The organism is Paenibacillus sedimenti (assembly GCF_014534655.1).
GTDB classification, from domain to species: Bacteria; Bacillota; Bacilli; order Paenibacillales; family NBRC-103111; genus Paenibacillus_E; species Paenibacillus_E sedimenti.
The window spans coordinates 282824-339420 of record NZ_JACVVD010000004.1 but is presented as its reverse complement, the minus strand read 5'-3'; the positions used below and the strand labels follow the sequence as shown (position 1 = coordinate 339420).

Below are 56597 nucleotides of genomic sequence, written 5' to 3'. Positions count from 1 at the left end.
CATGCCTGCTAAGAATGTATTTAAAATCCCCGACACTATGTCCTTTGCCGAAGCGGCTTTTATTGAGCCTATTGCCTGCGTTGTACATGCGATGAATCGTTTGCAGCTTCAGGTTGGCAATCGTGTTCTGTTATTTGGGGCTGGAGCCATGGGGCAGCAGCTTGTTCAAGCGATTGAAAAGGTGGGCGCCTCTGAACTTGTCGTCGTGGACAAAGATCAAGATAAACTCAATGCGGCTATTCAATTCGGGGCTACAAAAGGGATTTTAGTTGAGAACGTAGAAAAAGAATTAAGTCAAGCGCATTATCCCTATGGCTTCGACATCGTAGTAGATGCTACAGGTATCCCAGCCGTTATCGAAAAGGCCTTAGATTATATGGGACCATGCGCAAAATATTTACAATTCGGCGTTACACCCGAACATTCTAAAATTTCAATAAATCCGTTTAAACTTTATAATAAAGATTGGACACTCATCGGATCTATGGCGATCAATCATACATTCCTGCCAGCTTTGCATTGGATCAAGGAAGGACGCATTGTTACTGAACCGTTAATTTCCAAAGTGATTTCCTTGGAAGAGACCGTTGAATTCCTGGCACACCCGAAAGATCCGTCCATTCTAAAGGTACAAATTTCATTCTAATCCCGGAGGCTGGCATGAAGCGACAAGGTATGACCTTCAATTCACGACAACATCAAATCCTTTCGCTCTTGTTGCATGCCTCGGCACCGGTAACATTGAAAGAAATTTCGGACAACCTGAAGATTAGCATCCGGACGATTCAACGCGAAATCGACGGACTCGATGTTCGATTGAACCAACAAGGATTAACATTGTCTAAGAAATCGGGCGTCGGATTAAGCATCGAGGGCACGGATATCGCCAGAAGGGATTTTCTCAATCAATTGTCCGTCAATCTAAGCACGAAGATTTTTTCGCCTGAAGAACGCCAATATTTGTTGATGCAGATGATGCTTAGCCTAAAGGAACCAACAAAGTTGTTTTATTTCAGCAGTAAGCTTGAAGTGACCGAAGCGACAATCAGCAATGATCTGGACAAAATCGAACCCTGGTTTGACAAGCATCAAATCAAGCTCGTGCGAAAGCCGGGCTTGGGTGTTTTTATCGAGGGAAATGAGACAAGCATACGCGCCGCTATAGTCGATCTGCTGTATAAGCACTTTTCCCAAGAGCAATTGATGGAAATATTAAATTCGTATACGTTTGCATTCTCCGATAAATTTAAGCTGGAGCTGTCGATACACAATCATTTGCTTCATTTTGTGGAACCGACGACGATCTCTCACATCGAGAATGTGATCAAGCAAACGGAGAAACTTCATGGTTACGAGATGACCGACAGTGCTTATGTCGGTTTTGTTGTCCATATTGCACTGGCCATCCAGCGTTTGAAGAGCGGCGAGAACATCTCCATCAATCCGGACGCGCTGCAAAAGTTAAAAGAAACCGATGAGTTCATCTGGGCGCTTCAAATAGCCGAAGAATTAAGTGCTGCTGTTGAGGTGGGTATCCCCGAAAGCGAAGTCGGTTATATTACGATGCATCTTCTTGGCGCGCAGGGCAAGCGAAATATAACGTTATCCGATAAGAAAGCCTATCCCGATATCGACTACTACGTTTACCCGATGATCCGGATTGTAGAGAAAGAGCTGAAGCTTGAACTTGAGCAAGATCAGTCGCTCATTGAATCGTTGAGTACTCATTTGGAGTCAGCCATCCAACGGCTTTTATTCAATATGGATATTCGGAATCCGCTGCTGAACCGCATTCGTCAAGAATATCCCGACGTATATAACGCTACTGTGAAGGCAGCCCGTTATCTGGAAGATCAGTTAAATTGTAAAGTGCCGGAAGAAGAAATCGGCTACCTGGCTATGCACTTTGGCGCAGCGCTGGTTAGAAAAAGAATCAGGCCTTCCGCTTCTTACCGCGTTTTGCTTGCATGCGCCAGCGGCATGGGAACGTCCAGGCTGCTGGGCGCGCAAATCGAAAAAAACTTCCCGCATATCAAAATTGTCGATACTGTTTCCATCCTGAAATTGGAAGAATGGACGCAAAAAAAACGGCCTATCGACCTCATCATATCTACGGTTCCTTTTCAACATGATGATTATAAGGTTATTGTCGTGAATTCTTTTTTATACGAGGCAGATATAGAGTTGATAGAGGGTTATTTACAAACGATGCCGATGTCATCCGGCGCAGCACCTATTGAGACTGTGGAAATTGAGGAAACGGTAATGGCAGTAAATCGATATGGCGAAGCGATCATGATCATTATGGAGCATATATATCTGGCTGAGCATGTTCAAGTAACGACTAAAGAAGATATGATACGCAAGGCCTCTGTTTTTGTCGGCTCCCATCTATCAAATAGCGATACAATTCGCTTGCAAGAAGAGTTGACGAAGAGAGAGCAACTGGGTGGACTTGTTCTTGAAGAGGATCGGCTTGCCATGCTTCATTGCAGAAGCGAAGCTATTGATTCGCTGTGCGTATGCCTGTTTCTACTCGAACAAGATATAGATTGGTGGGTAACGGATCACGCTGCCCAAGTCAAAGCGGTTCTATTGCTGCTTGCTCCCCGCACCTCGCCTAAGGAGCACATCGAAATGGTGAGTGAAATCAGCGCTGAGCTAATCGAAGATGAGTTTGTGCAAACATTGTTGAGCGGCGAATCGGGAGAAGTTAGAAAACGTATAAAAGCTCTCCTGAGCAGAAGCTATATGCAAAAAGTGAGTGCGGAATTCAGAGGGAGATTATGAAGTTACTCGATCGTATTGGACGATTCTTCAGTACAATGGTTTTTCAGAATGTCGCTTGTCTTGTCGCCCTTGGGATGTTGAGGGTTTTATTCGGTCCTTTAGGTTGGTGGCCTCAGCAGGGGATTCATCAATTAATCGATCCTCTCACTATTTATTTCATTCCTCTTCTATTCGCTTATACAGGGGGGAGAATGATGGGTGGCCATCGGGGCGGAGTCGTCTCCGCCTTTGTTGTGCTTGGCATGATTGCGGGAAATACTTCTTCTTATTCCATGATTTTGCCTGCCATGCTCGTTAGTCCGGTCATGGGGTACATCATCAAAAAAGTGGACAAATGGCTCGAGGCATGGATTCCATTGGGCTTGGAGCTCTTGTGTTATACCGTGGCTGCCGGAGCCATTTCGATTGCATTCGCGCTGGTTGCTTTTTACGAAATTACACCGCTTTTTGTTCATATGATGAGTTTCATTGCTGCGGGTGCGGAACAGTTGGTCGCTTCGGGATATTTGTGGCCGCTCGCGATCATCATCGAGCCTGCCAAAGTGCTTTTTTTTAATAACGTAATCAATCACGGCATTCTGGAGCCTTTAGGAATCAACCAGGCGAGGGAGCTTGGAAAGTCCATCTTCTTCTTGCTTGAAACGAATCCAGGACCGGGCCTAGGATTACTATTAGCTTATTATTTGCATGCAAAAGGTATGGAAAAGGGAAATGTAAGGTCTTCCCTGATCATTCATGTCCTAGGCGGGATTCACGAGGTTTATTTTCCTTATGCCATATTGAAGCCGGTCACAATTATTCCTTTGATTATCGGCGGAGTTGCCGGAGATTTCGTATTTGCTTACCTGAATGCCGGGCTCGTTGCAACACCTTCTCCCGGAAGTATTATGGTTCTGATGTTTATGGCTCCAAAAGGTATGCATATGGCCGTATTAGCAGGTTTTCTCGTATCGGCATTCATTAGTTTTCTTGGTTGTTACTTGGTGATATCCAAAAGTTCTTCAAAAATATCCAACCATACCCAGAGCGTTAGAGAGGTTGTTGAACTACAGATGGCCGCAGATGGCAATACGATGATGAATAAGCGAATCAATAAGATTGTATTTGCCTGCGATGCCGGAATGGGGTCGAGTGCTATGGGGGCGGCCTTATTGCGCAAAAAATTGAAGGAATCAGGCTTATTTATTGAGGTAACAAACTGTTCGGTCGATGAACTTTCATCAGACGCAGACATTGTTATTTCTCACACCCATTTAACTGAACGGGCCAAATTATCAGCGCCGTCTGCGCGGCATTTTTCCATCACCTCATTCCTAGATAAACAATTCTATGAAGACTTCATTTCAAAAATAGGTTCAGGCTTTGAAAGAAATTCAGAGGATACCTCGAGAATAACCGAGTCGACCGTGTTCACTATGGATCATATATTGCTCCAAATGTCAGCCAAGCATAAGGAGGAGGCCATTGAGCAAATCGGAGAGGCATTAATTCGGCTTTCCCATACGGAACCCATGTTCATCCAAGAACTGCATCAAAGAGAGAAGATGCTTTCCACCTATATCGGCAATGGCGTGGCAATCCCGCACGGGGTGAATGTAGACAGCAAGTATATACGCAAGCCAGGAATCGTTATTACCCAATACCCGAACGGTATCGATTACGGGAACGGGAAAACCGCTTATCTGTTAATAGCTGTAGTCGGCCATCATCAGGAAAAACCGGAACTGATCTCGCGAATCGCTTATATGATCGAAAGCAAGCAAACTGTAGATCAGATGATAAAGGCTACGAGCAAGAAAGAAGTGTATGAATTGGTTTGCAAAAGCTTTAAAGCAATGGATGGGAAAAGATAGAGATTTCATCATCCGATCAAAAAAGCCAGCAGGCGCACGCTGCTTCCTCATTGAAAGCATGCGTGACTGCTGGCTTCTTCTTTTGCAGATGAACAGCTAGCGGACGTACCACTCGCCGGACATCCACTCGCTGGCTTTCCAGCGCAGCACATCAGGACTTGCTAGATGGACGATCTCTTTGAAGAACTCAAGCTGCTCCATATCCGTCATAGGCTTGAAGCTTCTCGCGATGTCGAGATTTTGTTCCAGCTGCTGCATGGACTCCATGCCGACAATCGCTGTGGAAATCGGCAGTGAGAACGTATATTGCAGCGCTTTTTCGTACCAAGGGACTAGCTTACCCAGCGCCATGACTTTCATGCCGATAATGGCGACGCCTTTCTCATTCGCTTTTGGCAGAAATTCATGTGCGAAACTGTAGATGAAATGATCCGCTGCGGACAAAGCGACCAGTGCGCTGTCGAACGGGAATCGCTCAATCGCTTCCAGCTGAACGCGCGGATTCGTATGCCCGCTTATACTGATCCGCTTGATCACCCCTTGTTCTTTAGCTTCAAGGAGCGCTTCCAGCGCTCCGCCTTTGGCGAAGCAGCGATCAAGCTCGTCCATCGTCATGATGTTGTGCAGTCGCCATTCCTCTACATGATCCGTCTGCAGCCGTTTTAGGCTGGCTTCCAGCAGCTTCAAGGAGCCGTCTCTGGTCCGGTCATGCGTCTTGGTGGCGATCCATACATCTTTTCTGCGGCCTTGCAGTGCTTTGCCGAGCCTTTCTTCAGATTGGCCATCCGAATAGCTGGGGGCTGTATCAAAATACGTAATGCCTTCGTCTATCGCCCGGTTCACAATCAGAATCGCTTGCTCTTCCGAGCAATGATGCTCGTCGACGATCCGCTGAGCGCCGAAGCTCAAAATCGGGAACTTACGCCCTATCAGGCCGAAGTCTCGTTTTTCCAACTGAATCACTCCTTTAGTTTAGTGTTGCCATTTTTACGATTCATATTGAAGATATCGATTTAAGAAGGGATTCTGATGATTCACGTATAAAAGATATATGACAAGGATTCCATATTCCTGTCTATATAAGTCTATGGAACTATATTATCGACAAAATAGTATTGTCATTTATGGTAAGTAAATTTATTATAGATGTACACATACATTGATTTTGTCGAAAATTCGGGGATTGCGTGAAATCTATTAGATTATTTAGAGGAGAGTAGGAAGATGGAGAAGTCATCACTCATTGGTATCGTCCTAGCGGTTATTTCAATCGGTGTAGGTATGGTTTTGAAAGGAGCAAGCTTAGTTGCACTCCTGAATCCTGCGGCAATGTTAATTATTTTCGGAGGAACGGCAGCGGCCTTATTTATAGCATTTTCACTCGAAGAAATGAAGAAGTTTCCTAAACTTGTTAAAATCATTTTCACCGAACAAAAGCTGATGCCCAAAAAAGAGCTCATCGAAACATTCATCAACTGGGTATCGATTACACGCCGTGAAGGTTTGCTTTCTTTGGAAACCCAAGCGGAAGAACTTTCGGATCCTTTTATGAAGAGCGGTATGAGACTTATTATTGACGGAAACGATCCTGATTTCGTTCGGGACGTCTTGCTTGAAGATATTGCCGAGATGGAAGCCAGACATAAGAAATATGCAAGCATTTTCACCCAAGCAGGTACATATGCTCCGACTCTGGGGGTACTCGGTGCTGTAGTAGGATTGATTGCGGCGCTGGGAAATTTGAGCGAAGTTGAAAAACTGGGACACTTGATTTCGGCGGCTTTCGTTGCTACGTTGTTCGGTATTTTTCTCGGTTATGTCATTTGTCACCCAATGGCCAATAAATTAAAGCAAAAATCAAAGAAAGAAGTAGAAATCAAACTGATGATCGTTGAAGGTTTGCTTTCCATTCAATCCGGTGTCTCGGCTAACTCCGTGAAGCAAAAAATGATGATCTTCGTCGCCAACTCTGATCGTGCAGCCTTTGATGAAGAATCGAAGGAGGCCACTCCACAGTGAGCAAAAAGAAGAAGCATGAGGAACATGAAGAACATATTGATGAAACCTGGCTCATTCCCTATGCCGACTTGCTTACTCTACTTCTAGCGCTTTTTATCATTCTGTTTGCTTCCAGTCAGATGGATTCCAAGAAGTATGACTCGATCATGCGGTCGCTGAACAGTGCTTTTACAGGGGGAGAGGCGCCCTTCGCCATGTCCAATCTGATTCCGATCAATCAAGAGGCGAATGCAACGAAAAGCACGGGTCAAGAGCAAAACTCTCCGAATTCGGAAGCCAAACAAGATAGCCAACTTGCTGCAAAGCTGCAGAAGGAAGAAAAGGATCTCGAGGAATTAAAGAAAAGCATGGACGCTTTCATCAAAGAAAATAATTTGAATGAGCAGCTGACGACGAAGTTGGATAATGAGAAACTAACGATTACGATCAGCGACAGAGCGCTCTTCGATTCGGGATCGGCAACCGTGAAGCAAGATGCCCAGAAGCTGGCCATATCTATGGCTGATCTGCTTAGCCGTTACCCTGGGTATCAGGTCGAGGTTGCGGGACATACCGATAATATACCCATCCACAGGCAGGACTTTGAAACGAACTGGGATTTGAGTGCGAAGCGGGCTGTGAATTATATGAAAATATTGCTGAATAACAGTAAAATTGATCCGGCTTCTTACCATTCGGTCGGCTTTGGCGAATATCGCCCTATCGTGAGCAACGATACGACAGAGGGCAGGGCCAAAAACCGCCGGGTCGAAGTCAGCATTTTACGCAACATTAAAGCTACGGATGAAATTGCAAAATAATGCAATACTACTTTATAAAGGTCAAGAGCCTATGGCTCTTGGCTTTTTTGTACAAGAAACTATGCAAAGCACATTTCTGTGGATAAACGGGGGCTCCCCCAAAAGTAATCGGAATATGCTTCGAAGTTTAAGGGTCACTTTTGGGGGACTTTGTGCGCAAAATCAGGCTTGGAGGGGAACGATAAATGGAATTGGATTCTACTTACAAACATACATTTATCCCGTTGACCACCCTATCGAGTGGGGAGGGGCATGAGGTTACGGTAGACATCTTCTATTATTGCGATCAGATCGTTAATCTTTGTTTCGTTGGCGAAATCCTCAAGGAAGTGAAAGAATGGGTATTAGTTGATACGGGCATGCCCGGCACCGCTGAGCGCATTATACGTGTGGCTGAAGAACGCTTTGGCCCGAATAGTAAACCGCAATCCATCATCTTGACGCATGGTCATTTTGATCATGTTGGGTCTATCGAAGTTTTGCTGGAGCAATGGGACGTTCCCGTGTATGCACATGAGCTCGAAATCCCCTATTTGACAGGGAAAGCGGATTATCCCAAAGGGGACTCTACCGTAAATGGCGGACTCGTGAGCGAGCTTTCTCCGCTGTTTCCCAATCATAGCATCGATCTAGGGGACCAAATTAAACCGCTGCCGGCAGATGGGAAAGTTCCCGGTCTGCCGGAATGGCAATGGCTTCATACGCCAGGGCATACACCGGGACATATTTCTCTGTTTCGAGAAAAGGATCGGGCGCTCCTGGCCGGAGATGCCTTTGTAACCGTGAAACAGGAGTCTCTCTATAAGGTGCTTATTCAAAAACAGGAAATAAGCGGGCCGCCCAAATATTTTACGACGGATTGGCGGGCAGCCAAGGAATCGGTTCGCAAGCTGCAAGCTTTACGCCCTTTAATCGCTGTGACCGGGCATGGAACACCCATGAGCGGAGAAGAATTGTCTCTTAGTTTAAGCGATTTGGCTGAAAATTTTGAGGAGATTGCCGTACCGGAGGAAGGTCGATTCGTGCATTGAGAAACGGAACCGCCCCTCTTTATTTCCCGGCGGGAAGGAGAGGGGCGGTACTGATTTGCTGTGAAATCTACTATGGCTTGCTAATGAGTACGGGCTCTTTATTTTCCGAGAGCTGTTCTTGTTCGTCGTCTGGCTCCGAAGCATCCTGGCTAAGAACTGGTTCATTTGCTGAGATAGTATCTACGCTAGTCTCTGCTTCCAAAGTATCCGGTTTCTCGTTATCAGAAGAGATCTTAAATTTGTTGATTTCTTCGGACAATTGTAATGCAAGACCTAAGATATCGTCTGACTGAGTTGCGATATGCTGAATGGCGAAATCTTGCTGGGTTGACGATGAATTGACTTCCTCAACACCTGCGGCAGTTTCCTGAGCAATCGAAGCTACATGCTGTACCGACTCAACTAATACAGAATTCTTCACCTCTGCTTGCTCGATTAACACGTGTGCCTGACCGATCTGATTGGTCAGTTCGTCCATGGATTCGCGGATTTCGTTGAACGCTCCTAAGCTATCGTTCATCTTCTGGTTTTGCTCTCCAAAGGACTGCTTTGCCGTGCCTAAGGAGGTTTCAAGCTCTGACATTTGCGCAAGTAGTGATTGGACAATTTGATCAATGCCTTTAGAAGAATTACTTGTTTGCAATGATAAAACGCGTACCTCTTCCGCGATGACGGAAAAGCCTCGCCCATGCTCCCCGGCTCTTGCGGCTTCTATCGCAGCATTCAGCGCCAATACGTTGGTTTGCGCGGAAATCTCGGTGATGGTTCCGACGATTTTGCGGATTTGCGCAGAGCTTTTTGTTAGAGTTTCCATCGCCATGTAAACCTGATGAAGCACATCCTCGGAATGGTTCACTGCAGACTTTAATGCTTCCATTGACTTGGAGCCAAGATGGGTATTAAAAGCTGCTTCCCGGCTTGTGTGGAGCATCTTGTTTGTGGAATCGGAAATTTGACGAATCTCTGTCGATAATTGGGATAGAATAGCGCTGCTCTTGTCCGAATGATTAGCCTGCTCCTCCGCTCCGGCAGAGATCTCTTGAATGGAACGGATGATTTCTTGATTGGCTGTAGCGGTTGCTCCAGAAAATTCGCGAAACCTTTGCGAATGATCCGACAGAGAGTAGGCGATCGTTTGGGTGTGCTCAAGCATGCTGCGGACCCCATCGACCATAAGGTCGAAGTTTTGGCTTAGCATACCGAGTTCATCTTTGGCCGTACTATTGATCTTATTTCGTAAGTCCCCGCCGGCAATCTGTTGTACGGCCTTCTGCAGAAGCTGAATTGGTTTCATAAACGAACGAACAAGTACAAATGATATGAAAAGTGTAAAGATTAAAACAATAAATAAGGTCATAATCGCCACATTAACAGTATTATCGAGAAGCTTGTCAGTGCTGATCACTGCATTAGCCGCATCTTCTTTATAAGCTTGACTAAACTGGTCGACCAGTTCAAATATATATTCCTTATGTACTTGTGAAGAGGTATGTATCGTTTCTAACTGCTTAGTTACGTCCTGCATGGATAGACTTTTATTTTCAACGACGGAAACTGCGGTATCAAATGCAGAGGTAAATTCCTTTGCAGTATTGGTTAGACGTGCTCCCCATTTTCTTTCATCCGAATTAGAGGCTGTTTCTGATATCTGTGCTACCAATTTATAAAACTCTTCTGATTTTTCCTTGAATGGACTAACCAGCTCTGTGTTTTTCGAAATCATCATCGCTGACTTCAAAGCATCCAGCTCATTCGCCATAAGTTTAAGATGTAAAGAAAGCAATTGTTTATCTGCCTGTTGATTTTGAAAAGAAAACTGACTCTTAATCTGATTCACTTGCATTAGATTGAAAACAGATACAGCGGTAAAAATAATAAATAATAAAGAAAAGCTTACAATTAATTTGGTTCTCATCGTAAATGTTACTCTTCTTCTCCGTAAATGCATTAGCAGCTTCATATGGTTCCTCCTAATGTATGTATATCCTTCTCTATTTTTTTGGATTAGTCCAATTCTACTATTGTAGAATTAATTTAATGACGTAAGTTTGTAAATTTAATGTAAATATTGGTCGAATAAAGTCGTAATCTGAAATTCTATGAAAACAACCTCGAATTTCAGATATTTTACACTGCGTTTACAAATGCATGAAATAGAGAAAACAAATGCTGGGTATGATGTAGAAGTAGAGTTGATAAAACGAAAATTATTAAGGAGTGGTCAAGTTGTTTAAAGTTTTGACGCGTAAGAGCACAATCGTATTATCCTCCGTTGTTTTAGCATTGTCTTTAACTGCGTGTGGTAAAGCTCCTGAAAAAAATCAAGGTGCAACACCTGCTGCAGGTACTGCGACACCTGCTGCAACTGCTGCTCCGGCACCTGCTGGATTGAAAGGTGATATCAAAATCGATGGTTCTTCCACAGTATTCCCGATCTCTCAGGCGGTTGCAGAAGAATTTATGAAAAAGAATAAGGATGTTAAAATCACTGTTGGAGAATCTGGTTCCGGTAACGGCGCAAAGAAACTAATCGCTGGTGAGATTGACATTGCCGATATGTCCCGTAAGTTCAAGAAAGAAGAATTAGAAGAACTGAAAACTAAACAAAGTACTGATGCAGTCGAAATGCCGGTAGCGCTTGACGGTATCACTGTAGTTGTTAATAAAAAGAACACTTTTGCTAAAGAATTGACTGTTGAAGAACTTAAAAAAGTATGGTCCAAAGATAGCAAAATCAAAAAATGGAATGAAATTCGTCCGGAATTCCCTGATAAAGAAATTAAGCTGTACGGTCCTGGAACTGCATCCGGAACATTCGAATTCTTTACAGAAGCAATCAACGGTAAAGCGAAAGAATCCCGCAACGATTATACTCCTTCCGAGGACGATAACGTTCTTGTAAAAGGTGTAGCTGGTGACGAGTTTGCAATGGGTTACTTCGGTTACTCCTACTACAAAGAAAATGAAGCAAAGCTGAACGCAGTTGCCATCAAAAAAGATGCAAATTCTCCAGCTGTCTTGCCTTCACATGAATCAATCGAAAAAATGACATACGTTCCGCTTGCACGTTACATCTATGTATATCCAACAAAGAAATCCATTGAACAGCCGCACATTAAAGAATTCTTGAAATTCTACAACAGTGCTGATGGAGCAAAATTGGTGGAAGCTGTTAAATATATTAAACTTCCGCAAGATGTCATGAATAAAAACTTGGATCAGCTGAAATAATTTAATCATCCGCCCAATACAAGTAAGGAAGCCGTGGCATCCATAGTGCAAGTCCTATGGTATGTCACGGTTTTCATGATATCAAATGCTAAATGTGGGGGAAATGCTAATGGAAATGGAACAAGTGATGAAAACGAATATAAAAGAGATCTCAAATGCAGGTCAGGATCAAAATAATATAACAAGTTTTAAGAAGAAAAAAAGCATCCTTTCGTCCGACGTGCTGATACCTAAAATATTGGCATTTTTTGCTGTGATTTCAGTCTTAACTACTGTAGGAATTGTGTTTGTCCTGGTTTTTGAATCCATAGGCTTTTTTAGAGAAATTCCGATTTGGGAGTTTATAACCGGAATTGAATGGACACCGTTATTTAGTGACCCCAAATTCGGCGTTCTGCCGCTAATTTCGGGAACTTTGCTTGTAACTCTAATTGCGAGTATTGTGGCAATCCCAATCGGATTGGGAAGTGCCATTTATTTAAGTGAATATGCTCAACCCAAAGTTAGGAATGTGCTGAAGCCTATCCTTGAGATTCTTGCAGGGATTCCTACGATCGTTTATGGTTTCTTTGCTTTAACATTTGTAACGCCTATTCTTAAGTTCGTCATCCCACAAACAGAAATTTTTAACGCACTGAGTGCAGGTATTGTTGTAGGGATAATGATCATACCCATCATCTCTTCTATGAGTGAAGATGCCATGGTAGCCGTTCCAAACGCATTGCGCAATGGCGCTTACGCTCTTGGTTCGACCAAACTAGAGGTGGCTATTAAAATAGTTGTACCTGCTGCATTGTCTGGGATCGTAGCTTCCTTCGTTCTCGGATTGTCAAGAGCCATTGGCGAGACCATGATTGTGACATTAGCAGCCGGTAACATGGCTCACTTGTCTTTTAATCCATTGGAAAGCATACAAACGTTAACGGCATATATCGTATCGGTTAGTTCAGGGGATACGCGGTACGGTTCTATTGAATATTTGACGATTTATGCGGTAGGTATAACGCTTTTCATCATGACCCTCGTTATGAATATATTGGCTGGTTACATCTCCAGAAAGTTCAGGGAGGAATACTGATGGCAACAACGACAGAACTGCAGCATGTCAATAAACGGAAAAGAAAAAATAAATTTTACCACTCGTTGTTTTACACTTCGACCTGCTTTGGCGTAGTTGCACTTGCCTTATTGTTAATCCAAGTGATCGTTCAGGGCGGCAGTTGGCTAAGCTGGGATTTCCTTACAAACTTCTCTTCACGAATCCCGGAAAATTCTGGCATAAAAGCAGCCTTAGTAGGAACCTTATGGTTGATGTTGATTACGGCTCCACTGACTTTTATCATCGGTGTATCTACAGCCATTTATTTGGAAGAATATGCTAAAGACACAAGATTAAGCAGAATTATTCAAACAAATATTGCGAATCTCGCCGGTGTTCCATCAATTGTATACGGCCTGCTTGGTTTAACTGTATTTGTACGGCTACTCGCATTGGAACGGAGTATATTGTCAGGTGCACTTACGATGACATTGCTTGTTCTTCCAATTATTATCGTGTCATCCCAAGAAGCGATTAAAACCGTTCCGCAGTCGCTAAGAAATGCTTCATACGCACTTGGCTCTAACCGGTGGCAAACTATTGTTCGCGTTGTACTGCCGTCCGCACTTCCAGGAATTATGACCGGATCTATTTTATCCTTATCCAGAGCAATTGGTGAAACAGCCCCTCTTATTGTTATTGGTGCAGTTTCCTACGTAGCATTTTTGCCTAAATCACCTATGGATACTTTCACTGTTATGCCAATTCAAATTTATAACTGGGCGAGCCAACCGCAAGCTGAATTTTCTTATGTTGCCGCTGCAGGTATAATTGTTTTGCTTGTCATGCTGCTAAGTATGAATGCTTTCGCCATTTATTTACGGAACAAGTACCAACGGAAGTTTTAGAATAGGACCAGGGGGATTACTTTATGTCTATAGTTAGCATCAATAATCTAAATTTATATTATTCAGAATTTCATGCTTTAAAAAATGTCGGTATGCAAATAAAAAAGAATTCTGTTACAGCTTTTATTGGTCCCTCGGGCTGCGGAAAGTCCACTTTGTTGCGTACCTTAAACCGGATGAATGATATGATCAAAGGAATCAGGATTGAAGGGGAAGTTAAAATTGACGGCCAGCATATCTATCATCCCGATGTTAACGTAGAGCTTCTTCGCAAAAATATCGGAATGGTATTCCAACAACCAAATCCTTTTCCGAAGTCCATCTATGATAACATTGCTTACGGTCCCCGTATTCACGGAATTACGGACAAAGCTCAATTAGATCATATCGTGGAAAGCAGCTTAAAAGCTTCTGCCCTTTGGTCGGAAGTAAGTGATAACCTGAAAAAGTCAGCATACGGTTTGTCGGGCGGTCAACAACAGCGTCTGTGTATTGCCCGAGCATTAGCGGTTAATCCTCAAATTTTGTTAATGGATGAACCGACTTCAGCTTTGGACCCAATCTCAACATTAAAGATCGAAGAGCTGATTAGAGAGCTTAAAGATAAATATACGATTATTATCGTCACCCATAACATGCAGCAAGCTGCACGGATATCGGACGATACATCATTTTTCTTAAATGGTGAGGTCATCGAATCGAATGTCACGGATAAAATTTTCACTATGCCTTCTGATCAAAGAACGGAAGACTATATTACAGGTCGTTTCGGATAAAACAAGCTATCGAGAATCGAGAAAAGGGGAGCTCCATATTGGACAACCGATTTAGTTTTCACCAATCCTTAGAATCTTTGCAAAAAGACCTGCTCAGTATGGGGAGCCAAGTTGAGAATTTGATTCATCAAGCCGTTGAAGCATTAGCAAAAATGGATGAAAAGCTGGCGAAACAAACGATTGAGCAGGATGACCTCGTTGATGACATGCTGATTCGCATCGAAGAGAGTTCTCTCCGTCTGATTGCCCTTCAGCAGCCAATGGCAGGTGATCTCCGAATCATAAGCATGGCGCTTAAAATTGCCACGGACTTGGAGCGAATTGCCGATCATGCGGTTGACATCGCGAAGATTTGTATTCGTATGAACGGTGAAGAATTATTAAAGCCGCTCGTAGATATTCCTAGGATGGCAGAGCTTACGAAAATTATGCTTCAAGAAAGCCTTCTTTCCTATACGGAACGCGACATCCACCGCGCAGCGGCATTGGCTGAGCAGGATGATGAAGTTGATAAACTGTATAGCAGCATTGTTGACGAACTAACCCGATTAATGGGTGCAGATTTCGTAAAAAACCGGCAGCTGTCACAACTGATGCTTGCAGCACTGTACTTGGAACGCGTAGGCGACCACTGCACGAATATCGGTGAGGGCGTCATATATATGGTTACTGGGAAACGCAATGATTTAAATGTATAAGTCCTGATAACAAGTGAAAAGGAAGCTCTGATATTCAAATGCTGACCTAATAGGGGTCTGATTGAATTCAGCAGCTTCCTTTTTTATGTTCCTATGAGACAAGCCCGAAGGCATCACTAAATGGATTATTTAGTTGTGCCGTAGGGATTGGCTTCGATCTTGCCGTTTAACCACTCAAATTCATATTCAAATTGTTCTATGGAGTCATAATGTTCTGGTGAGTACGAACGCACAATTTGACTCTCTGTTGTACCGATACCTAAAGCAGATAAGGATAATAAACAGACAAATGAAAGTATTAATTTAACTGTCATATTTGGATGCCTCCGCCACTTTAAGATAACTTTATTGTACGGTGCATATGTAATTGGAGTATTATCACAAAGTAAATAAAATGTTTAAAAACGGGGGGAAATAAACATAGACGATACGCATAAAATTAAAGTGGATTAGACTATATCACAGGAAGATTCGGTTAACTTAGCAGGAAGGGGTGAAGCAAATGGACGCAAGACCGGGGTTTCATCAATCGCTGGTTTTATTGCAAAAAGAACTGCTTGACATGGGAGACAGTGCGCAAAATTTGGTTCGTTCAGCTGTAGAATCTTTGGCCAAGTTAGATGAGAAGGCGGCAGATCAGGTTATCAAGAACGACGATCTGATCGACGATTATTTGACGCGTATCGATGAGTTGTCACTGTGTTTGATAGCACTGCAGCAGCCGATGGCAAGTGACTTGCGCATTATCAGCACCGCGCTCAAAATTGCAACGGACCTGGAGCGTATTGCGGATCACGCCGTTGATATTGCCAAAATCACGATTCGTTTAGCGGGTGAGGAATTGGTGAAGCCGCTTGAAATTATTCCGCAAATGGCTGAAATCGCAATTGAGATGCTGCAACAAAGCCTCGACTCTTATACAGAGCGTGATGTGCACCGCGCGTCAGCGCTTGCCGAGAGAGACGACCGCGTCGACAAACTGTACAGCATTGTGATGCAGGAACTAATAAGCCTGATGAGCGAGGATTACAACCGGAACCGTCAATTGACCCACCTGCTGTTGGTCGCGCATAATTTGGAGCGTGTTGCCGATCATGCGACCAATATCGGCGAAGGCGTTATTTATATGGTAACGGGTAAGAGAAAAGACTTAAACATATAGGCTTAACTGCTAAGGGGCTATCCTGATGTCTTCAGATGACATTAGGATAGCCCCTAAATTCGTTCTGCTGGTCACATTCATTCTGACCGGATAGCAAAGCGAATCAGAAAGGTCGTTCCCTTACTGCTGGATTGTACTTCAATAGGCGCATGATGTCTCGCAGCGATACTGTAGCAGATTGCGAGGCCTAATCCGGTACCATGATCTTTGGTCGTAAAGAAAGGTCTACCCAGCTTCTCAAGATGTTCTTCATGAATGCCTGTTCCTTCGTCGGAGATTTTAAGTACCACGTGCTTAGCCTCTTTACACGTTTCCACTGTCAGCGTACTTCCAGCTTCCATAGCCTCCAGTCCATTCATGCACATATTCAAAATTAATTGGCGGATCTCTTTATCGTCCAGACTTAATTCGGGGCAATCGTCCAGACGGAACTGGACATGCTTGCCCGACATTACGGCTTCTGCTTGAATTAATGGCTGAAGCGTTTCAATAATGCGGTTCAGGTGTTCCATTTGTTGATGCGTCCGTTTGTTTTTGGCCAAAGATAAGTACTCGGTAATGATGTTGTTGGCACGATCGAGTTCTTCGAGCATGATGTGGATATATTCTTTCTCCATTTTGCGTTTACTGTCACGAAATAATTGAAGAAATCCTCGAATTGTTGTCATCGGGTTGCGAATCTCATGCGCGATGCCCGCGGCCATCTCACCGACTAGATTCAACTGGGCAAGACGCGCCATCTCCGTTTCATATCTCAAATTCTCCGTAATATCTATGGCGACTTGAAGCAAGCATTTCTCATCTTCGATATCAATAATTTCAGTCGATAGCAATGCTGTGCGGATTTCTTTGGATTTGGTTTCGTATTTCACCTTGTAATTGTGTATGACTTGATTGATCGGCACAACTTCGCCGAGCTCCGGTCTTATAAAATTTGCTGCAGTGCCAATGATTTCATCTCCGTAACCGGTGTAATGTTTCCAGCTTTCATTGACTTCTATATAGATATAGTCCGATAATCGGCGAATCGCCATAAGGCAGGGGGAAGAGATGAACATTTTCTTGAAATGCTCCTGGGATTTCATCAGCTTTTCATGGGCGTCAACCAATTCGGAGGTTCGCTCTTCGACCCATTGCTCCAGGAGGAGATTCTGTTCTTTTAACTTGGTTTCCGCCTGGGCTAATCTTCGATTCGATTCTTCCAGTTCAAGCGTTCGCATTTGCAGAAGCTCGCTTTGCACCTTGATTTTTTGATGATAACGGTGCAGTTTGACGAATGCGTCCACCTTCATTTTGAGTAAATCAGGGTGTATAGGCTTAAATAAATAGTCGATGGAACCTACGTGATAGCCTTTCAATACATGCTCGATCGACATACTGAGTGCGGTAAGGAAGATGATCGGAATGTCTTGACAGGACTTCCTCTGCTTGATCAGTTCGACCGTATCGTAACCGTTTAATCCGGGCATTTGCACGTCCATCAAGATGACGGCGATAGGATCCGGCGATTCTTTTAGTAAGTATTTGAGAACTTCTTCTCCCGATTGAAGCGAGACAATATCGTATTGAGATGATGCCAATATGCTATTCAGAGCCAGCAAGTTTTCATAACGGTCATCTACCGCCAAGATTTTTACTTGTTGTTCCATTTCATATCCTTTCTGTGCTTTTCCTTAGCACGTACACACCTAACAATCCCTCGTTTTCTTTTTCGGGAGAAAGAGCGAATTCCCTCTTTTTCTTGGCAACTCTTTACATTCATTTTACATAAAGTTAATAAAGCTTGTTATTTGGTTTGGTAAGATATAAGGACAAGTATTTTTATGAAAATAATAAGATGAAAGTTAAAAAAGTCCGCTTTCAAAACCGAGAAGGTTGAACGAAAACGGAGAAGGAGGAACGGAGCGTAGTGATTTGCTACGTGAGTACCGGACTTCCCGGTTTCGTTCAAGATTCGATGCCGATTGACTTCTGGAGATACTTCGTTTTCGAAGTGGGCTTTATTAACTTCCTATAAGGGATGATAGCTATGAGCGTTCAGTCAGATTCTTTATCGCAGTTTCAGGAAATCATTAAACAGCAGTCGATATATTCGGTCTATCAACCTATCGTTTCTTTACAAGATGGGAGTGTATTCGGGTACGAAGCTTTAGCGCGCGGTCCGAAAGGGAGCATCTTTCACTCTCCGCTGGAGATGTTTGAGTTCGCTGAAAAGCAAGGGGAGTTATACATACTGGAGAAGCTTGCACGTGAAAAAGCCATTCAAGGTTCAATTCTTGAACATCATCAGCAGCTACTCTTCATCAATATTTCATCACAAGTGTTATATGATCCGCAGTTTGTTCCCGGTAAAACGCTGGAGGTTTTGCACCAGTACGGACTCCGCCCCAGCAATGTCGTGTTCGAAATTACCGAGAGAAGCTCTATTGAGGATTTTTCCCTGGCAAAAAAAATACTGGAGCACTACCGGAAACAAGGCTACCGGATTGCGATTGATGATGCGGGAGCCGGTTACTCTTCCCTTCAAGCGATTGCCGAGCTGCAGCCGGATTTTATAAAAATCGATCGTTCACTGATCGAAAGCATACATACGAATAAAGTCAAAGAGTACATCGTGGAAACCTTCGTGACTTTTGCGCAGAAACTGAACATCTCACTCATTGCAGAAGGGATCGAGCATGCGGACGAATTGATTAAATTAACACGCCTTGGGGTTCACTATGCGCAAGGTTATTTGATTGGAAGACCTTCTGAGCGTCCGGTTCAAGTTGAGGAAAGCCACCGCACGCTGATTTGGCAGCATCGCAAAGTCGAGGGAAGCGGGATGACCTGGACGATCGGGGATTTGGCGACCCCCGTGAAGGTATTTGACAAGAAAACGGTTATCTCCGAAGTGGCTGATTATTTGAAAAAAAATCAGGAGGCCGTCGGTGCCGTGATCGTGAGCGAGGACAGTCCGGTTGGACTTATGATGAGGGACCGTTTTTTTCAGCAGTTGACCGGGCAGTACGCGTTCTCCTTATTCTGGAATCGCACGATTGATAGTATCATGGACGATGCCCCCCTAATTGTAGATGAGTATATGGCTGTGGAGCAGGTGTCACAAATGGCAACTTCCCGTTCGATTCAACGCTTGTATGATCTGGTCATTATTACAAGTAAGGGGAAATTGGTGGGATCAGCTTCCATCAGAGCGATTCTAGAGAGCATTACGAATGTGCGGATGGAGTCGGCTCGAGTCGCCAATCCGCTAACCGGGCTGCCTGGCAATCTGCAAATCAACAGGGAGCTAAACAAGCGAATATTAGAAAACAAACCGTTTCATGTCGTTTATGCGGATCTGGATTATTTCAAGTGGTTCAATGACCGTTTCGGCTTTCAAAGAGGGGACCAATTGATTCAGTACACAGCGGATATTATGCAGCAGGCAATCGCAGTATGCGGGACACCGCATGATTTTGTCGGGCATGTTGGAGGCGACGATTTTATTGCGATTTCAGCCACCAGCTTTCCGGAACTGCTATGCCAGGAAATGATTCGCCGGTTTGATCAGGGCGTACAGTTGTTTTATGAGGGTGAAGAGTGGGATTATGTCCGAGATCGGGCCGGTAACCCGGTAAAGAGTGAGGGCGTAACGCTTTCGCTCTCGCTTGTCGTCTGCAGTTGTGATACGCCCATTTCGCTGGAACAAATTTCGCAGTGTGCTGCGCTGTTGAAAAAGAAAGCGAAGGCCCATCAGGGAAGTATTTATTACTTCCAAAACATATGTTAAGGGCCTTGAACTAGAACGTGTACTGAAGCTGCTTAAAAGAACGAACGATCACGACTTTCTGTTTGCCGATTCGGCGTTCCGATATTTTCTTGATATTCCCCGGATGAATCCATATGGCATCCATTCCGCACGAGGTCGCACCTACGATGTCGTTGCGCCACGAATTACCGACCATGACGCTATGGCTTGCAATTGTGCTCATCGTCTTCATGGCCGCCTCAAAGATTGCAGGATGCGGTTTACGCGGCCCATCCTTCTCCGAACTAAATAGCCGATCCTGCTCGATCCAGGCCGTCAGTTTAAGTTTCTGCAGATTGCTTTGCAGCCGCCTCCTGTTGCCGTTACTGATAATTGCAAGCTTGTAGTTTTTCGATAAAGCCTCCAGCGTGTCTTCAACGCCCGGGAAGAGAGCGACGAAGTTATCTTCTTGCTCCTCGACCTGTTCGAAAAAAGACCGTGTAAATGCCGGATTGACGTTGACCGGGAACGGCTGCAACGCTTTGCGCAAGCATATATGCCGAAGCTCGTCGGGCGATATGGGACTCCGGACGGGCGCCTTCCGGTGCCGGCCCCATTCCAGCTTGTAGCTTTGCAGAGCATCTTGTGACGACCAATTCTGATCCTCAGGATCCCACCGGGCTGTATAGTCGTTCATCACTTCAAGAAAAGCCGAATCAAAGCACTGCCTGCGATCCAGGATCGTATTATTCATATCGAAAAAGATGACCTTTTTACGTGTCGGGGAAAAAAAAGGGCTCATTTGGAGAACCTCCTTCTGAAGACCGCTTAACCAAATATTTGCTTCCCTACATGTTTATGTGCGCAACTGTTTTTTTATTTTTATTTCATATGCTATGATGAAGAGAGTATGTTTAAAATCGGGGTGCGCAATTATGGATAAGCTTATTATTATTGATGGTAACTCAATCGCCAACAGAGCCTTTTATGCTTTACCGCTGCTCAGCAATTCCAGTGGATTGCATACGAATGCGGTTTATGGTTTCACGACCATGCTGCTCAAATTAATTGAGGAAGAAAAGCCGACTCACTTTTTGGTCGCATTTGACGCGGGCAAAATAACATTCAGACATAAAGAATACACCGAATACAAGGGCGGAAGAGCGAAAACGCCTCCTGAGCTTTCGGAGCAATTCCCGCTCATCAAAGAACTGCTGAAAGCGTTCCAAATCCCGCAGTTTGAGCTGACGGGCTATGAAGCTGATGACATTATCGGAACGCTGACCAGAATCGCTGACGAGAGAGGCGAGAAAGTATTGCTCGTTTCTGGAGACAAGGACATGCTGCAGCTTGCTTCCGACAATGTAACCGTGGCCATTACGCGTAAGGGTATCACTGAAGTTGAACGGTACAATCCTGAGGAAATCAAGGAAAAATACGGGCTTACACCTAACCAAATCATCGATTTGAAAGGTTTGATGGGCGATACGTCGGATAATATTCCGGGTATCCCGGGTGTAGGCGAAAAAACGGCATTGAAGATGCTTCATGAATTCGGCACCGTGGAAGAGGTGCTGGCGAATACGGCTAGCTTGAAAGGCAAAATGAAGGAAAAAGTCGAGGAACATGCTCAAGATGCGATCATGAGCAAGGAACTGGCGACGATTTTCCGTGAAGTGCCGATGGAAACAGAGTGGTCGTCGTTCCGCTACGAAGGCTATGACGGACAAGCTTTGTCAGGGATGTTCCGCAAGCTGGAGTTCAAGTCTCTGCTGGAAAAAATGGATTTTGCAGGAGGCTCTGCGGCTGAGGACGACCAGGTTGTAGAGCGCCTTGATGTTCAGATCGTAACAGCTGCAAGCGTGCAAGAGCTAGTCTCAGCATTGGGCGAAAGTGCACCGATTCATGTGGAGATCGTCGGCGAGAATCCTCATCATTCGGAAGTCGTTGGCGTAGCGTTCTATATAGAAGACGGGGGCAAGAGCATGTACTTGCCGTTTGAGACGCTGATAAGCGAAGCGGGTGCGCCTGTCCGTGACTGGCTAAGCGATGACTCGAAGAAGAAGCAGTTGTTTGACCAGCACCGTGCGGAGCTGGCGCTGGCTTGGCACAGTGTCCAACTTCGCGGGGTGGACTTCGACGTGCTGCTGGCCGCTTATCTGCTCGATCCGACAGAATCGAATCTGACGCTCAGCGGCCTCTCGGGCAAATACGGCCTGCCGGGCATCAAGGCCGATGAAGATATTTTCGGCAAGGGCGCGAAGTTCCGCTTGCCGGAACTGCCTGCGCTAAGCGAGCACCTGTGCCGCAAAGCGCAGACGATCTCGCGCATCGTTCCGGTGCTGCGCGTAGAGCTTGAGAAGGGCGAGATGCATCGCCTCTTCTATGAGCTGGAGCTGCCGCTCGCCGGCGTGCTCGCGGAGATGGAGCTGCGCGGCATCAAGGTGGACGCCGCAGACCTCAAGGCGTTCGGCGACGAACTCGCGAAGCAGCTCGAGATCATTATGGCGCGAATCTACGACCTCGCCGGCGTAGAGTTCAACATCAACTCGCCGAAGCAGCTTGGCGAAATTCTGTTTGAGAAGCTGGGTCTGCCAGCTTGGAAGAAGACCAAGACCGGCTACTCGACGGACGCCGAGGTACTGGAAAAGCTTGCGCCCTACCACGAAGTTGTAGGGCAAATCTTGAACTACCGATCGCTGGCTAAGCTGCAATCGACGTATGTCGAAGGGCTGCTCAAAGAGGTGCGGCCGGAGACCGGTAAGGTGCATACCTATTACCGTCAGACGATCGCCGCCACTGGCCGCCTCAGCAGCCAATACCCGAACCTCCAGAATATTCCGATTCGTCTGGAGGAGGGCCGCAAAATCCGCAAAGTGTTCGTCCCATCCGAGCCTGGATGGTACATTCTTGCCGCGGATTACTCGCAAATCGAGCTTCGCGTGCTCGCGCACATCTCGCAGGATGAGAAGCTGAAGGAGGCGTTCCTTCAGAATATGGACATCCATACGAAGACGGCGATGGACGTCTTCGGCGTAGCCGAGAGCGACGTCGACTCGAACATGCGCCGTCAAGCGAAGGCCGTCAACTTTGGTATCGTTTACGGCATCAGCGATTACGGCTTGTCTCAGAACCTGGACATTACCCGCAAGGAAGCGGCTGCTTTCATTGAACAATATTTTGCCGTATTCCAAGGGGTTCGCAAATATATGGATGATATCGTCAAAGATGCCCGCAGTAGCGGCTATGTGACGACGTTGTTGCAGCGCCGCCGTTATCTGCCTAAAATTACGGCTTCAAATTTTAATCTGCGTTCGTTTGCAGAACGGACGGCGATGAATACGCCGATCCAGGGAACGGCTGCGGATATTATCAAGCTCGCTATGGTGCAGATGGCTGAGCGCCTGAAGCAAGAGCAGCTGAAAAGCCGCATGCTGCTGCAAGTACATGACGAACTTGTTTTCGAAGTTCCTGAAGAGGAACTTGAGACAATGAAGCGCATTGTCCCGGAAGTAATGGCCGGCGCTTTGAAACTTGACGTTCCGCTGCGCGCGGATGTAGACTACGGCCTAACCTGGTACGACGCCAAGTAAGGAGGTTTTAAAATACCACTTTGATAACGATGTCGTCTCAGGACGCTTAATCGGCATCGAATCTTGAACGAAATCCGGGAACTGCGGTACTCACGTAGTACCCCACTACAGGGATGCTTACGAAGCCAGTTTTCCTCCGGAAAACTCTCAGCTCCGTTTCTCGTTCTCCGGATTTCGTCCAACCTTCTCGGTTCTGAAAGCCGACTTTTTAAACATTCATTTTAATTTTTTTTAGAGAGGTGATGTCCGGTGCCCGAACTACCTGAAGTCGAAACCGTCAAACGCACCCTGAATATGCTCGTCGCCGGCAAAACCATTGAGCATGTTCAGGTTCGACTGCCCCGCATTATTCAGAAGCCGGATGATATTCATCTCTTCGAGGTGCTGCTTCAAGGGCAAACGATTCAAACGATAGAGCGTAGAGGGAAATTCCTGCGTTTTGTCCTCGATGATTATGTCATGGTCTCGCATCTGCGTATGGAGGGGCGGTACGGATTGTACCAAGGCGATGATCCGCTGGAGCTCCATACGCATGTGCTGTTCCGGTTTACCGATGGCACCGAGCTCCGGTACAAGGATGTCCGGCAGTTCGGCACGATGCATTTGTTCCCCAAGGGCGATGAGCTGAAACAGGCCCCGCTGCACAAACTGGGCTTGGAGCCGCTTGATGAGGCGTTCACGTTCGAAGCATTCAGAGAGCGGATTGCGAATCGTTCCACGAAGATTAAACCGCTCCTTTTGAATCAAGAATATATCGTAGGGATCGGGAATATTTATGTAGACGAGTCTCTCTTTCTGGCCGGCATTCATCCGGAGCGGGAAGCGTCATCGCTGACGCGTAAAGAGCTTGAAGCTCTGCACGAAGCGATTGTTCGTACACTCCTGGATTCGGTCGAAGTCGGCGGCTCTTCGATAAAATCATATGTCAACGGACAAGGTGAAATCGGCCTTTTTCAACATCAATTGAACATCTATGGACGTCAATCCGAGCCCTGCAAAAAGTGTGGAAGCGAGATTTACAAGACGGTTGTAGGCGGCAGAGGGACGCATATTTGCCCTGCATGCCAACCGCTTAAACGGAAGCGAGTGCGAAAGAAAACCGTGAATTAGGCACGCGATGCCCACCCTCCTCATAGGATATGGAGTACTTAGCCCAGGGAATTGTATACTCTTGGGGCAAAACTCTTAGGAGGGGTCTTATGCTTCCTGCGGTTTCTTTGCTTATTCTCGCGTTTGCAGTCTCTTTGGACGGTTTCGGTGTCGGTGTCATGTACGGCCTGCGCAAAATTCGAATACCGCTCCTATCCATTGGCATTATATCGATTTGGTCGGGAATTATTATATTTGCTTCTATGCAAATCGGTGTTCTGATGTCCTCCTTCATGAGTCCGATATTCGCCAAACGAGTAGGCGCATTGATTCTTATTGGCATCGGCATCTGGGCTTTGGTGCAGATGAGGCAACAAAAGACTTTAGAAGTCCAAGAGCATGGGAAGTCTGCCATATCATCCGTCCATCCTGCAAAGGACGGTTCCCAGCTGACAGGCGAGCTAGTGGTTCAGACATTTGATACACTCCAGAGGACGAAAGAGATTTTGAGCATTGAGTTGAAAAGATTCGGTCTCGTAATACAAATTCTGCGGACTCCTTCCATTGCGGATGTGGATCGATCCGGCAACATCTCGGCTTCAGAAGCCACATTGCTCGGGTTGGCACTTTCCCTGGATGCTTTCGGCGCAGGCATAGGCGCTGCTCTGATTGGTTTCCTCCCTGCCTTGACGGCATCGGTTATTGCTTTATCAAGCGGTACGTTCATTGCTATCGGACTACGGATCGGTTTCCGCTATGCAGAGATGAATTGGATGAAGAAACTTTCGATCCTCCCAGGATGTATATTAATTTTGATGGGTATTATGAAAATGTTTTAATACTTGAAGGAGCATCTTCATATGAATATCGGGTTAACAGGAGGTATCGCTTGCGGCAAGAGCACAGTAAGTGCCATGCTAGTCAGCCGCGGCGCCATATTAGTAGATGCGGACCAATTGGCCCGCGACGTTGTTGAGCCCGGCAGCCCTGTTTTGGAAAGGGTTGCTGCGCAATTTGGACAAGCGGTCTTGCATGCGGACGGATCTTTGAATCGCAAAAAACTTGGCGAGATCATTTTTGCTGATACCGCAGCGCGCAAGCAGCTGGAAAATTTACTGCACCCGCCGATCCGCTCGTTAATGCGTGAACAGATGGAAACTGCAGAGCGTGAGCACCCACAGAAGCTGGTTGTAATTGACGTGCCTCTGCTGTATGAATCCGGTCTTACGTCGATGTTTCAAGAAGTAATGGTCGTGTATGTTCCCAGAGAGGTACAAGTGGAGCGACTTATGCTGCGTGACGGTATAACGGAGATGGCTGCACAAGAAAGGCTGGCTGCGCAAATATCGATCGAAGAAAAGCGGGGACTGGCTGACATTGTCATTGATAATAGCGGGACGAGGGAAGAAACGAGTCGCCAGGTCGACCAGTTTTGGTTTAGGAAGGGGCTTTCATGACATTTTTTCGCAAGAAGCGGGTTTTCGCACTTCTGCTGATTTGTTTTGTCCTGATCCTGTTCATGAATAGTACACTTATAGGAAGAAAATTGTATCCGATTTATTACGAGAAGGAAATTCGCCAAAGTGCGGCGAAACATCATATAGATCCTTTTCTGATTGCTGCAATTATCAGGGTTGAAACGAATTATAAGGTTCATTTGGAATCGCACAAAGGGGCTATCGGCCTTATGCAGCTTATGCCGGATACGGCAGCTTGGATCGTGGAGTCAGCAAATTTGGGGCCTCACTCACAGGAAGATTTAGTGAATGCGGAAGTCAACATTAACCTGGGAGCTTGGTATTTGAATTGGCTTACCAAGCATTATAGCGGGAATTTGGTTTATGCCATTGCCGCTTACAATGCAGGTCAAGGGAATGTGAATAAATGGAAGCAAAATGAGATTTGGGACGGTACGGAAGCAAATATTGATCAGATCCCGTTCGGTGAGACGCGGCATTATGTGCAGCGAGTGCTCTATTATTATGAGAAGTATACGAAGCTGTATGATAAGCAATGGACTGATTCAACTGCGGGTATAAATAAAGAAGCATTGGACTAGCTCCTTGACGGGGCGTTAAGTCCAATACTTCTTCTTTGCAGATCAAAGGTTAGGATTCAAGATTACTTGAATTGACCAGCCAAAGATTGTTCTGCAATCTGTACCAGGCGACGAGTAATGTTACCACCGATGGCACCAGCGTCACGAGTAGCCATATTACCCATGTATCCATCTTGAGGGATGGCGATACCGAGTTCTTGCGCTACCTCGTATTTCAGCTGATCCAACGCTGCATTAGCTTGGGGAACTACTAAAACATTGCTGCTGCGGGATTGTCCTGCTGCCATGTCTGTTCACCTCCTTGTCGTTGGTAATTGTATTATGTGCGTTTCTTTATTGATCATAACAAGTAACATCTGGTAACATACCAGGAAAGAAAGGAGAGAAGAGAGCGAATGAGATGTCCGTTCTGTGACTTTAACGGTACGAAAGTGCTCGATTCCCGATCTGCGAACGAAAATAAGTCGATTCGCCGCCGTCGAGAGTGCGAGAAATGCGCGCGGCGATTTACGACATTTGAGATGGTGGAAGAAACGCCGCTTATTGTGATTAAAAAAGACGGCAGCAGGGAAGAATTTAGTCGAGAGAAAGTAATGAGGGGCTTGATTCGAGCTTGCGAGAAACGTCCGGTATCGATGGAGCGGCTGGAGGTTATCGTTTCGGAAGTAGAGATGCAGCTTCGTAATACCGCACATGCCGAAGTGGACAGCTTGGCCATCGGGGAGCTCGTTATGGAGCAATTGTACCCGGTCGATGAAGTGGCGTACATTCGCTTTGCTTCCGTCTACCGGCAATTCAAGGACATCAACATGTTCTTGAAAGAATTGACGCAAATCTTGGGGAAACACGATAGCTGAACATTTGAGAGAAAAGCGCAGTTAATGAAACTGCGCTTTTTTGCGATAAAAGTTCTCTACAACAACGTTGAATTCATTTGGCATATCCGCGTTTGCGCAATGTCCCGCCCCGGGTAAAAGCACCAATTGAGAATGTTTTTCTAATTGATGGAGTTCCATCGCCGCTTCGTGAACCAGCTTAAGATCGTGTTCCCCGAAGATAATCAAAAGAGGGTACGTCATAGGGGTATCTTTTGTTGTAAAAAATGTGTTCATTCCCGCCATAGCAGAAAATGATCGTCTGCTAAAGCGTTGAATCCCGCGAGTAAACATATCACGGGCCACATCGGTATGACATGAAACGGAAGTAACATACCTTCGAAATTTCTTCATTGAAAAAAGAATGTACAGGATCCACTTTAATCCTTCAGTTCTTTGCGCCTTCAATATTCGTTCATTCGCCTTATGAATCGAATATCCTCCCACGATGGTAACTGACTTTACTCGATCCGGATAACGATCTGCAAACGCTTGTGCGACAAGTGAGCCTAATGAGACACCAAGAAGATGGCAGGAAATGATGTCGTTTTCGAATAATACTTGGTTTAAAATTTCCGGCATATCTTTTATCGTGACTTTTGATCCCATGATTTGGCTTTCCCCGTGACCAGGCATATCAATTAAGATTACCTGATAATTATCCTTAAAATGATCAATTTGCAGCTCGAATATGTTATGGTCAGCAAATCCCGGATGTAACATCAAAATCGTTTCTTTTCCCTTATTTTCTATAACGTAATAAGAGATTTGAGCTTTTTTGAATACCAGTTTTCTTGTCTTATTCATTACGCTGTTCATGCGGGCTTCCCTCCAGTTCAGTTAAAAGTTCGTTAAACCATTCCAACATACTCCGGTGATAAAAGAGTCCCAGATCCAATGTTTTAAGTTGGTATTTTACCACTTGCTTTAGATGTTCCGGCACTTCTTTCTGAGTGGCTTCAGTAAAAGAAGCTTCAAATTCATGGACCGTGGATTCAAGATGAGTAACGACTGCTTTTACAAGTTCAACACGCTTCGGTTGTGGCATAAATCCTAAGAAAAATAATCGTGTTGTCACATCCTGCTCCAAACGATTCGGAGCGATAGAAGACAACATCCAGTCCATGAAGTACTGCCTTCCTAGATTGTTAATTGCATAGATCTTTTTTCTCCGGCCACTTTCAACTACTTCCGTAAGTTCAACATGGCCGTTGCTCTCTAGTTTTTTTAATGCTGCTTGAATACTTCCAAGACTTGCGCTAAAAAATGGAGATACTTTCTGCTGTAATACGTTCTTAATATCATATTGTGTTAGATTGCGAATCAACAGAAGCCCCAAGATAACAAACTCCAATGGATACACTTCCTTAAAAATTAAAGTCAAGTTGATTTTAACATACCTAATAGGTATATTAAAGATTAAAATTATGACGTATGGCCAAATTTCAAGGGTTACATAAACGAAGGAAGCAACTGAAGATTAGCTTAAACAAAAACGCTCAATCCCAAAAGCATCAAGGGATCGAGCGTTTATTAATTTGCCATCGAAATTACCGTAATCCTAGACTTTTTTTAGCTTGTTGATACTCAAATGAAACCTCGAACAGCATTTTAAATACAGGGTTGCTTTCCAATCTGGATTTTAAGAAAGGAAACAATTTAGGCTTCTCATATTTTAAAATGGTTACCACTTCGACAAGCGGACCGTGTGATCTTTGTATGTTGTAAATCATATCCACACATTTATTAAGAGACGCGAGGTTATCACCAATTAAATCTAGTTCTTTAACAATGAGATACTTCTCCATAAGGCCTATTCCCTTTCAGTCAATTAGTCCAATAAACCTAATATAACATGTTGTTTTGAAAGAAACTGTGTTAAACAATACAAAATGAATACGGATCATCATGTTTCATTTCTTCTAAATATTTTTTTCGTTACATAGGCGGAACTATTGATCAGATAAAATTAGCATTTGCTGGAACTATTGGTCAGATTTTTAATAATGTATCTTAGAGAGAGATGATCTTGATTGATCATCCCATCTTACAAACAGGACAATAAATTAGGAGGTGTTTGAAACATGTCCGGGCAATTTTTCGATATCACAGACTATGGAGCTGTAGGAAATGGGACAACAGATAATAGGGCGAATATCCAAGCTGCCATTGATGATTGTAGTACCTCTGGCGGTGGTTCGGTCTACGTACCTAACGGAACATATTTAATATCCAGCGCACTTACTATACCATCTAAAGTTAGCTTATTTGGGAATGGGGAACCTTCTGAAATCAAACCAGCATCGGGTGCTGCCTATGCCGGTTCCGCAGTAATCAATACGAATGGACAAGATTCATCGATTTCGAACCTCAAGCTGTCGTTAAACAACTCAGGAGAAATTGGTATTAACATTGCTGGCGGCACTTCAAAACTGAGAATCGACAAAGTGTATTTTTCTAATGGTTCGCAGGGTATTGCTTTCAACAACGATCCTTTAATGCCCGTAAACGACACGATCATAACTGATTGTAAATTCGATAAATCCGGGTATGGTGTGTTACTTTATGCTACTTCAAAAGGAAAGGGCTTGATCATCCGAGGATGCTATTTTTTTAACGGTGGTTATGATTACTTTGAAAGTAATAGAGCAGATTTTACGGACATCGTAATTATTAATAACAAATTTGATACTTTTACAACGACTGGGGCGTCAGATGGATTTGCAATAGGTATAGCCCGAGGTAATGGCATTACGATTACAGGCAATCAGTTCTATGGAATCCAAAGAGAAGCTATTCATATTGAGAATTCTTCAAAGGATATTGTAGTTTTTAATAACAAATTTGATGAGTGCGGGTATTCATTTTCCGATATTTCAGTAAACAACAAAGTAATCAACTGTATCAGCGGTTCTACAAACATCAACATTTATAAAAACTCTTTCAAGAATACAGGTCGAAGAGGAACGGCAATTTACATGGGGGCATCTGGAGGGATCAATGGCTCCAAGTATTCAGTTTATAATAATGTCTTTGCAGGATTTAGGGCGGCGATCGTGAATGATGAGCAGAAACAATGTGAATATGTTAGAAATGAAATCAGTGATTGTGACAAAGCGTTTGGCGGTTTCAAGCTATTTAGTCAAACATATATGTCAAATATCATTACAAATTGCTCATTTGGTTTCTCATATACGGGCTATAACCTGTATTGGTCTCCAACAGAGACACGGAATGTCTACCTGGATAACAAACTTGTTAATGTAACTACACCGTTTAAGACAGATGAGAATCCGGGTTACATGCAGAGGACGTTTCTCTGGAATCAAGGAATGTAAAAGTTGACAACATTGCGAAAATCAAATGAGATCGGTTAGCAAACGAGAGGTCGAAAAATGGAAGGGGCAACAAATGAAGCAGGATGAAAAATCCTTGCTTTTTTCTTTTTGTGGTGCTAATATTTCTTTTAATGTTACTTGTATTAAGTAAGTGCGAAATGAAACAAACAAAATCATAATTGAACCTTCGGGGCAGGAAGATTATTTCCAACCACTTAAAAACGCTCAAACCCATATATAACAAGGGTTTGAGCGTTTGTTTTTGGTCGTTTTTTTGATCTTGGTAGGAATTTTGGTAGGAAATGATGGATAACTAAAGAATCCCAAAGGAATCAAGTGAGCATTTTTTCTAAGTTTTTAACTGCATCAGCTTGAATGTTAGGCATCATGTGTGAGTATAGGTCGAGCGTTACTTTGATCGATGAGTGTCCAAGCAACTCTTGTACAATTTTTGGGTGCGTGCCTGCGCTTAAAAGGAGTGAAGCACAAGTGTGCCTTAGATCATGGAATCTGATCTTCCGAAGGTTTGGTGCCTTCTCTAATCGCCTAATCCAGAATTTATGGAAATTACTCCAGCTAACAGGTCGTCCATCTTTACCGCAAATAACAAGATCGTTGTCTTTGTAATTATCTTTTGCTTCCCATTTTTCTTGAATAACAACAGTTCGATGCTTCTTCAATTCAGCAACCACAACTGGAGGTATTGAGATAGATCGATTACCAGCAGTTGTCTTGGCACCATCTTTGATCTTCCCTTTGAAGGCTAGAATCTGACTAATACGGATCTGGCCATTATCGAAATCAACGTCTTTCCATCTCAATCCTAATATCTCTCCGCGGCGCATGCCAGTGTATATTGCAAGAATGAATAGGATCTTTAAGCGATGTTCAAATCCTCCAAGGAACTCTCTGACCTCATCCACCGTCCAATAATCAACAGAGGCTTTTTTAGCTCTTGGCTTTGAACCGTCAGCAAGCAAGTTGAAAGGATTTTTCACAATCAACTCTTTTATTGCTGCGTCTTTAAAAGATGTCTGGACAAGATTATAGATTTTTTTCACAGTCCCCGGAGCGAGGCCCTTCTCTTGAAGTTTCTTGACCATCCCTTCAATGTGAGTAACATTTACCTTTTGTAATGGGATCTGACCGATCTCAGGAATAATGTGATTTTTTAAATGTCCGTCATTCGTTGCTCTCGTTTGGTCTGAAATGTCTTGTTTGTTCGCTAGCCAATTCTTCACATATTCACCGTAAAGCATGGTCGAAGGATCTATATAATTTCCCTTCTCCCATGATACACGTGCCTCTGCTTCTGCTGCACGAGCTTCTTTCTTTCCGGTAAAGCCGCGCTTCTTAATTGTCTTTCTTTCTCCGCTAGCGTCCTTCACTTCGAATGCATAATAGTAATGTGCTTTCCCGCCCTTTTGATACTCGTAAATGGGCATGGGTTATTCACCCGCCTTTTTCTTGATTTCGATATATCGCTTTAATAGCTCATTCCGATCGTCAGCCATGAACAATTGACACAAGAACTTAACGGCCTGATCATCGCTTTTAAAATCAAACTCATCTTTTACTTGGTTCAAAAGCTCGCGAGTATCCTCATATATGTTTGCAACCTTACGTTCCATGAATATCCCCTCCGTTTGAGTTCATTATACATCGATATGAATTATTTTTTCAACAAAAAGAAATCATTTGCATTGACATTGATTTATTAATTAGCTATTATGAATTCATAAATCGTTGTTTTGAATTCAAAAAAAGGGGTGTTAGAAATGTTGAAACTAATTAGAGCTCGTGTTTATGAAATTCAGTGGGGCGGCTCGGTGATGCCTTATGTACGTTACTTTATAGATCTTGCAGAGATTGAGTCGTTCAAGAAAGAGACTGGCTACCGCGAGGAAATACTCTAATGACCCGTAACACTCTATTCGGCGGACGAATCACCAGGAACCGGCAAACATTCATATTCAAGCTCAAACGGAATGAGGCGCTTCATAGGCTTGGTTTACTTCATCTGCATAATAGACAATGGCAAAGAATAAGAAATATCAAAAATTAAATAAAATTCGCTCATTATGTTGAAAAGTATGCAAATTTTGACTTACGAACGCCACCTATAGATGAGAGGGAAAGACGCCCGACACACAACGAACAGCAGGCAGCGCCGCTACATTCCACATCCGCCGTGAGATGGCCGCCTTAAGTCCTGCTCATTTGCCGCGGGGATCGTCGCCCTCTTTTGGTTTTCTAATCGCAGCGAGGGAACAGGGGGTTTACAACAAAGCTTAAACGAGATCCGGACAACAGTAAATCATGGCCGCAGTCATCGTTGCGATCGTGGCTTTGTGGAAGTAAGTAAAAAACGGAGTTGAGTGGATATTGTTTATTTCACAATTACCGAACACAAAAAACTGCTTATGGTTGAATATGTCCCATAAACAGGCGAAGGAATTATCAAATTACAGTAGTTAATTTTTATTTGTGAAAAAAACATTAATTACCTTTTAGTTATTAGGTAAGGTGTTATTGTTCTTGGCACTGAAGTGTCATTCCAAATAACAATTCTCCATACACTGTCTGTAAATGGAAAATTCTCAGTTGAAAATACTTCAGGGTCAAATCCGCCTGTAAGAGACCATCCAGCACTGACAACCTTCCGAGTTGTTCCCACAGCTTCTAATTCAACAGTCATACGGCCCTCTGCGGGGATAATTGCATTCTGCAAGATATGGCGTCGAAATCCACCCCCAAGGTTCTGTGTAATACGTGCATTTGTCGTACGTAATCTGATGGTTCTTCCACGCCTTAAAGCTGGCATTCTTCTAACCTTGGATTTGATTTTAATTGTCACGATATAACCTCCTCAAATTTCTTACTATGTAATAAATGTGAAATTAAGGGAGGATGCTTGTGTGTTTAATCTAATTGATTCGTATATTTTTAAGCTATACGATGAGTTACTTACCATGGTCAAGTATCCGACAGAACTAATCCGCTCGTTATGATGCATAGCGAATGCCCGGAGATTGCTCGGAGTGAAATGACCGAGACTAAGGACAAAAGGGATGACGCCGAAAGGCGGGAGTTGCCTCCCGTGGGGGGCGCGCAGGTTCGAATCCTGCTTCGCTAATACCTTTATCAAAACTTGATTAGACATGCCTCGGCCTATGTCGGAAAATGTAGGAAGAGGGAGGTGGAAAACATGTCGGAATTAGCACCTGAAAATAATCAGCGTATGCATGAGTTAGTAATGAAGTTGAAAGATTTAGCTAAATACAGCGATAAAGAAGCAGCAAACAAAGAAGCTGTTGGAGTTTTGGTAGAAGCATTAACTTTACTTGGACAACTAGATATCGTCGTTAACTATAAGAAGTTAAATGAATACCGTATGGAATAAAGATTATGAAGGGCACCCACCGCGGTGCTTTTTTTATTGCCCATAGAAAGGATGATGACCATGTACCGGGACTGGTTCCTGAAAAGAATAGCCGCGCTGCGCTGGGACAGGGAGCTTTATGCAATAGCCGGCATGCATGTGTTCGCCGGGATGTGCGATAAGGCGATTGAGGTTTATGAGCGAGAGTTGAATAAGAAGCCCGAATAAGCCGTTTTATAGTTCCTGCTCCCGAATGTGTGTTCTATACCCGAAAATGGCTAGAAAGTGGCATTCTGTTCGTTTGGTGATGGATTGAAGGGTGGGATTGAGTGAATGAGAATGAGTAAGGAAAAAGATTTTCCGGAACCGTTGAAAGAGATACCAAAAACGGTGTATATGGAGTCGTATAGTACGTATGGGATTACTGCGGGATCTGCGACAAGGGAGATTCGAGTAGGCGGAATATCGTTTGGGCTTAGCATTTGTAACGGTAGCAGCTCGACAAGCGAGGAAGTAGAAGCGTTTAGAAAATTTATGGCGGAACGCAAGATGTTGAATCCGTAAAAAAACCACCAGTGGGGGCTAGTGGTTTATACATGGGGTTAGGATAATACAATTTCTTGAAACCAATTTTCATACTCTTCGTCCTTGAGACTCAACTTTTCAGCGTGCTCTGTTAACATGATGATCATAACCTGCCTTATGTAGTTATCGAGCTTTAGTGAAATATCAAGAACGACTTCTTTTGTTCTATAACTCCTATCTAACTGCTGACCGTGAACGAATGATGATCTTACGGCGTAAGCTCTTTTTATTTGGCTATATATCTCCTTTCTTTCTTCAAAATCTTTGCCTAACAATCTAGCTAAACGTTCGCCTATTCTATGTGTCAATTCAGTAGATTTTGATGCAGTAATGATTGATTCTAGAAACTGGACGTAAAATGCTATTTTTAGGGGGAGTAATGTTTCTGCTCTGGCATGTTTGATGAACCCCAACGCTCTATCAAAACGGCTTAGTTCGTTGTAGTGAATTTCATTATAATTAGTATCGTTAAAGTCAACACCTTTAAATGACTTGATCTTATCAGCGTAATTAATTGCTTGCTCGATTTCATCATCACTGAATTCAACGTCTTCTTGTATACCAGAGGCGTCAGTAACAACTCTCATATCATGACGATTTATGGAATATTTAAAGTCACCGTCATAACAGTATATATCGACTTCTGCGATATCAACGCTGTTATCTTTGATAAGCCACAGACCAAGTGTAAATAGCTTAATATTTTCAAGCGCGTCATGAGCGATGGAACTTGCAGAGTCAAATGCATTTTCAAAAGTCAGTTCAATACCAGGGATATTTTTGTGAGCGTAGAGATAAGGTTTTTGGAAAAGTACATCAACTTTAATTTTTCCGAATGTTTCATAAAAATTTGGGTTAACGATTTCACTAAGTAGTACATCTGAACTGTTGCTTAACCGGTAATTATCGAAGATTCTTTTACCTTTGGCTTTTTGATATTGCAATTTCAATTTATAAATACTCGAAACTATGGTGAAATTCAAAAATACCAACTCCTACCATTTTATTTGATAAACATATTTTTACACACAAGAATCTTTCTGTAAAACATAATTTATGAGACGAGGAAGGAGCGGATATATTGCTGAGATACTCAATGTACGTTGATGTCGTGGATCGATTTATTGTCTCTTTTGAAGATCCGGATGGAGAATGGGTAAAGTATGAGGATCTTGTTCATGAAATTCTTGACACACTGCAGCATGTGGCTAATATGACAACTTGCGAACAAACGAAACTATATCTGGCTGAACGTCTTGCATTACATACAAAGACTTAAATAAAAAAAGAAACTGTCAGGTTTCTAACCACCATCCCTGCATATACCCACATTCATGTAATGATGGGTTATTTGGCATTTCAGAAAACAAGGAGGAAATATGGCTGTAAAGAACAAGCTAACTCCTAAGCAGAAACGTGATCTTGAGGCGAAAGAGTACGAGGAAGTGGACAGAAAGAAGAAAGAAGCTCGATCTCCAATTTCAACTAAAGAGCTTGATGCTTTATTCCTTGAAATCATTTATTACGAGGAATCAAAAAGGTATTACTCACAGGAGTTTATTCAAGAGCTTCAAGGTATGCTATATGCCAATTACATCAAAACAGCTCACTGGATCAGGGCAAGGGCTGCTGCAATTTCAAAGCATGGGAAAGTGTGCTTCAATTGCAAAGTCACATTGGAAAAGGACATTAACGTGCATCACTTAACATATGAGCGTAGAGGTCATGAGGATCTGAACGACTTAATTGTTCTCTGTAGAGAGTGTCATTATGAAGTTCATAAATTCATGAGAAAGATAAAGAAAGAGTATAAGGACGTATTTCGAGACTAGGTTGTCGTGAAAATCGAGGGATACGGTCAAATACGAATAAATACGGAGATTGAAAATTATGCGAGTTTCGTGTATTTTATTAAATCTTTTAAGTGCCTCACAAATTCGCTGCGCTGTTTGTTCGTAGCTTGTTAAAGAATCAAACCCAATAGTGAGGTGAGTAACGGTTGACACAACAGCAGGAATTTGTACCGCAATGCTACACCTGCACTAATGCCAATACAGAAGCGACAAAGTGCAGCAAGAACTATGACCTCAATAAGATGCTGAGCATAGAAGATTATCTGAGTGTTGGTTGGGAAAAGCCATGCCCGTTGTTTGTTCTGAGGAAAAGCCAGACATGAAACCGTGGGCTAAAAAGTTCTATGCATCAAAGGCGTGGCGATTATGCCGTGACGCTTATTTTGTGTTGCGGCACGGATTATGTGAACGATGTCCAGGACCCGGTAAGATCGTGCATCATACGATCTACCTGACACCGGAGAACATCAATGATCCGAGCATATCGCTTAATCATGAGCACCTGGAACTCGTATGTCAGGATTGCCATAACAAAGAGCACCATGGCAGCGGTGAAGGCGTAACGAGTGAAGATACGATGTTTGATGAATATGGGAATTTGGTGAGGAGAGAGATGATGTGAAAACCTGCGATCATAAATACGTTAAACAAGCGTTTGCCATAACGCCTATCATTCCAACTGAAATCGAAAAGAGATTAATCGAGTCAATGGAGAATGCAATCAATGAGCAGTATGAACAGTTCTGGCAAATGAATGGATTTACAAGGGAGATGAGTAGCTATGGAAAGCAACATTTACGTGATCGATCCACCTGGTGGCACGGGACAATCGTGTGATTGCGGTAAGGAAGCGATGTTCCTGCTAGGCATACATGGTCATGATATACACATTTGTGAGGAATGTATTGGTGAAGTGGCAAAGAGAATCATAGACGGTTTGGTGTAAAGGAGATGATGAGGATGAGCGAAGCTTGATTATTTAGATAGGCTCATTAAGCTGCATGATTGTGATAATGAACGGGTTCAAAGATTATGTGACAGCATCGAGAAGGATTTGGGAATTCATAGGCTTGCTGAAGGTAGGATAGTGAATCATGGTCCGGCTGCTATCCTTGGAGAAGGAAGCGAGAGAGTGGTTCCTTTAAAGGATTTGGCTCTGACCAAAGGACAAGAATTAACGATTAAGATCGATGGCAAAGCATTAGCTGAATGGGTGAAGGGATATACCCAAGGGGGTACCCCCCCATCAACGGAATCATAGGGGCTTCCGTAAGACCGATGTGCCCCCTTCAGAGAATATACAGGTTACGCGCATGACCCCCCTCCCCCTAAAAGAGGTGATATTGAATCATGGCAAAAATGACCGCGGAAGAAAAGAAAACAAGTAGGGCTAAAGCGGCGAAGAAGACACGAGTTACCAGGGAAGAAAAGAGACTTCGCTTGGTTTACGCCAAGTTACCGAAAGATGCAGCGGCCATTGCCGACGGCCTTATTCGTCGTGCTGCCCATATGAGGATAACGCTTGAGGATTATGAGGTAGACCTCGATGACAAAGGCGCTGTCGAGATGTTCTCGCAATCCGAGAAGGCGGTGCCGTATGAGCGCGAGCGTCCCGTGGCTAGGTTATATAATAGCTTGAACAAGAACTATCAAAGCATCATCAAGCAGCTTTCAGACATGCTGCCCAAGCCTGAAGAGGGGTTAGCTCTAAAGGGTGAAGTCGATGACGGCTTTGATGAGTTCGTACACGGTAGAGACCGATGAGCGCCACCGCCGTATTAAGGAAACAATATCCCCTGACACATAACCCAATCCTAGCCTATTGGGAGCAAATTGAGTCCGGGGCCGTGACTGTTGGGGATAAGGTCCGGCGCATTTACAAGAAGCTCGCTGCTGACGTTGACGTTCAAGACTCGGAATACGAATACGATCCGAAGAAAGCCAACCATGCGATAGAGTTCATCGAGAACTACTGCAAGCACTCTAAGGGTAAATGGGGCGGCAAGCCGATTGACCTGGAGCTTTGGCAGCAGGCATTCATCGCCGCGACATTTGGTTTTGTTCATAAAATCGATGGCACCCGCAAATACCGTGAGGTGCTTTTAGTCGTTGCTCGAAAAAACGGGAAATCGACGATCGCATCCGGCATTGGTTTATACCTGCAGGTTGCCGACAATGAGCCCGGCGCCGAGGTATACGCTTGTGCCACGAAAAAAGATCAGGCCAAGCTCGTATGGGCCGAAGCTAAACGGATGGTCAACAAGTCGCCGGCGCTACGCAAGCGCATTAAGCCTCTGGTGTCCGAGATGGTCTCATCTTGGAACGATAGTATCTTTAAGCCGCTCGGAGCCGATAGCGAGACGCTGGACGGTTTGAACGTCTCTGGCGCCCTTCTGGATGAGATCCACGCATGGAAGGATAAGAACCTGTACGACGTTATTGTCGACGGTACGAGCGCAAGGGAGCAGCCGCTTCTCGTCATGATCACGACTGCGGGCACCATTCGCGAGGCTGTTTATGACATGAAGTACGAAGAGGCGGAAATGCTGCTCAGTAATATCGACAATCCGGACCGTGACGATCGGTTCTTGCCGATCATTTACGAGCTCGATAGCCGACAGGAATGGACTGATCCGGAATATTGGCCAAAAGCGAATCCGGGTCTTGGAACGATCAAAAAGGTTGACCAACTCCAGACCAAAGTCAACAAGGCGAAGAAGAACCCGATGCTGGTGAAAAACCTGCTTTGCAAGGATTTCAACATCCGGGAGACATCGACCGAGTCATGGCTAACCTTCGAGGATCTGAACAACGAGGCGACATTTGATGTGCGTGAGCTTGGTTTGAAGTACGGTATCGGCGGCGCCGACTTATCTGAAACAACCGACCTTACGGCGGCCAAAGTAATCGCGATGCGGCGGGACGATCCGACCATCTATGTGTTGCAGATGTATTGGCTTCCGGAAGACTTGCTGGAAGAGAGAACGAAGGAAGACAAAATTCCTTATGACCTCTGGCAGGAGCGCGGCTTACTGCGGACCACACCGGGCAACAGGGTGCATCATAAATTTGTTACCGAGTGGTTTGTCGAAATCCAGACCGAATACGGCATCTACATTCCATGGGTTGGTTATGACCGGTATTCGGCAGTCTATTGGGTTGAGGAGATGCAGGGGTATTTCGGGCTTAACTCCATGGAGCCAGTCGCACAAGGTAAGCAGACATTATCCGGGCCAATGAAGCTGCTTGGAGCTGACCTTGCAGCTAAAAAGGTGAATTACAACAACAACCCTATCGATAAATGGTGCTTGTCGAATACGAACATCGACCTTGATTTGAAGAACCAAACGATCCAGCCTCACAAAGGCAAGAACCAGAGGCGAAGGATAGACGGCACGGCTGCTCTTCTTGACGCATACGTCGCCCTTGAACGACACCGTGAGGAATATATGGGATTGATTTAGAGGGAGGAGGTGAGAAGCGATTGGGCATGTTTCAGAAGGTATTCAGTAAGTTCGCCGGAGCCATCGGCAGCGCCTTAAAATTGAGGTTCTTAAGTGGATACACTCCAACGTTCACACCGTTCGGAGATAACACCTATGAGAGCGATGTCGTCCGTTCTACGATCGATGCTATTGCTAGGAATGCAGCAAAGATTAAGGCCAAGCATGTTCGAGGTAAAGGCGGTAGCATTGGGGGCGCGATAGAGCGGCTGCTAAGCGTCAGACCGAATCCGAAGGAGAATGCCTATATCTTCTTGTACAAGGTCATTACGCAGCTGCTACTTCGTTCTAATGCGTTCATTCTGATCGACCGAGCTGACGCGATGGAAAGATACCGGGTACGGGGCTTTTATCCTGTGGACTGTGTTCAGGCGGAGATGCTGGAAACTCAAAATGAAAGATTCATTCGGTTTCGAATGAAGCAAGGCCAGACCTATACCGTTCCTTATGCCGACGTGATTCATTTGCGTCGGTTTTATTATTCCGACTCAGATTTCGGCAGCAGCAATGAGAAGCCTCTTTTACCGACTCTTGAGCTCATCCATGCGACTAATCAGGGGATCATTAACGCAATCAAATCGTCGGCATTTGTTCGCGGTATTTTGAAATTCACCCAGAATTTAAACCCCGCGGATAGAAAGAAGCAGACCGATGATTTCATAAACGATTACCTTAATCCGGAGAATGGCGGCGGCATTGCGGCGACGGACGTTAAGGCTGATTTCACACCACTTAACAATGATCCCAAGATGATTGATGCCAAGCAGATGGCGCTCATTGAACAGAAGGTCTATAAGTATTTCGGCGTCAACGAAAAAATTATAAATTCCAGCTACAACGAGGATGAGTGGAATGCCTTCTATGAGTCTGTAATTGAACCTATAGCCGTTCAAATCAGTTTGGAGACCACAGTTAAGGTTTTCACTGAAAACGAGCAATCACATGGCAATGAGATCGTCTACGAGGCAAACCGACTGCAATACGCCAGCGTGAAGACGAAGCTGGACCTGATGCAGATGGTGGATCGCGGGGCCATGACTCCCAACGAGTGGCGAGAAGCATTCAACATGGGGCCGATCGATGGCGGAGACAAGCCGATACGGCGACTCGATACTGCTGAAGTAACGACAAAGCCAGTTAAACAGACGACACCGAAGGGGGGTGAGGAAGAAGATGACGATGACAACGGAGACGCCTAATGCGCGTTGGAAAGATCGTGAATTCCGCGAATTCCAATTCGAAATTCGAGCAGCTACTCTAACCGAAGATGAAGGCGGCGAAGAAGCTCTCTACGTTGAAGGGTACGCTGTTCGATTCAATGAGACAACTGTCTTATGGGAATACAACGATGTGCAGTACAAGGAAAAAGTCGCACCTACCGCGTTGGCCGAAGCAGATATGTCCGACGTGATTTTCAACTACAACCACGGCGGTAAAGTGATGGCCCGAACTCGTAACAAAACACTGGAGTTGAAGGTGGATAGCAAGGGCTTGTTTATCCGTGCTCGCTTGGATGGTACAGAAGAAGGGCGGAAGCTCTACGAAGAGATCAAAGGCGGCTACATCGATCGTATGAGCTATGCTTACACGACGAAAGAAACCTCCTATGACTCCGAGACTCGCACAAGGACTGTCCTTAGAATCAAAAAAGTTTACGATGTGTCAGCGGTGGACATTCCCGCTTACGATACAACTTCAATTTCTGCTCGTTCGGCCTTCGAGGTAGAGATCGCGGAGGAAGAAAAGGCGGCGGCAGCTGCTGAACGACGGAAGAAGTTACTTTTAAAAACTTATCTATAATCCCAAGGAGGAATCGAATCTATGAAAAACTTGAAAGTGATCGAAAGAAAGCCATTTGCACTGTCTCTGAATATCCAACACTTCGCCGGCGGCAACCAACGATTGATCGAGATTGAAAAGCGCAAGGCTGAAATTAGAACAGCATTGGAAGGTACTGAATCGGTTGATATGGACGCACTGGAGACAGAACTGCGCAACCTTGAAACGGAAAAGAATGAAATTCAGCAACGCGAGCGTAGAGCAGCCATCGCCAAAGGGATCAATGTCGGTGATATCGAAGGTCGCCAAACGAGTGAATTCATTCCTGGTGACGTTCCAAATGAAGCACAGGAAGCCCGAAAATCTGCCGAACAACGAGGCAAAGCGCTGAAAGAAAATCGCTCGGTTACGGTCGGTTCGTCCAATGTCATCATGCCACGTCATGACGCGTCTGATATTCGGCCAACCTTTAACGAGGTATCGAGCCTTATCGATCGCGTAACTCATAAGCCTCTTCTCGGCGGCGAGAGCTACCGCCAGCCTTACCTGAAAGGATACGGCACTGGTGATTACACTGCAGAAGGTGCGAACTATACGGATGCTGATCCAGTATTTGACTATGCACAAATCAATAAATCCAAAATCACAGCATATTCCGAAGACTCCGAAGAAGTCCTGAAGCTGCCTGATGCTGATTACGATGGCGAAGTCATGAAGAATATCAGTGTTGCAACTCGCAAGAAAATTACTCGCGAAATCCTGATTGGTGACGGCACGACAAATCATTTGACTGGTATCTTCTCTACAGCCGCAACGGCAATCGTCGCTTCGACGGACTTGGAGATTTCAGCAATTGATGACACAACACTCGATGACATCATTTACAGCTATGGCGGAGACGAAGATGTCGAAGATACAGCGGTTCTGATCCTGAACAAAAAGGATTTGAAGGCATTCGCGAAACTGCGGGACATTAACGGCAAAAAGATCTACAATGTCGTGTCTAATGGAAACACCGGGACTATCGATGGCGTGCCGTTCATCATCAACAGTGCCTGCAAAGCGGTCTCTGACACTGCAACGACTGTAGGCCAATACTCGATGGCATACGGACCACTCTCAAACTACATGCTTACCATCTTCTCTGATCTCGACGTTCAACGTTCGACGGATTACAAATTCAAACAGGGCATGATCGCACACCGTGGCAGTGTGTTCGTCGGCGGTAACGTCGTATCAAAAAACGGCTTCCTGCGCGTGAAGAAAGCAGCAGCGGTATAAGAAAGGAGGCGCCTAATCGATGAGCAAACAACTAGCGCATGCAGTAATTAGAGCATTCCAGGATAAGTACACCTTAAGACACTATGCAGTCGGTTCAGCCTATCAAAACGATGATGATGACCGGATAGCAGAGCTTCAAAGTCTCGGATTCCTTGCTTGCTCTGAGGAGACAGAACCAACGCAAGACGAGGATACCGACGACCCGGCCCCCGGACTTGATAAGGATAGCCAAGACCCGCCTGCTGGCAGCCCTGGCGATACGACTGACGAAGACCGCCTCAAGCACGTTGGAGGCGGTTATTTCTTGCTCCCGAATGGCGAGAAGGTAAGGGGCAAGGATGAAGCTCTCGAAGCTCTGAAAGCCCTAGACGAAGCCGCCAAGGTGAGTCCCGATGCTGCTGAATGACATCAAGCGTGTGCTCCGCATTTCCGAAGCCAACACTGCTTTCGACACCGAGATAACGGACTTGATTGAGGCCGCCCGGCATGATCTATTCTTGTCGGGTGTCCTATCCTCAAAAGTGAATTCAGACACTGACCCACTAATCAAGCGGGCGGTGTCTGTTTATGTTAAGGCAAACTTCGGTTATGACAACCCAGATGCGGACCGGCTTCGGATGTCCTATGAGTCGTTGAAGGCTCATCTCACGCTATCGCAGGAATATACGGTCGAGGTGACAACTCCATGATGTGGCGGGATGTTATTTACTTGCTAACTGCGACGAAAACGAAGAATGGATATGGCGAGGAAGTCGAAGGGGACCCGGTGCGGCGAGAAGTTTTCGCTAATAAGAAGTCGGTACGACAGTCGGAGTTTTATCAGGCATTAGCCGTTGGGATGAAACCAGAACTTGTATTCGAGATACAAGCCATTGAGTATAAAGGCGAGCTTAAGGCCGATTTCGAAGGTACTGTCTACCATATCATTCGCACTTTTTCGAACAATGGCGAAACGTTGGAGCTTATTCTTTCACGGTTCCCGATGGGGGGATGAGCATGGCACGTAGTGAGATTATCGGCATGAAAGAACTGGAACGCGATATCAAGTTACTTGGTCGAGTTCCACAGGCAGCGGCTAACAGGGGCGCGAATGCCGGGGGACGGATTGCTTTAAGGGCTGCGAGGGCGTACGCACCGGTAGAAACCGGAGCGCTGAAAAAGGGCTTATTCCTCAAAAAGGAACGTAAAGTTAAGCCCGGCAAGGCTGTATACGATGTTATGCCGGATCCCGCCAAGAACGACATCTTTGTCAAAATAAGCAAAGAAGGTAATCGAGCCTATTACCCAGCGTCTCAGGAGTATGGCTTTTTGACCGTGGACGGCAGGTTGATACCGGGCAAGCGTTACATGAGGCGAGCGATTGACGAGCACACGGGCGAGATCGAGCGGGCAGTACTGGAGGCCGCAGGAAAAGAACTTGATAAGGTGCTGCGCAAAAAGGGGATGAGATAGAATGGCGCAAGATTTTGAGGAGGCAATGACTGAAGAGTTTGAAACAATCACAGCATTAGGAGGCCGTGTATATCCCGTCTTTGCGCCGGAGGCTAACGCTGGTCAGGGTGTGCCCTATCTCATTTACACTTCCAGCGCCGGAGTCCGTACGAAGACACAAGACGGCTACCAGACTGGTCGTGAGGTGAGGGGTGAGTTGAATGTTATTACAGCTCGATATGCCGATCTCAAAACGCTTGTGAATGCCGTAATTGAGAAATTCATCTCATTTGCACAGCGAAGCATCGGCACTGACGGACCATACATTCAAGAGGTTACTTACGAGCAGCCGGTAGAGCTTTATGAGCCGGAGCCGAAGCTGCACCGATGCGTGATTGAATTTGAAGTTTATTACTAGGAGGATGATCATCCCATGCCACAAAGATCGTTAGGAACAAAAATCCGAATCGGTGCGAATTTTATTGCGGGTTTGACAGATATCGGTCCGCCGCAAAAAAGCGCAGAGACCATAGATGCTACCACATTGGACAGCCCGGGCGGGTACAGAACCTTCGTACAGGGTTTCAAAGATGCAGGCGAGGTTTCGATTTCAGGCTACTTTGAATCAGGCGATGTCGGACAAGTGAATATCGACTCGATATTCGAGAGCGGCGCGTTCGAGACGTTTGAAATCCTTTACCCTAACGGGTCATCGTATACTTTCTCGGGGATCGTTACGGGGCTGAATGGCGGCAGCGCCACTCTGGACGGACTGCTCGCTTGGGAGGCCACAATCAAGATTAGCGGCAGTGCACCGCTTGCAACGACAGCGAGCAGCGGGTTGACGGCTTTATCCTTAACAGGCGCAGGCGGGACACTAAGCCCTGCTTTCAGCGCCGGAAACCGAAGCTATACGTTTGGCGGTGTAACAGCCTCAAGCATTACCGTAACGGCTACGGCAGCAAGTCATGCGCTCAAGTTGTACATTGACGGTGTGTATAGTCAGGACCTGACAAGCGGATCGGCATCAGCCGCAATTGCGCTTACGCTTAATGTCGGTAAGAAGCTGACTATTATCGCCACAGAATCCGGTAAGACGTCAGTGGTATATGAGATTGTGGCCATTAAGACAGCCTAGTAAACATACGCGAAGATACATGGAGTGGCTAACAAGGCCACTCTTTTTATTATGTCTGGAGGGAAAATTATGAAAAACGGAAATGACGTTGTAATCATTGAATTAGACAGACCTCGCGTCCTGCGATTTAGACATAAAGCACTTAAAAAGCTAACTGCGCTGACAGGAACAAGCATGGAAGAGGTCGGAGTTCAAGACGATTTTGATTTAGAAGAATTGGAAACCATCTTTTTTTACGGCTTGGAAAGAGATGCGAAAGATAACGGCGAGCATCTTACTCTTGAAATGATGGAGGACATTCTTGATTATGCACCGTCATTAGATTACCTGCTTGAGAAGATGCAGGAGGCACTTAAAAAATCATATAGCGGAGCGGTAGAGGGAAACGTCCAGACGCCGGCGGCGCAACAGCCGGCGATGAATCGAGTACAGCGCCGTGGGACTGGGAAGAATCGCTAAAGGCAGCGATCCGCATCGGTATATCTCTTCGTGATTATGATGAAATGACACCGCACGAGCTTAATTTGCATATCCACGCCTACACTGATCGAATGAAGGTTGATGCTGAAGAAAGAATTACGATGGCGTATCTTATGGCATCATGGTCACGCGCCGATAAGCTACCGAGCCTAAAGAGCATCTTGCAGAAAGTAGAACAGTCAGGAAAACCCAAACAGGCTAAGACGACCGAGCAATTGATAGCCTTTGCGCAAAAGATGCATGAAGATTTCATGAGTAGAAGTGGCGAAGAAAATGAATCGAATGACTTATAAGACGTTCCCGAGCGGGGCGTCTTTTTGTATTTCAGAGTGGTGGTGATTGAATCATGCCAGTTGTTAGAAACCTACTCATCCGTGCCGGAGCCGACTTCTCAGGAGCTAAAAATTCCATGCAGAGGTTTAAAAAGGACATGGGGGACTTTAAAGCTAACGTAGCAAGCTCTATGAAAGGCGTGCAAGCTGCCGTCGCCGCTGCTGCTGTGGGAATCGGCCTTGTAATGGCCAAAGGGATTAATGGAGCCGTACAAGAAGCAATAAAGTTTGAGGCCGCATTGGGGCAGGTTAACAGGATGATGGGCGCGAACGCAAAATCTTTTACGGATTGGGCGAATAATAATGCTGCCGCATTTGGACTTTCAAGAAATGAAGCTATAAAGTTTGGTGCTACCTATTCTAATCTTATTAGCAATTTTGCAAAAGACACAAAAGAAACTGCTCAGTACACGGAAACTTTGCTGAAAACATCGGCTATCGTTGCGTCAGCAAGAGGCGAAGAAATAGAAAATGTTATGGACAGAATTCGAAGCGGTATGTTGGGCGAGACTGACGCGATCGAAGATTTAGGGATTAACATCAATCAGTCCATGATTAAATCTACAGATGCATTCAAGAAATTTGCAGGGGACAAATCATGGGATAAACTTACTTTTCAAACACAGCAACAGATTATTTATTTTGCCATATTGGAACAGGCTACCAAAAAATATGGCGATTCACTTGCAAATAATACAGCTACCGCGCAAGGGCAATTTATTACCCAACTTAAAGACGCTAGACTCAGCTTAGGTCAAGCTTTTCTACCGATCTATAACGCCGTTCTGCCGGCGCTTACTCAAATGGCAACAGCATTAGCTAATGCAGCTAATATGGTTGCGCATTTTATGAATGCATTGTTTGGAGTGAAACAGCAAACACAAGCAACGGCGCAGCAGACTAAAGCGGTGAATGGCTTAGGTGATGCATATGAGGAAGCCGGAGACAAAGCAAGTGGTGCTCTAGCCGGGTTCGATGAAGTTAACACGTTAGCAAAATCTGCTGGAAGTGGTACTACTCCGAATGTATCTGGTACATCGGCATCAAATGCGGTTAATCCTGGTGCAGATGAAAAATCCATCGTTCCGGATTGGCTAAAATCAATGTCGGGTACATTGGAGAAAGTTAGATCAGCACTTAGTGGAGTAAAAGAGCAAGCTGGCAAACTATGGGATACGATTAAAAATCTCGCGCCATGGGATGAGTTATTTAAAAAACTGACGGAAATACAACTGATCAAATGGGCCGGCGGACTCAGAGTAGACGAAGGAATCATCCAGTCATTAAACGGTGTTCTTCAAATCCTTAAAGGCATTGTGACTCTTGATTTTAGTAAAATCCTTGAAGGAGTCAAGAACCTCGGCGAAGGCTTATGGAAAATTATTACCGGAGTTGTACAAACGCTCACGGGGGTAGATATAGAAAAAGCGCTTGGCGATCTCAAGAAGTCCTTCGCTGATACATGGATGAAAATAAAACAAGACGTTGAGGAACTTTTCCCAGGTATTTCTAAGGCGGTTATGGACGGTTGGAGGGAGCTTACAAACTGGGAAGCATGGTCCGATGTTAAGAAAAAGATTTCTCAAGGATGGACAGACATCCAAAACGGCGTCGGCGCTGCATGGCAAGGCATTCGCGATGCGATTAAAAAAGCATGGGGCAAGTTGTTTGATGGCACAGAGATTACGTGGGACGAATTAAAAGTAACGCTGTCTACATTGTGGACTGATATTGAAACTGCTGTAGGCCCAGCATGGACGAAGATAAGGGACGGTATTAGCAAAGTTTGGGACGGCATCAAGGATGGAACGTCAATTGTATGGAATGCTCTTACAACTACGCTTAGCGGCGTATGGGAAGCAATTAAAACAGGAGCCGAGCAAAAATGGGAAGAAATCAAGACCACTGTCAATGATAAATGGAAAACATTTACCGATGGCTCAAGCATCGCGTGGAAAAGCATAAATAACATCCTATCCGGGGCATGGGGCGAGATTGCGACTATGGCCGGCACGAAGTGGGAAGACATCAAGCAGGCATTGAAGAAAAAGTGGGACGAATTTACGGATGGTAAATCCATCGATTGGGAAAGTATCAGAACAACAGTCGGTAAAATGTGGGACAATCTAAAAATAGATACCGCTAAAGTTTGGGGAGGAATTGAAACCACTGTTAAGAACAGCGTTAATGCTGTTATCGAATTGATCAACAAGTTTGTCCGTGCATATAACGGCATTAAGATAACAATGCCCTCGGTAGGTGGTATAGGGGGCGGTACAATCGGCGTACCACAGATCCCAGAAATCCCCAAACTAGCAAAAGGCGGGCTTGCTTTCGGCCCAACACTCGCTATGGTCGGCGATAACCCAGGAGCAGCAATTGACCCTGAAGTTGTATCTCCAGTTTCAGATTTGAAAAGTATGTTAATGGATTCCATTCAATCTGCAGTTGCTACGGCAGTCATGACCGCTATGCAAATGAATACGGGTCAACAAGTTACAGTCAATCCTAACATTTACTTGGACGGAACTCTCTTGTCCCGCCAAAGCTACCAGTACAATCAAGCAGAGAGCAAGCGAATTGGTGGAAGCATGATAACCGTTACGTAAAGGAGGGGGCGACATGGCGGTATTGACGATTGGCACGACGGAAGTGAGTCCTTCAAGTTTAACCGTCTCGGTGATGGATATTAGCAAAGCTGAACGCAACGCGCTCGGGACTATGATTATTGAGAGAATTACCACCAAAAGAAAACTTGAATTGTCATGGTCATATCTCACAGCTGCGCAGTTGCAAGCAATCATGGGCGCTTTGTCGCCGGTAACATTCTCAGTGACGTACACTGATCCGGTCACGAATACATCAAAAACGGGTACGTTTTACGCTGGTGACCGGAATGTCGGCATGGTTGACTTCCAAAACGGTGTTCCGCGATACAAAGAAATGCGCGTGAGTCTCGTGGAGGTGTAGGTTATGTATGTTGCATCGCAAATTTTCAAAGATAACATTTATGCGCGGTCGCGCCGGATTGTAGGAAGAGTTACTTTTGACATATCGGATGTCAGTGCAACCGGCGATGTATCCAGCATCACAACTACAACAGAAGCGGCCTCTATTAGCAGTAAAGCGCAGATTAACGATAACGTCCGAAGCTCCACATATAATTTCGCTACGTGGGAAACGAACCGCTTTAAATTGGACGGTTCTTTTTCATTTCCGGACAGCAACGTCGCCAATAATGGTCAAATGGGTTTCGTCAGCAGCGGGCTCTGTGATTCGTTTGGAGTTTTCTCCGTGCAGCCGACGATCACAATTGAATTCAATAGCACGCACTCTTCCGCTGGCCTGACAATCACGTTTGACCAAAACAACGGAGAATATGCTACTGAGTTCGATGCCACGGCTTACAACGCTTCTGGTGGCGTGATACAGACCGTTAGTGTAACGGGCAATACCGACGTTATCGCAACTCCTCTGGGTCAACTCGCCAATTACAAAAAGCTGTTCATTGTCATTAAAAAATGGAGTATGGGAAATCGCCGTGCAAGGGTGCTTGAGGTTGATTTTGGCATTGTTAAAATATATAAGGATGATCAGCTGATCGAAATGAATTTGATCGAGGAAATGGACCCAACCACAGCTCAATTGCCTTCACCGGAATTCCGTTTCACTCTCAATAATTTAGACCGAGCTTTCAATATCCTTAACCCAACAGGGTTCTATGCTTACCTTCAACAGCGGCAACAGGTAATTGCGGAATTAGGGTTAGAATTGAATGGTTTTGTTCAATGGATGCCGCTCGGCAACTACCTACTTTGGGAATGGAAAAGTAACGAGGGCAGTTTGACGGCCACTTTTACTACACGCACAAACTTGGACCTGATGGACAATTACGAATATGAGCAAACAACGGCCAATCCCATGTCGCTTTATCAACTCGCGGTGAACAATTTCGCCGCATGCGGCATTACAAACTACAGTATCGATACGGCTCTCCAGTCGATCAGCACGAACGCCATTTCCAACAAAGTGACACGGCGCCAGCTGCTTCAAATGATTGCCATTGCCGGTTGCGCAAACATTTACGTCACCCGTGGAAACTTCATAACGATTAAGCAGCTTCCGAATACGTTAGGGGTGGCTGTTGATACGATCGCTCTAGCCAACGCGTACGACGAGCCACAGATTACGCTCGATCAAGTAGTTAGGCAAGTCATGGTTACGTACTGGACAAATGTATCCACGTCGGCAACGGTCACCGTTACTGATCCGGATTTATCAGATGGCAACGTGCTGAAGCTTGAACAAAACAAGCTGATTGATACGTCTGCTCGTGCGCAGACAGTAGCACAATGGCTTTTGAATCGATCAAAATTACGGGCGAACTATCGCTCTAACTGGCGCGGAAATCCGGCACATGAACTTGCTGACGTACTCGGCTTCGGAAATACCTATGGAGCTGACAAGGCGGCGATGGTGACGAAAAACGACATCAAGTACCAAGGCTACTTGGCGGCAACGACAGAGGCGAAGGGGGCGACTGGATGATGGTAACGTACACCAAGACGATTAATGGTACGACCTATACAATCACGGTCAAAGAGGATTGGACATCCTCCGACGTTCTCGCCTTTGCGGACTTCAATCGGTTGGAGACGAACACGCAGACACTTCGGAATATGCTTGTCGCCATTCAATACGCTATTCCAGCGCTCACGTTTGTTACAAACCGAGACCAGACGTATATTGAATTACTTTCCGGCATTAACCGAATAGAGCAGAATCTTGAGTCGATCCGGACGAACTTCCTAACACCGATCGGATACCCCGGCTCTGAGACGTGGACGGTCGGCAAGGGGTTCGACTTTTCCGACGCGAACCGATTGGAGCAAGATATCCGGCTAATGTTTCAGGCGGCCGGGCTTGTGTATGATAGCCTTGTTTATTGCGGAACGATTAACGCTGGGTATGCGAGAGGAAGTCTTGTAGTTCCAGTTTAAGAAAATGGCAGGTGATTTCATGGCATACACTAGAACAAATTGGGTGGATAGACTGGTTCAGTTTGCAAACCGCTTCTTAAAGTCGAACGAAACAAGCACGAGCGTAACGTTGACAGCCGATCCCGGCACAGTTACGCAAGCGGGAACGCCGCTTTCAGCTGCTAACTTCAATAAGATGGAGCAGGGAATCTACGACGCACATGTGACCGCTGACGGAGCTTTGCAGCGTTCAGGCGGGGCGATGACGGGAGACTTAGGACTTCTAGGAACTGGTACAAACCAATTTAAAAACGGTAACGGTGATGCTGCATCCTACGCGACCCACAACTTTAAGTTAAAGGGTTGGAATGGCATGGGTATGTCTACCTACGATGACACCGTCAATGGTTACTATGATTTTCGTCTTGGTAAATGGGACGTCAAAGACGGTTATTATGTCAACGGTATTAAAAACGCTCAAACCCGCACAACAAACGGGTATCTCGAATGGAACAATGGGGGGACGTGGTTGCCAGTGGGTGATATTCAAGTCGGGAGGCCAAGAGCGGCATCGGGTTCGACGAATGGAATTGCTAACACCTATGCTACAATTCTAAACATAACAGGTGTTAAGGGGAGAGTGGAGTATATTACAGCTTCGATAACAGGAACTGGCGGCTCTACTCCGACAATTCGAGTTACTATAGACGGTGTTTCAGAAACATATTCGACGTATTTAGAGGGTTCAGGTGTGTATATCAGATATTTAGATGCGACTTCCGAAAAAGCAACAGCGCCAATATACTTTTACAGTTCATTTAAGGTTGAGTTTATGAACTCCGATCCTAATTATTTGAATGGAACTGTTATCTACCGACTAGCTAACGGAACAGCGTAAAGGGATGGTGAAAACATGTCTATAACAGTAACGGAAGTTATGAAAGACGGAATACCTTACCGTATTACCGAAGATGTGGAAACTGGTATGTATATCGAAGAATGCATACAAGAAATCACTTTACCTGAAGTTTCGATGCAAGAAAAAATAAATGCTTTAGAGCAGAGTAATGATTTCCTCGGTCAGCTGCTAGTTGAGAAGGATCTACAAATCCTAGACCTTCAATCTCAAAATAACTTACTCGGTCAGCAATTAGTGGCTATGGATTTAAGGCTCTTACAAGGAGGTCTGTAGGATGACTGATTTTGAGCGAATCAAAATGTACTTTGATCGGAAATGGGCAAATGTAGCTCAGATTCGGCAATACGTTAGTTTTGGGAAGATCACACCAGAACAATTCACGGAAATTACAAATGAAGTGTATTAGAAGCCTCGCACATCGCGATGGCTTTTTTTGTTGTGAAAAAACAATAAGGGAGTGGATGAATCATGCCAGTTTTGAATGCAAGATGGGTAAATGGAGCACTAGAATTCTTCGACAGAGTGACAGGCAAAAAAGTAAATGTTGCTGGCAGTGGCGGTCTTGATTATGCCAAGTTATCGCCAAACAGCCGACTAGTTGGTACAAAAGTTGGTTTTTGTGGGGATTCCATTACCTTTGGAGCCGCATCGTCAAATGCGGCGGTGACGTCTTTCCGCGCGATGCTGACAAAACTTCTGGGCTACCGTGTTGCATTGTCTTCTGTTAATGGTGGTGTGTCTGGTGAGCGAAGTGACCAGCTCCTAGCGCGTATGGATAGCATTATCGCTCAAGGTGTGAAAGCCCTAGTTGTACTGATCGGGACGAACGATGCGAGTCAGAGCGTTACGCTTGCAACCTATCAGACAAATATTACCGCGATCAAGGCTAAAGCGGATGCGGCTGGTCTGCCGATTATGTTTTGCACCGTGCCGCCGAGGGGATCGTCCATTGGGGCTGGAAACCTTGATTTAACTAACCAATACAATGCATGGTTGCGTTTTTGGTGCTTGATTAATAACATTCCACTTGCGGACGTGTATGCAGGGCTGGCCGATACACAAACAGGCTACCTGTCAGCAACTTACGACAGCGGTGACGCGACCCATCCAAACAATGCAGGGCATCTTAAAATTGCACAAGTCATACAGCCTGTATTGGACCTCATGCTGCCTAAAATTGCATGGCCTGTAACTGCAAAAGGGGGAGGTTTGTGCAGTAATCCCCTATACGATTCGGGTGTAGCAGGTGGTACGGGATGGACGTTGACAGCAGGTACGAATGCCACGGGTGGCGGTTATACAGCATCTACACCTGGTGACTTACCTAACGGTATCATTACTATGGTTCGTCGTATTTACGACAATTCCGCTGGCGGCAGTGCTATCAACGGGACTTGGGCGCTTACTATTGACACAACCAAATTTGCGGCAGGCGACGTACTCTTGTTTGCGGGATATGTACGGCAGAACGTGACTTCGGGAGGATGCTATCTCAAATTAGGAAGCATCGCGTCTGGATCGACTTTAACAAGCATCCCATTTGAAAGTTTGCCAACTAATAACACCTTTATCCCATTTATGTTTAAGGTAACGGCTGCTGATACAAACTTGAAATTTGGATTCAACTTCCAAGCCAATGCTAATTCGAACGTTAGCGTTGATTTTGGCGCTACAGATGTCTTCAACTTGACAACACTTGGAATGACTAGTTTGGTCGTATAATAAATGCTGCCCCGAGCCGATCGGGGCTATTTTATTTTAGGAGGGCGGTGAGCAGATTGGCCGGGGAAATATACAATGTTACGAATTATGGAGCCGTAGGCAATGGAACAACGGATGCAAGAGCAAAGATTAAGGCCGCAATCGATGCATGTAGTGCTGCTGGTGGCGGCACAGTGTACGTCCCGCAAGGGACATTTTTAATCTCCAGCGCACTCACCATTCCGGCTAATGTTAGGTTAAAGGGTGAGGGAGAGCTATCCGTTATCAAGCCAGCCGATGGGACGGCCTTCGCAGGTACTGCGGTGTTTATCACAAATGGAGCTAACTCCTCAATCACAGACCTTAAAATCGCGTCAAATCTTGGCAAGATAGGCATTAACATCATAGGCGGCACTTCGGATTTGATCATCGACAAAGTGTATTTCGGTAATGGCATTCAAGGCATCGCATTCAATAACGATCCTGCATTTCCCGTGCAAAACGTTCGCATCACAAACTGTAAATTTGATAAGGCTGGATACGGCATCCTGTTCTACGCAACGTCGAAAGGCTCTGGCGTACTTATCCAAGGTTGCACATTCTTCAACGGCGGGTATGATTACATTGAAATCAATCAGGCCGATTTTACAGGCATTATCATTAACGACAACGACTTTGAAACATTTACAACATCCGGCACAACCGACGGATTTGCAGTCGGCATCGCCCGGGCCAAAGGTGTTACGGTGGCAAATAATAGGTTTAACGGAATTCAGAAAGAGGCTATACACGTTGAGGACTCCTCTTCCGATATTGTCATCTTCAAAAACGAGTTTATGGAATGCGGCTACTCATTTACTGATCCGACAGTCAATAGCAAGGTAGTAAATATCATTAGTGGTTCCGTGAGGGTTGTTATAAACAAAAACACTTTCAAAAACACAGGCCGGAGAGGTACAGGCGTTTATATGGGGGCCTCTGGCGGGAATAACGGCTCGCAGCATACTGTCCTGAATAACACCTTTACTGGAATGCGAAATGCGGCAGTGAACGACGAACAAACACTTTGCGACTTTATAAACAATGAAATCGCTGATTGCAACAAAGGTTTTGCGGGGTTCAAACTCTTTAGTCAGAATTATCTAGGTAACAAGATTTCAAATTGTGCTTACGGATTTTCGCATTCTGGGTACAATCTGTACTGGACAACCACAGATACGCGGAATATATACAGCAACAACCAGCTTACAAACGTTACTACGCCGTTTGATTCTGACGAAAATAAAGGCTATATGCTTCGAACACTCATAAGCAATCAGGGTTTAAATTAAAGTCGCTCCGATAGGGTTCGGGGCTTATTCTATTTTCAGGAGAGTGGAACATGATTAAAAAACTATTAACGGATCTACTTGGCATATCAACAACACAGCAAGCAACGCTCACCACAACTTCAGGCGTACTCGGAGCGATTCTGACTTATTCATTCGGGGGGTGGAGTGAGGTGTTTGGATTCTTACTGTTGGCAATCGTGATTGACTATGTTTCGGGCTTGGCCGCATCGATCATTGAGGGTAAAGGACTTAGTAGCAAGGAAGGTTTCAAGGGATTATTTAAGAAGTTCTTTATGATCCTCATTGTCATGCTCGCCCATCGCATCGATATTTTACTTGGCACCAACATCATCATGACAGGTGCTATTTATTTTTACCTGGCTAATGAGCTCATTTCCATTACTGAGAATTACGGACGGATCGGGCTGCCGCTGCCAAATGGTGTTAAGCAGGTTATCCAGGTGCTCAAGAACAAAGGAGAAGCCACGCCTAAAGACAAGGACGTGCAGCAATGACCGAAAGAAAATATCTTAACAAACCCGATAAGCAAGATAACCGCGACTTACTATTTGCAGTACGCGGGGTTGCAACGCCCTACGAGGTCGATTTGAGACCGAAGGATGCAGCGGGCATATTTGACCAAGGCTACTTAGGATCATGCACAGCAAACGCCATATGTGCCTTTGTATCGTACTTAGATAAGAATTTCACTTATCCAAGCAGGCTACACTTCAATTATTCCGTTCTCTTTTTGTACTGGAAAGAGCGCGAGATTGAGGGAACGATTGATTATGATTCAGGCGCATATATTCGGGACGGTATGAAGGTAGCGCAGAAAATAGGGTTAGCTGCTGGAGGTACTTACCCTACCGAAGTATCCGAGTTCAGAAGCACACCAACACAGGAAGCTTA

64 protein-coding genes (2 of these 64 running past the window's edge) are annotated in these 56597 nt (G+C 45.0%); 52 read left to right on the top strand and 12 right to left on the bottom strand.

The genetic code is table 11. The features are described from left to right. The 3 genes in view from ICC18_RS14440 to ICC18_RS14430 are tightly spaced (at most 14 nt apart) and all read left to right on the top strand, a layout consistent with a single transcriptional unit that may run on beyond the window. Window positions 1–646, top strand: partial view of a zinc-dependent alcohol dehydrogenase family protein gene (locus tag ICC18_RS14440; protein WP_188175124.1) — the 3' portion only. The gene continues 362 nt to the left of window position 1, outside the view; 646 of the gene's 1008 nt are visible here — the last part of the coding sequence; its start codon lies beyond the left edge, outside the window; its stop codon occupies window positions 644–646. Between the two features lie 14 nt (window positions 647–660). Beyond that, the gene (locus ICC18_RS14435; RefSeq protein ID WP_188175123.1) at window positions 661–2790 is read left to right on the top strand and encodes a BglG family transcription antiterminator; all 2130 of its coding nucleotides are present in this window, start codon (window positions 661–663) and stop codon (window positions 2788–2790) included. Then, complete coding sequence (locus ICC18_RS14430; RefSeq protein ID WP_188175122.1) at window positions 2787–4643, top strand: PTS sugar transporter subunit IIA; 1857 nt, start codon at window positions 2787–2789, stop codon at window positions 4641–4643. Before ICC18_RS14435 ends, ICC18_RS14430 begins: the two co-directional genes overlap by 4 nt. Before the next feature lie 96 nt (window positions 4644–4739). Here the strand turns inward: ICC18_RS14430 and ICC18_RS14425 are convergent, their stop codons facing one another. Next, window positions 4740–5597, bottom strand: coding sequence for an aldo/keto reductase (locus ICC18_RS14425; RefSeq protein WP_188175121.1), 858 nt, complete (start codon window positions 5595–5597; stop codon window positions 4740–4742). Window positions 5598–5867: 270 nt separating this feature from the next. Here ICC18_RS14425 and motA point away from each other — a divergent pair, with 270 nt between their 5' ends. From motA to ICC18_RS14410, 3 genes are all read left to right on the top strand, one after another. Next, on the top strand, window positions 5868–6662 hold the full coding sequence (gene motA / locus ICC18_RS14420) for a flagellar motor stator protein MotA (protein WP_188175120.1): 795 nt from the start codon (window positions 5868–5870) through the stop codon (window positions 6660–6662). Further along, on the top strand, window positions 6659–7462 hold the full coding sequence (motB, locus tag ICC18_RS14415) for a flagellar motor protein MotB (protein WP_188175119.1): 804 nt from the start codon (window positions 6659–6661) through the stop codon (window positions 7460–7462). The genes motA and motB overlap by 4 nt, the downstream gene beginning before the upstream one ends. A gap of 185 nt (window positions 7463–7647) precedes the next feature. Continuing rightward, a complete protein-coding gene (locus tag ICC18_RS14410; protein WP_188175118.1) occupies window positions 7648–8493 on the top strand; it encodes an MBL fold metallo-hydrolase in 846 nt (281 codons plus the stop codon). Between the two features lie 70 nt (window positions 8494–8563). Here the strand turns inward: ICC18_RS14410 and ICC18_RS14405 are convergent, their stop codons facing one another. Further along, window positions 8564–10453 carry a methyl-accepting chemotaxis protein gene (locus tag ICC18_RS14405; RefSeq protein WP_188175117.1) on the bottom strand — a complete coding sequence of 630 codons (1890 nt, stop codon included), beginning with the start codon at window positions 10451–10453 and terminating at the stop codon, window positions 8564–8566. Between the two features lie 266 nt (window positions 10454–10719). Between ICC18_RS14405 and ICC18_RS14400 the strand changes: the two genes are divergently transcribed. From ICC18_RS14400 to phoU (ICC18_RS14380), 5 genes are all read left to right on the top strand, one after another. Beyond that, the gene (locus tag ICC18_RS14400; protein WP_188175116.1) at window positions 10720–11724 is read left to right on the top strand and encodes a PstS family phosphate ABC transporter substrate-binding protein; all 1005 of its coding nucleotides are present in this window, start codon (window positions 10720–10722) and stop codon (window positions 11722–11724) included. 109 nt (window positions 11725–11833) lie between these two features. After that, a complete protein-coding gene (gene pstC, locus ICC18_RS14395; protein WP_376745639.1) occupies window positions 11834–12802 on the top strand; it encodes a phosphate ABC transporter permease subunit PstC in 969 nt (322 codons plus the stop codon). Beyond that, on the top strand, window positions 12802–13671 hold the full coding sequence (pstA, locus tag ICC18_RS14390) for a phosphate ABC transporter permease PstA (protein ID WP_188175115.1): 870 nt from the start codon (window positions 12802–12804) through the stop codon (window positions 13669–13671). Before pstC ends, pstA begins: the two co-directional genes overlap by 1 nt. 23 nt (window positions 13672–13694) lie before the next feature. Further along, window positions 13695–14447 carry a phosphate ABC transporter ATP-binding protein PstB gene (gene pstB / locus ICC18_RS14385; protein ID WP_188175114.1) on the top strand — a complete coding sequence of 251 codons (753 nt, stop codon included), beginning with the start codon at window positions 13695–13697 and terminating at the stop codon, window positions 14445–14447. Between the two features lie 38 nt (window positions 14448–14485). After that, window positions 14486–15145, top strand: coding sequence for a phosphate signaling complex protein PhoU (phoU, locus tag ICC18_RS14380; RefSeq protein ID WP_188175113.1), 660 nt, complete (start codon window positions 14486–14488; stop codon window positions 15143–15145). Between the two features lie 125 nt (window positions 15146–15270). Here the strand turns inward: phoU (ICC18_RS14380) and ICC18_RS14375 are convergent, their stop codons facing one another. After that, window positions 15271–15459, bottom strand: coding sequence for a hypothetical protein (locus ICC18_RS14375; protein ID WP_188175112.1), 189 nt, complete (start codon window positions 15457–15459; stop codon window positions 15271–15273). Between the two features lie 188 nt (window positions 15460–15647). Here ICC18_RS14375 and phoU (ICC18_RS14370) point away from each other — a divergent pair, with 188 nt between their 5' ends. Further along, entirely contained in the window at window positions 15648–16307 is a 660-nt protein-coding gene (gene phoU / locus ICC18_RS14370) for a phosphate signaling complex protein PhoU (protein ID WP_188175111.1), read from the top strand. Window positions 16308–16384: 77 nt separating this feature from the next. Here the strand turns inward: phoU (ICC18_RS14370) and ICC18_RS14365 are convergent, their stop codons facing one another. Then, window positions 16385–17956 (bottom strand): response regulator, encoded by a 1572-nt coding sequence (locus tag ICC18_RS14365; RefSeq protein ID WP_188175110.1) that lies wholly within the window; start codon window positions 17954–17956, stop codon window positions 16385–16387. Window positions 17957–18336: 380 nt separating this feature from the next. Here ICC18_RS14365 and ICC18_RS14360 point away from each other — a divergent pair, with 380 nt between their 5' ends. After that, window positions 18337–20079, top strand: a complete 1743-nt coding sequence (locus ICC18_RS14360) for a GGDEF domain-containing protein (RefSeq protein WP_188175109.1) — start codon at window positions 18337–18339, stop codon at window positions 20077–20079. A gap of 10 nt (window positions 20080–20089) precedes the next feature. On the opposite strand, the gene ICC18_RS14355 is transcribed toward ICC18_RS14360, so the two are convergent. Next, entirely contained in the window at window positions 20090–20839 is a 750-nt protein-coding gene (locus ICC18_RS14355) for an HAD family hydrolase (RefSeq protein WP_188175108.1), read from the bottom strand. A gap of 133 nt (window positions 20840–20972) precedes the next feature. Between ICC18_RS14355 and polA the strand changes: the two genes are divergently transcribed. The 5 genes from polA (at window position 20973) to ICC18_RS14330 (ending at window position 26778) form a co-directional block, all read left to right on the top strand. Next, window positions 20973–23630 (top strand): DNA polymerase I, encoded by a 2658-nt coding sequence (polA, locus tag ICC18_RS14350; protein WP_188175107.1) that lies wholly within the window; start codon window positions 20973–20975, stop codon window positions 23628–23630. A gap of 249 nt (window positions 23631–23879) precedes the next feature. Beyond that, a complete protein-coding gene (gene mutM / locus ICC18_RS14345; protein WP_188175106.1) occupies window positions 23880–24740 on the top strand; it encodes a DNA-formamidopyrimidine glycosylase in 861 nt (286 codons plus the stop codon). 89 nt (window positions 24741–24829) lie between these two features. After that, window positions 24830–25558, top strand: coding sequence for an MntP/YtaF family protein (locus ICC18_RS14340; protein ID WP_188175105.1), 729 nt, complete (start codon window positions 24830–24832; stop codon window positions 25556–25558). A gap of 21 nt (window positions 25559–25579) precedes the next feature. Next, window positions 25580–26176, top strand: coding sequence for a dephospho-CoA kinase (gene coaE, locus ICC18_RS14335; protein WP_188175104.1), 597 nt, complete (start codon window positions 25580–25582; stop codon window positions 26174–26176). Beyond that, window positions 26173–26778 (top strand): lytic transglycosylase domain-containing protein, encoded by a 606-nt coding sequence (locus ICC18_RS14330; protein ID WP_188175103.1) that lies wholly within the window; start codon window positions 26173–26175, stop codon window positions 26776–26778. The genes coaE and ICC18_RS14330 overlap by 4 nt, the downstream gene beginning before the upstream one ends. Before the next feature lie 62 nt (window positions 26779–26840). On the opposite strand, the gene ICC18_RS14325 is transcribed toward ICC18_RS14330, so the two are convergent. Continuing rightward, complete coding sequence (locus ICC18_RS14325) at window positions 26841–27065, bottom strand: alpha/beta-type small acid-soluble spore protein (protein ID WP_188175102.1); 225 nt, start codon at window positions 27063–27065, stop codon at window positions 26841–26843. 108 nt (window positions 27066–27173) lie between these two features. Here ICC18_RS14325 and nrdR point away from each other — a divergent pair, with 108 nt between their 5' ends. Beyond that, entirely contained in the window at window positions 27174–27635 is a 462-nt protein-coding gene (gene nrdR, locus ICC18_RS14320) for a transcriptional regulator NrdR (RefSeq protein WP_188175101.1), read from the top strand. 21 nt (window positions 27636–27656) lie between these two features. Here the strand turns inward: nrdR and ICC18_RS14315 are convergent, their stop codons facing one another. Together ICC18_RS14315 and ICC18_RS14310 are read right to left on the bottom strand one after the other, a co-directional pair. After that, window positions 27657–28472 carry an alpha/beta fold hydrolase gene (locus ICC18_RS14315; protein ID WP_188175100.1) on the bottom strand — a complete coding sequence of 272 codons (816 nt, stop codon included), beginning with the start codon at window positions 28470–28472 and terminating at the stop codon, window positions 27657–27659. Further along, window positions 28453–29007 carry a PadR family transcriptional regulator gene (locus ICC18_RS14310; RefSeq protein WP_188175099.1) on the bottom strand — a complete coding sequence of 185 codons (555 nt, stop codon included), beginning with the start codon at window positions 29005–29007 and terminating at the stop codon, window positions 28453–28455. The genes ICC18_RS14315 and ICC18_RS14310 overlap by 20 nt, the downstream gene beginning before the upstream one ends. Window positions 29008–29737: 730 nt before the next feature. Between ICC18_RS14310 and ICC18_RS14305 the strand changes: the two genes are divergently transcribed. Further along, window positions 29738–30991: a glycosyl hydrolase family 28-related protein gene (locus tag ICC18_RS14305; RefSeq protein WP_188175098.1), complete on the top strand. Its 1254-nt coding sequence runs from the start codon at window positions 29738–29740 to the stop codon at window positions 30989–30991. Window positions 30992–31323: 332 nt separating this feature from the next. Here the strand turns inward: ICC18_RS14305 and ICC18_RS14300 are convergent, their stop codons facing one another. Next, a complete protein-coding gene (locus ICC18_RS14300) occupies window positions 31324–32436 on the bottom strand; it encodes a tyrosine-type recombinase/integrase (RefSeq protein ID WP_188175097.1) in 1113 nt (370 codons plus the stop codon). Window positions 32437–32439: 3 nt separating this feature from the next. Beyond that, window positions 32440–32622 carry a hypothetical protein gene (locus ICC18_RS14295; RefSeq protein ID WP_188175096.1) on the bottom strand — a complete coding sequence of 61 codons (183 nt, stop codon included), beginning with the start codon at window positions 32620–32622 and terminating at the stop codon, window positions 32440–32442. A 147-nt stretch (window positions 32623–32769) separates the two neighbouring features. Between ICC18_RS14295 and ICC18_RS14290 the strand changes: the two genes are divergently transcribed. After that, entirely contained in the window at window positions 32770–32907 is a 138-nt protein-coding gene (locus ICC18_RS14290; protein WP_188175095.1) for a hypothetical protein, read from the top strand. Window positions 32908–33494: 587 nt separating this feature from the next. Here the strand turns inward: ICC18_RS14290 and ICC18_RS14285 are convergent. Beyond that, entirely contained in the window at window positions 33495–33848 is a 354-nt protein-coding gene (locus ICC18_RS14285) for a hypothetical protein (protein ID WP_188175094.1), read from the bottom strand. 351 nt (window positions 33849–34199) lie between these two features. Here ICC18_RS14285 and ICC18_RS14280 point away from each other — a divergent pair, with 351 nt between their 5' ends. The 3 genes from ICC18_RS14280 to ICC18_RS14270 all read left to right on the top strand — a co-directional run bounded on the left by ICC18_RS14280 (window position 34200) and on the right by ICC18_RS14270 (window position 34937). Continuing rightward, window positions 34200–34394, top strand: a complete 195-nt coding sequence (locus tag ICC18_RS14280; protein WP_188175093.1) for a hypothetical protein — start codon at window positions 34200–34202, stop codon at window positions 34392–34394. 60 nt (window positions 34395–34454) lie between these two features. Then, complete coding sequence (locus tag ICC18_RS14275) at window positions 34455–34601, top strand: hypothetical protein (RefSeq protein ID WP_188175092.1); 147 nt, start codon at window positions 34455–34457, stop codon at window positions 34599–34601. A 105-nt stretch (window positions 34602–34706) separates the two neighbouring features. Beyond that, on the top strand, window positions 34707–34937 hold the full coding sequence (locus ICC18_RS14270) for a hypothetical protein (protein WP_188175091.1): 231 nt from the start codon (window positions 34707–34709) through the stop codon (window positions 34935–34937). Between the two features lie 38 nt (window positions 34938–34975). Here the strand turns inward: ICC18_RS14270 and ICC18_RS14265 are convergent, their stop codons facing one another. Then, window positions 34976–35941 carry a HEPN domain-containing protein gene (locus ICC18_RS14265; protein ID WP_188175090.1) on the bottom strand — a complete coding sequence of 322 codons (966 nt, stop codon included), beginning with the start codon at window positions 35939–35941 and terminating at the stop codon, window positions 34976–34978. A 98-nt stretch (window positions 35942–36039) separates the two neighbouring features. On the opposite strand from ICC18_RS14265, the gene ICC18_RS14260 reads away from it, so the two are divergent. The 28 genes from ICC18_RS14260 to ICC18_RS14125 all read left to right on the top strand — a co-directional run. Continuing rightward, window positions 36040–36237, top strand: a complete 198-nt coding sequence (locus tag ICC18_RS14260) for a hypothetical protein (protein WP_188175089.1) — start codon at window positions 36040–36042, stop codon at window positions 36235–36237. A gap of 100 nt (window positions 36238–36337) precedes the next feature. Beyond that, window positions 36338–36790 (top strand): HNH endonuclease signature motif containing protein, encoded by a 453-nt coding sequence (locus ICC18_RS14255; protein WP_188175088.1) that lies wholly within the window; start codon window positions 36338–36340, stop codon window positions 36788–36790. 340 nt (window positions 36791–37130) lie between these two features. Further along, window positions 37131–37433, top strand: coding sequence for an HNH endonuclease (locus ICC18_RS14250; RefSeq protein ID WP_188175087.1), 303 nt, complete (start codon window positions 37131–37133; stop codon window positions 37431–37433). After that, window positions 37430–37648, top strand: coding sequence for a hypothetical protein (locus ICC18_RS14245; protein ID WP_188175086.1), 219 nt, complete (start codon window positions 37430–37432; stop codon window positions 37646–37648). The genes ICC18_RS14250 and ICC18_RS14245 overlap by 4 nt, the downstream gene beginning before the upstream one ends. Before the next feature lie 513 nt (window positions 37649–38161). After that, window positions 38162–38575 (top strand): hypothetical protein, encoded by a 414-nt coding sequence (locus tag ICC18_RS14240; protein ID WP_188175085.1) that lies wholly within the window; start codon window positions 38162–38164, stop codon window positions 38573–38575. Beyond that, a complete protein-coding gene (locus ICC18_RS14235) occupies window positions 38572–40275 on the top strand; it encodes a terminase large subunit (RefSeq protein WP_188175084.1) in 1704 nt (567 codons plus the stop codon). The genes ICC18_RS14240 and ICC18_RS14235 overlap by 4 nt, the downstream gene beginning before the upstream one ends. Before the next feature lie 26 nt (window positions 40276–40301). Next, the gene (locus ICC18_RS14230; RefSeq protein WP_223192599.1) at window positions 40302–41513 is read left to right on the top strand and encodes a phage portal protein; all 1212 of its coding nucleotides are present in this window, start codon (window positions 40302–40304) and stop codon (window positions 41511–41513) included. Continuing rightward, window positions 41488–42114 (top strand): HK97 family phage prohead protease, encoded by a 627-nt coding sequence (locus tag ICC18_RS14225; RefSeq protein WP_188175082.1) that lies wholly within the window; start codon window positions 41488–41490, stop codon window positions 42112–42114. Before ICC18_RS14230 ends, ICC18_RS14225 begins: the two co-directional genes overlap by 26 nt. 21 nt (window positions 42115–42135) lie before the next feature. After that, window positions 42136–43374, top strand: coding sequence for a phage major capsid protein (locus ICC18_RS14220; RefSeq protein WP_188175081.1), 1239 nt, complete (start codon window positions 42136–42138; stop codon window positions 43372–43374). A 19-nt stretch (window positions 43375–43393) separates the two neighbouring features. Further along, a complete protein-coding gene (locus ICC18_RS14215) occupies window positions 43394–43780 on the top strand; it encodes a hypothetical protein (RefSeq protein ID WP_188175080.1) in 387 nt (128 codons plus the stop codon). Then, window positions 43767–44063 carry a head-tail connector protein gene (locus ICC18_RS14210; protein WP_188175079.1) on the top strand — a complete coding sequence of 99 codons (297 nt, stop codon included), beginning with the start codon at window positions 43767–43769 and terminating at the stop codon, window positions 44061–44063. The genes ICC18_RS14215 and ICC18_RS14210 overlap by 14 nt, the downstream gene beginning before the upstream one ends. Next, complete coding sequence (locus ICC18_RS14205) at window positions 44060–44368, top strand: phage head closure protein (RefSeq protein ID WP_188175078.1); 309 nt, start codon at window positions 44060–44062, stop codon at window positions 44366–44368. Before ICC18_RS14210 ends, ICC18_RS14205 begins: the two co-directional genes overlap by 4 nt. 2 nt (window positions 44369–44370) lie before the next feature. Continuing rightward, on the top strand, window positions 44371–44826 hold the full coding sequence (locus ICC18_RS14200; RefSeq protein ID WP_188175077.1) for an HK97 gp10 family phage protein: 456 nt from the start codon (window positions 44371–44373) through the stop codon (window positions 44824–44826). A 1-nt stretch (window position 44827) separates the two neighbouring features. Then, on the top strand, window positions 44828–45223 hold the full coding sequence (gp17, locus tag ICC18_RS14195; RefSeq protein WP_188175076.1) for a tail completion protein gp17: 396 nt from the start codon (window positions 44828–44830) through the stop codon (window positions 45221–45223). A 15-nt stretch (window positions 45224–45238) separates the two neighbouring features. Beyond that, window positions 45239–45943: a phage tail tube protein gene (locus tag ICC18_RS14190; protein WP_188175075.1), complete on the top strand. Its 705-nt coding sequence runs from the start codon at window positions 45239–45241 to the stop codon at window positions 45941–45943. A gap of 69 nt (window positions 45944–46012) precedes the next feature. Continuing rightward, window positions 46013–46402 (top strand): hypothetical protein, encoded by a 390-nt coding sequence (locus ICC18_RS14185; protein ID WP_188175074.1) that lies wholly within the window; start codon window positions 46013–46015, stop codon window positions 46400–46402. A 44-nt stretch (window positions 46403–46446) separates the two neighbouring features. After that, window positions 46447–46716 carry a hypothetical protein gene (locus tag ICC18_RS14180; RefSeq protein WP_188175073.1) on the top strand — a complete coding sequence of 90 codons (270 nt, stop codon included), beginning with the start codon at window positions 46447–46449 and terminating at the stop codon, window positions 46714–46716. 53 nt (window positions 46717–46769) lie between these two features. Beyond that, window positions 46770–49364 (top strand): phage tail protein, encoded by a 2595-nt coding sequence (locus ICC18_RS14175; RefSeq protein WP_188175072.1) that lies wholly within the window; start codon window positions 46770–46772, stop codon window positions 49362–49364. Window positions 49365–49377: 13 nt separating this feature from the next. Then, a complete protein-coding gene (locus ICC18_RS14170; protein WP_188175071.1) occupies window positions 49378–49725 on the top strand; it encodes a DUF6711 family protein in 348 nt (115 codons plus the stop codon). A 3-nt stretch (window positions 49726–49728) separates the two neighbouring features. Beyond that, window positions 49729–51303 (top strand): hypothetical protein, encoded by a 1575-nt coding sequence (locus tag ICC18_RS14165; RefSeq protein WP_188175070.1) that lies wholly within the window; start codon window positions 49729–49731, stop codon window positions 51301–51303. After that, the gene (locus tag ICC18_RS14160) at window positions 51300–51755 is read left to right on the top strand and encodes a hypothetical protein (protein WP_188175069.1); all 456 of its coding nucleotides are present in this window, start codon (window positions 51300–51302) and stop codon (window positions 51753–51755) included. Before ICC18_RS14165 ends, ICC18_RS14160 begins: the two co-directional genes overlap by 4 nt. Before the next feature lie 19 nt (window positions 51756–51774). Then, window positions 51775–52632 (top strand): hypothetical protein, encoded by an 858-nt coding sequence (locus ICC18_RS14155; RefSeq protein ID WP_188175068.1) that lies wholly within the window; start codon window positions 51775–51777, stop codon window positions 52630–52632. A 15-nt stretch (window positions 52633–52647) separates the two neighbouring features. Next, window positions 52648–52926, top strand: coding sequence for a hypothetical protein (locus tag ICC18_RS14150; protein ID WP_188175067.1), 279 nt, complete (start codon window positions 52648–52650; stop codon window positions 52924–52926). Window position 52927: 1 nt separating this feature from the next. After that, the gene (locus ICC18_RS14145) at window positions 52928–53059 is read left to right on the top strand and encodes an XkdX family protein (protein WP_188175066.1); all 132 of its coding nucleotides are present in this window, start codon (window positions 52928–52930) and stop codon (window positions 53057–53059) included. 62 nt (window positions 53060–53121) lie between these two features. Further along, a complete protein-coding gene (locus ICC18_RS14140) occupies window positions 53122–54375 on the top strand; it encodes an SGNH/GDSL hydrolase family protein (RefSeq protein ID WP_188175065.1) in 1254 nt (417 codons plus the stop codon). Between the two features lie 47 nt (window positions 54376–54422). After that, the gene (locus ICC18_RS14135; RefSeq protein WP_188175064.1) at window positions 54423–55685 is read left to right on the top strand and encodes a glycosyl hydrolase family 28-related protein; all 1263 of its coding nucleotides are present in this window, start codon (window positions 54423–54425) and stop codon (window positions 55683–55685) included. A 50-nt stretch (window positions 55686–55735) separates the two neighbouring features. Further along, the gene (locus ICC18_RS14130) at window positions 55736–56200 is read left to right on the top strand and encodes a phage holin family protein (protein WP_188175063.1); all 465 of its coding nucleotides are present in this window, start codon (window positions 55736–55738) and stop codon (window positions 56198–56200) included. Then, window positions 56197–56597, top strand: the 5' portion of a protein-coding gene (locus tag ICC18_RS14125) for a C1 family peptidase (RefSeq protein WP_188175062.1). Its footprint extends 355 nt past the window's final position; the window shows 401 of its 756 coding nt (coding positions 1–401); it begins with the start codon at window positions 56197–56199; the stop codon falls past the right edge of the window. The genes ICC18_RS14130 and ICC18_RS14125 overlap by 4 nt, the downstream gene beginning before the upstream one ends.

Bases quoted from the DNA above. Each gene is read 5' to 3' on its own strand.
- motA (WP_188175120.1), top strand. From the start codon at position 5,868: ATGGAGAAGTCATCACTCATTGGTATCGTCCTAGCGGTTATTTCAATC.
- ICC18_RS14280 (WP_188175093.1), top strand. From the start codon at position 34,200: ATGTCGGAATTAGCACCTGAAAATAATCAGCGTATGCATGAGTTAGTA.
- ICC18_RS14230 (WP_223192599.1), top strand. From the start codon at position 40,302: ATGTTTCAGAAGGTATTCAGTAAGTTCGCCGGAGCCATCGGCAGCGCC.
- ICC18_RS14270 (WP_188175091.1), top strand. From the start codon at position 34,707: ATGAGAATGAGTAAGGAAAAAGATTTTCCGGAACCGTTGAAAGAGATA.
- pstA (WP_188175115.1), top strand. From the start codon at position 12,802: ATGGCAACAACGACAGAACTGCAGCATGTCAATAAACGGAAAAGAAAA.
- ICC18_RS14225 (WP_188175082.1), top strand. From the start codon at position 41,488: ATGACGATGACAACGGAGACGCCTAATGCGCGTTGGAAAGATCGTGAA.
- ICC18_RS14300 (WP_188175097.1), bottom strand. From the start codon at position 32,436: ATGCCCATTTACGAGTATCAAAAGGGCGGGAAAGCACATTACTATTAT.
- ICC18_RS14155 (WP_188175068.1), top strand. From the start codon at position 51,775: ATGGCATACACTAGAACAAATTGGGTGGATAGACTGGTTCAGTTTGCA.
- ICC18_RS14190 (WP_188175075.1), top strand. From the start codon at position 45,239: ATGCCACAAAGATCGTTAGGAACAAAAATCCGAATCGGTGCGAATTTT.
- ICC18_RS14150 (WP_188175067.1), top strand. From the start codon at position 52,648: ATGTCTATAACAGTAACGGAAGTTATGAAAGACGGAATACCTTACCGT.
- ICC18_RS14235 (WP_188175084.1), top strand. From the start codon at position 38,572: ATGAGCGCCACCGCCGTATTAAGGAAACAATATCCCCTGACACATAAC.
- ICC18_RS14200 (WP_188175077.1), top strand. From the start codon at position 44,371: ATGGCACGTAGTGAGATTATCGGCATGAAAGAACTGGAACGCGATATC.
- pstC (WP_376745639.1), top strand. From the start codon at position 11,834: ATGGAAATGGAACAAGTGATGAAAACGAATATAAAAGAGATCTCAAAT.
- coaE (WP_188175104.1), top strand. From the start codon at position 25,580: ATGAATATCGGGTTAACAGGAGGTATCGCTTGCGGCAAGAGCACAGTA.
- ICC18_RS14305 (WP_188175098.1), top strand. From the start codon at position 29,738: ATGTCCGGGCAATTTTTCGATATCACAGACTATGGAGCTGTAGGAAAT.
- ICC18_RS14170 (WP_188175071.1), top strand. From the start codon at position 49,378: ATGGCGGTATTGACGATTGGCACGACGGAAGTGAGTCCTTCAAGTTTA.
- ICC18_RS14165 (WP_188175070.1), top strand. From the start codon at position 49,729: ATGTATGTTGCATCGCAAATTTTCAAAGATAACATTTATGCGCGGTCG.
- ICC18_RS14315 (WP_188175100.1), bottom strand. From the start codon at position 28,472: ATGAACAGCGTAATGAATAAGACAAGAAAACTGGTATTCAAAAAAGCT.
- ICC18_RS14145 (WP_188175066.1), top strand. From the start codon at position 52,928: ATGACTGATTTTGAGCGAATCAAAATGTACTTTGATCGGAAATGGGCA.
- ICC18_RS14205 (WP_188175078.1), top strand. From the start codon at position 44,060: ATGATGTGGCGGGATGTTATTTACTTGCTAACTGCGACGAAAACGAAG.
- ICC18_RS14410 (WP_188175118.1), top strand. From the start codon at position 7,648: ATGGAATTGGATTCTACTTACAAACATACATTTATCCCGTTGACCACC.
- ICC18_RS14325 (WP_188175102.1), bottom strand. From the start codon at position 27,065: ATGGCAGCAGGACAATCCCGCAGCAGCAATGTTTTAGTAGTTCCCCAA.
- ICC18_RS14140 (WP_188175065.1), top strand. From the start codon at position 53,122: ATGCCAGTTTTGAATGCAAGATGGGTAAATGGAGCACTAGAATTCTTC.
- ICC18_RS14220 (WP_188175081.1), top strand. From the start codon at position 42,136: ATGAAAAACTTGAAAGTGATCGAAAGAAAGCCATTTGCACTGTCTCTG.
- ICC18_RS14180 (WP_188175073.1), top strand. From the start codon at position 46,447: ATGACACCGCACGAGCTTAATTTGCATATCCACGCCTACACTGATCGA.
- polA (WP_188175107.1), top strand. From the start codon at position 20,973: ATGGATAAGCTTATTATTATTGATGGTAACTCAATCGCCAACAGAGCC.
- gp17 (WP_188175076.1), top strand. From the start codon at position 44,828: ATGGCGCAAGATTTTGAGGAGGCAATGACTGAAGAGTTTGAAACAATC.
- ICC18_RS14215 (WP_188175080.1), top strand. From the start codon at position 43,394: ATGAGCAAACAACTAGCGCATGCAGTAATTAGAGCATTCCAGGATAAG.
- ICC18_RS14375 (WP_188175112.1), bottom strand. From the start codon at position 15,459: ATGACAGTTAAATTAATACTTTCATTTGTCTGTTTATTATCCTTATCT.
- ICC18_RS14430 (WP_188175122.1), top strand. From the start codon at position 2,787: ATGAAGTTACTCGATCGTATTGGACGATTCTTCAGTACAATGGTTTTT.
- pstB (WP_188175114.1), top strand. From the start codon at position 13,695: ATGTCTATAGTTAGCATCAATAATCTAAATTTATATTATTCAGAATTT.
- ICC18_RS14330 (WP_188175103.1), top strand. From the start codon at position 26,173: ATGACATTTTTTCGCAAGAAGCGGGTTTTCGCACTTCTGCTGATTTGT.
- ICC18_RS14255 (WP_188175088.1), top strand. From the start codon at position 36,338: ATGGCTGTAAAGAACAAGCTAACTCCTAAGCAGAAACGTGATCTTGAG.
- nrdR (WP_188175101.1), top strand. From the start codon at position 27,174: ATGAGATGTCCGTTCTGTGACTTTAACGGTACGAAAGTGCTCGATTCC.
- ICC18_RS14240 (WP_188175085.1), top strand. From the start codon at position 38,162: ATGGCAAAAATGACCGCGGAAGAAAAGAAAACAAGTAGGGCTAAAGCG.
- phoU (WP_188175111.1), top strand. From the start codon at position 15,648: ATGGACGCAAGACCGGGGTTTCATCAATCGCTGGTTTTATTGCAAAAA.
- ICC18_RS14210 (WP_188175079.1), top strand. From the start codon at position 43,767: ATGCTGCTGAATGACATCAAGCGTGTGCTCCGCATTTCCGAAGCCAAC.
- ICC18_RS14250 (WP_188175087.1), top strand. From the start codon at position 37,131: ATGAAACCGTGGGCTAAAAAGTTCTATGCATCAAAGGCGTGGCGATTA.
- ICC18_RS14175 (WP_188175072.1), top strand. From the start codon at position 46,770: ATGCCAGTTGTTAGAAACCTACTCATCCGTGCCGGAGCCGACTTCTCA.
- ICC18_RS14275 (WP_188175092.1), top strand. From the start codon at position 34,455: ATGTACCGGGACTGGTTCCTGAAAAGAATAGCCGCGCTGCGCTGGGAC.
- ICC18_RS14360 (WP_188175109.1), top strand. From the start codon at position 18,337: ATGAGCGTTCAGTCAGATTCTTTATCGCAGTTTCAGGAAATCATTAAA.
- ICC18_RS14405 (WP_188175117.1), bottom strand. From the start codon at position 10,453: ATGAAGCTGCTAATGCATTTACGGAGAAGAAGAGTAACATTTACGATG.
- ICC18_RS14340 (WP_188175105.1), top strand. From the start codon at position 24,830: ATGCTTCCTGCGGTTTCTTTGCTTATTCTCGCGTTTGCAGTCTCTTTG.
- ICC18_RS14295 (WP_188175096.1), bottom strand. From the start codon at position 32,622: ATGGAACGTAAGGTTGCAAACATATATGAGGATACTCGCGAGCTTTTG.
- ICC18_RS14290 (WP_188175095.1), top strand. From the start codon at position 32,770: ATGTTGAAACTAATTAGAGCTCGTGTTTATGAAATTCAGTGGGGCGGC.
- ICC18_RS14435 (WP_188175123.1), top strand. From the start codon at position 661: ATGAAGCGACAAGGTATGACCTTCAATTCACGACAACATCAAATCCTT.
- ICC18_RS14355 (WP_188175108.1), bottom strand. From the start codon at position 20,839: ATGAGCCCTTTTTTTTCCCCGACACGTAAAAAGGTCATCTTTTTCGAT.
- ICC18_RS14130 (WP_188175063.1), top strand. From the start codon at position 55,736: ATGATTAAAAAACTATTAACGGATCTACTTGGCATATCAACAACACAG.
- ICC18_RS14365 (WP_188175110.1), bottom strand. From the start codon at position 17,956: ATGGAACAACAAGTAAAAATCTTGGCGGTAGATGACCGTTATGAAAAC.
- ICC18_RS14185 (WP_188175074.1), top strand. From the start codon at position 46,013: ATGAAAAACGGAAATGACGTTGTAATCATTGAATTAGACAGACCTCGC.
- ICC18_RS14160 (WP_188175069.1), top strand. From the start codon at position 51,300: ATGATGGTAACGTACACCAAGACGATTAATGGTACGACCTATACAATC.